Here is a 57043-nt window from a genome sequence, read left to right as displayed (position 1 = left end):
GCCGCGCTGCTGGAAGCGATGCAGGAGCGCACGGTCAGCTACGCCGGCACCACCTACGCATTGCCCGCGCCGTTCTTCGTGCTGGCGACGCAGAACCCGATCGAGCAGGCCGGTACCTACCCGCTGCCGGAAGCACAGCTCGACCGCTTCCTGCTGCACGTGCTGGTGGATTACCCCAGCGAAGACGAGGAACGGCAGATCCTGGAACAGACCACCGGCGGTGCCACCGACGCGGTGCCGAAGGTGATGGATGCCGAAGCGGTGATCACCCTGCAGGCCGCAGTACGCCAGGTGCATGTCAGCCCTGATGTGCTGGCCTGGATCACCCGCCTGGTGCGCGCCAGCCGTCCAGGCGAAGGCGCACCGGCGGCGATCAACCAGTGGGTGAAGTGGGGCGCCGGCCCGCGCGCCGGGCAGTCGCTGGTGCTGGCAGCGAAGGCACGCGCGTTGCTGCAGGGCCGCTTCGCCGCCACCCGCGAGGATGTGCAGGCACTGGCCGCGCCGGTGATGCGTCATCGCCTGCTGCTGTCGTTCGCCGCCGAGGCCGAGCAGAAGCGTGCCGACGACGTGGTCGCCGCCCTGCTGCAGGCCGTGCCGTTCCCGGGTTGAGCCACGCGTGAACGCAGGTGCCCCGCTGACGTTGCCACCGGAACTGCGTGCGCGCCTGCGCATGCTGCGGTTGCGGCCGCGCCTGGCCAGCGGTGCCAGTGGCATCGGCCAGCACGCCAGCCGCAGCCGCGGTGCCGGCCTCGAATTCGCCCAGTACCGGGCCTACGAACCGGGCGACGAGCTGCGCCAGATCGACTGGAAGCTGTACGCACGCTCGGACCGCTTCTTCGTGCGCGAATCCGAACGCGAAAGCCCGATCACGGTCTGGCTGCTGCTCGATGCCACCGCCTCGGCCGGCCAGGCCGATCGCGCGGCACCGCAGCGTACGCGCCTGGACCACATGCGCGGCGTTGCCGCATGCGTGGTGGAACTGGCCCTGCAGCAGGGCGACCGTTTCGGCCTGCTGGCGATCAACGGCGATGGACTGCAACTGGTGCCCGCAGCGAACGGCGCACGCCAGCGTGATCGCGTGCATCTGCAACTGCATGCCCTGCAGGCACGCGGTGGCTGGCCTGCGGCCGATCGACTGCGTCCCCTGTGGGAGCGCGTACGCCCGGGCGACCTGCTGCTGGCAGTTGGCGACGGCTTCGACGAAGCCGGCATCGCGCTGCTGGAACAACTGGCCAGCGCGCGCCGCGAAGTGGCGCTGCTGCAGATCCTCACCGCCGACGAGCGCGACTTCCCGTTCGACGCCGGCCATCGCTTCCGCGATCCGGAGACCGGCGAGGAACTGCTGGGCGATGGCGCGGCGATCCGCACCGACTACCTGCAGCGCTTCGCTGACGCACGCAGCGCATTGCAGTCGCGCCTGCAGGCCAGCGGCATCGCCAGTGCCACCGGCTGGCTCGACCAGCCGCTGGACCAGGCACTGCAGGCGCTGTTCGGTCGTGGGGGCGGTGCATGAACCTGCTGTTCCCGTTGGGCCTGGCCGCGCTCGCTGCAGGGTTGCTGCCGCTGCTGATCCACCTGGCCCGCCGCCATCCGTACACACCGCTGGATTTCGCCGCGCTGCGCTGGCTGCGCGCACAGATCCGGCCACGCCAGCGCATCCGCTTCGATGACTGGCCATTGCTGCTGGTGCGCCTGCTGTTGCTTGCCGCGCTGGCTTTGCTGCTGGCACGACCTGCGTTGACCGGGCCTGCACCAGCCCCCACTGCGTGGACGGTCGTTGCTCCAGGGCTGGACGCGACCGCTCTGCGCGGCGTCGCCGAAGCGGGCAACTGGCATTGGCTGGCGCCCGGCTTCCCGGCCATTGATCAAGTGCCACCTGCGTCCACGGCCTCCCTGCCCAGCCTGCTGCGCGAACTGGACGCACAACTGCCCGCGGGCACCGCAGTGACCGTGCACGTTCCCGATCCCCTGCCCGGCCTGGACGGCGCACGCCTGCAGCTGTCGCGCGAGGTGCAGTGGCGGCCGCAGCCGATGCCGGTCGCCGCGCAACCGCGTGCCGCAACGTCGCCGCGCCTGCGCCTGCGCGTGCACAGCGATGCTTCGGCCACCGCCCAGCATTGGTTGAATGCACTGCAGCGCGCGTGGGGCGTGCAGGCGCCGCTCGCTCCTCTGGTGGCGGATGCGCTGCCCGAACGCGGCGAGATCGGCGCATGGAGCCGCGACGGCGCACTGCCGGCGAACTGGCAGGCGTGGCTGCAAGACGGCGGACATGTAGTGACTGCCGGCAAGCCTGCCGCCGAGGCCAGCATCCTGCTGCGCAACACCGAGGGCGCCCCGCTGCTGTGGCGGCAACGCATCGGCCACGGTGTCCTGCTGTCTCTGCCCGGCGACTGGGATGCCTCAGGCAACGCTGCACTGCGCGATCCGCAGTTGCCGCGTGCCCTGCTGCTGGCCCTGCAACCGCCTCCGCTGCCACGCCTCGGCGATGCACAGGACCAGGCACCCCGCCAGGCAACACTGCCTGCGGCAACGCCGCCGCTGCGCGAGCTCACCCCGTGGCTGCTGCTGGCCATCGTGCTGCTGTTCGCGCTGGAGCGCTGGATGGCCAGCAGTCGCCGACGCAGGGTGGCCGCATGAACACCCTGCAGCACGCCTGGCAACGCGCGCGCCGCCGCCGTGCACTCATCACCCTGCTGCTGGGCCTGCCGTGGGCGCTGGCCGCGACGGCGCTGGCGCTGCGCCTGGCGGGCTTCGACATCGCCTGCGTGGTTGGCACTGTCGGCCTGCTCGCCTGCGCAGCGCTCGCCACGGCACGCTCCCGCCAGCTGGACCAGCTGTGGTTGCAGCGCCAGCTCGATGGCAGCGGCGCCAGCGAGGACAGTGCCGACCTGCTGTTCGCCGATGCCGCCATGCTCAATCCGCTGCAGCAGCGTCAGCGCGCGCACGTGCTGGCCGCGCTGGAACGTGCGCTGCCGGAACTGCGTCCGCGCTGGCCGCGTGGGGCATTGGCGCTGTGCTGGATCGCAGGCCTGGCCATCGTTGCGCTGGCAGTCGGCTGGCCACGCTCCAGCCCCGGCTCCGCGCCAGCCCGTGCGTCGGCGCCTGGCAGCACGGCTTCCGCGGGCCCACTGCACCTGCAGTCCACCCGCCTGCGCATCGACGCGCCGGCCTATACCGGCCAGGCCACGCTCACCCAGAACGCGCTGGATGCCAAGGTCGCCGCCGACAGCCGGCTGTCATGGTCGTTGCGCTTCGATCGCGCGCCGGACAAGGCATGGCTGCAGTTCCACGATGGCCGCCGGCTGCCGCTGAACGAACACGATGGCCAGTGGCAGGCACAGGACGTGGCGCGCACGCCGGTGCTGTACCGCGTGGTGAGCGAACCGGCATTGGCCGGAACCCGCCTGCATCGCCTGGACGTGGTCGCCGACCGCGCACCCAGCGTACGCGTGCTGGAGCCGGCCGCCAGCCTGGTGCTGGGAACGCCCGGGCAGCGCCAGTGGTCGCTGCGCTTCGAAGCCAGCGACGACTACGGCGTAGCCGCACAGGCAACGCTGTCGATCACCACCACCCAGGGCAGCGGTGAGAACATCACCTTCGTGAAACGCAGCGTCACGCTTGCCGGCAGCGGCGAAGCCACCGCGCGGCGTTTCGCCCACACTCTTGATCTGGCTGCGCTGGGCGCACAACCGGGCAACGATGTCATCGCCCAGCTGGAAGTGCGCGACAACCACGCGCCAACACCGCAGAGCGGGCGCAGCAGCAGCGTGATCCTGCGCCTGCCCAGCGCCGAGGTTGCACTCGGTGCGGAACTGGAAGGCCGCATCAAGAAGACCCTGCCCGCCTATTTCCGCAGCCAGCGGCAGATCATCATCGATGCCGAAGCACTGATCCGGCAGCGGCGCAGCCTCGCCGCCGAGGACTTCGTGAAGCGCAGCGATGCGATCGGTGTCGACCAGCGCATCCTGCGCCTGCGCTATGGCCAGTTCCTGGGCGAGGAGAGCGAGGGCGCACCCAAGCCGCCGCCGACCAGCGACCTGCCCACCAGCGATGCACCGGCTGCAGACAGCCACAACGACGAACACGATCACGATCATGGCGCCGAGGCCGGAGCGCACGACGCGCATGGCCACGATCACGGCGGCAAGACGTCCAATGCCGATGCGCCACCGGTGTTCGGCAGCGCCACCGATGTGCTCTCCGAATACGGCCACACCCATGACCATGCCGAGGCCGCGACCCTGCTCGACCCGCAGACGCGCGCCACGCTGAAGGCCGCGCTGGACCAGATGTGGTCAGCCGAAGGCGAGCTGCGCCAGGGCCGCCCAGAGCAGGCGCTGCCGTTTGCCTACAAGGCGCTGGCTTTCATCAAGCAGGTGCAGCAGGCCGAACGCATCTACCTGGCGCGGGTCGGGCCGGAGCTGCCACCGATCGATGAAGGCCGCCGGCTGGGTGGCGATCGCGCCGGACTGGCCAGTCGCGAACTGCCGCTGGCCGCACGCACGCCGCCCGACCCGGCCATCATCGAAGCCTGGCAACGCCTCGGCGATGACACGGCAACCCCCGATCTCGATGCACTCGCCACCTGGCAGCAGCGCAATGCCGCCTACCTGCCCGATGCACTGGATCTGGCCGCCGCCATCGAGCAGCTGCGCATCGAACCCGGCTGCCGCGACTGCCGCCAGCGCCTGCGCGCGCAGTTGTGGCGGGCGCTGCAGCGTCCACTGCCGCAGGCGATGCGGCGCAGTGCCGCCGATGCGATGGGGCAGCGGTACCTTGATGCGCTGGAGGCGCAGCCATGAACGCCTCCGCCGTGAACCTGTGGATTGCGCTGGCCCTCGCCCTGATCGTGGTCATCGCCAGCGTGCGCCAGCTGCGTGGCACTGCCACGCGTCGTGGCCGACAGTGGATCGTGATTGGATTGCAGCTGATCGCTGCCACGCTGCTGTACTTCTGCCTGGTCCCCCCCACCCGCCAGCAACCCGCGGTCGGCCTGGTCGTGCTGGGACTCGATGCCGGCAAGGCCGGCGCGCTGCCGGCCAGCGCAGGCCCGCTGCTGCTGTTGCCGGAAGCTACCGATGTGCCCGGTGGCCAGCGCGTGCCGGACCTGGCCACCGCGCTGCGCCAGCATCCGGCCTCCACGCTCACCCTGGTCGGTGCCGGCCTGGTTGCGCGTGACCGCGACGCGGTACTGCCACGCGACGTGCGTTGGCAGCCGGCAGCGCCGCCGCGCGGGTGGATCGCACTGCAGCCACCCGCCGACACCGCACCCGGCGCACGCTTCGACGTGCATGCACAGGCGCACGGCGTCGCCAAGGCCAGGGCGGAACTGCTGGACCCCGCCGACAGCGTGGTCGATCGCGTGGATGTTGCCGAGGACGGTCGCGTGCAGCTCAGCGGCATCGCCCGTGCCGAAGGCCGCAGCGTGTTCCAGCTGCGCCTGCTCGATGCCGAGGGTCATGTGGTGGACAACACGCCGGTACCGCAGCAGACCCTGCCGGCGGCACCGCTGCGCCTGCTGGTGCGTGCCAGTGCGCCGGGCCCGGAGCTGAAGTACCTGCGCCGCTGGGCCGCCGACACCGGCATCCGCGTGCAGGTGCAGGCCGATACCGGGGCGGGCGTCAGCGTGGGAGATGGCGCGGTCGCGCTGGATGCAGCGTCACTCGCGCGCAGCGATCTGTTGCTGCTGGACGAGCGCAGCCTGGCCGCATTGAGTGCCGGCCAGCTGGCTGCCGTGCGGCAGGCGTTGCGCGACGGGCTCGGCGTTCTGGTGCGTAGTGCAGGCGCACCTGCAGCCAGGTCGCGCCAGCGCCTGCACGACCTGGGTCTACCGGTGCAAGGCGATGGCAGCAGCCACGCCCTCGAACTTCCCGGCGACGGCGACAGCGCGGTCCTCGCCGCACGGCGTGGCCCGCTCAACGCGGGTACGCTGCCGACCGGCTACGGCGAGGAGGCTGACCGCAGCTCGCACAATGCTCCCCTGCCTGCGCTGGAAGCACTCGCGCTGCAGGCACCGGGCAGCAACGCCCTGCTGCAGGATGGCACAGGCAAGGCGGTCGGCGGCTGGCGCGCTGCCGGCAAGGGCCGCATCGGCCTGCTGCCCATCACCGACAGCTGGCGCTGGGTGCTGGCCGGGCGCGATGACCGCCACGGTGAACTCTGGAGCAGCGTGGTCGCCACGCTGGCGCGTGCGCAGGGCAGCGGTGATGCGCTGTGGTCGCCGCAGACGCTCAACTGGGCGGGCGAACGGCAGGCGCTGTGCGGCGTGCAGGCGCCACTGCAGGTGTTCAACGCACGCGGCGACAGCGTGACCCTGATCGTCGACGGCGCGACGTCGGCCCTGCGCTGCGCCGGCTGGTGGCCGCGCGATGCGGGCTGGCAGCGCCTGCAGCACGGCGACATCACGGTCTGGCGCTATGTGTTCGACCCGAAGGACGCACCTGCACTGCATCGGCAGGCAATGATCGACGCCACCTCGCAGGCGTTGGCCGTCAGCAGGCCGACGAACACGGCGATGATGCAGCCCGTGCCGGGCTCGCGCTGGCCGTGGTGGCTGGCGTTCGTGTTGTGCGCTTCGCTGCTGTGGTGGCTGGAGCGACGGCGCTGAGCCCGGGGTCGGATCCCCTTCGTGGACGAAAGGGCCCTGGCCCCACCGATTGGATCGCAAACAGCATCCACGCATGGCGTGGATCTACTGACTGCACCGGGTCGGATCCCTTTCGTCCACGAAAGGGCTCTGACCCCATCCGTCATGCGTCCTTCATCGCTTGCCAGCGCGCCGGTACACGCCATTGAAGCGCACGTTCATGCCGCCGCACTCGCTGTTGTCGGCCACGACCAGTACATCACCCAGCGAGTGCACCCGCACCTTGCAGGTGTCTTCAACGAATTCCACATCGGCGCCGCGCGGCGTTGCGCGTGCTTCCACCTGGCCCAGGTTCGGCCCATACGGGCGCTGTTCCGGCGTGGGGTTGGCAGAAGGCCAGTAGGCATCGCCATCCACATGCAGTTGTCCACCCTGCACGGTGATGCGCAGGCCGTTGTCGCCATCTTTCCAGTGGCCCGTCCACTCCTGCAGCGTTGGTACGGCCACCGGCAACGGCTGCAGCTTGCTGCGGTCGACCCAGCCGGCGCTGCCGCCCACCTTGTTCGGGAAGAACGCGCAGCGGTAGCGGCCCAGGTCGCGACCGGTCACCACCGTATCGCCGTTGACCACGTAGCTGCGCTGCCGGCAGGCCGGCTCGCCCTTTTGCGGGCAGCCGTCCATGTCGCCGAGCAGGTACAGGCGCGGTGCATCGACCACCCGCGCCAGCGCGAACCGGCTTTGCTCGGAAGGGAACGCGCCATTGCGACAGGCGCCATCACCGGCGATGCCGGCAGCAAAGGCGGACACCGGCAACAGTGCAGCCAGCAGGCAGAACGAACGCAGGAACATGGCAGCGCCACCGGTTGAGGAACCGGCAGGATATACCGGCCTACTTCGCCGGCGGCGGATCGCAGCCATCCTGCTGCTGGCAGAAACGCAGCGCACGCTGCTGCTGTTCGGCACTGAGCTCCGGCGGTGGCCGGGCGATGGCGGACTGGATCTGGTCGGGGCCGCCGGTGAGCTTGTTCAGGCCACGGCCCGCCGCCAGCACGCCCTTGACCACGCCCATCATGATGTAGCCGCCGCCCATGCTGACCTGTTCCGGTGACGGTGGCTCGCTCCAATCGCGGCTGAAGCGGTTGTCGCCGAACTTCACCGGGTTCTTGAAGCGGTACAGGTCCAGCGGCTCGTCATCGGGCTTGAGCGCACGCACTTCGCCAAGGGTGGTGACGTTGTCCTGCGGCGGAGCGGCAGGAATCGGCGCGGTGGTGGCAGCCGGCGCATCCGCCGGGGGAGTCGGCGCTGGATCAGGCGCCGCTACCGGTGCGGCCTGCTGCGCCTGCGCGAGACCCGCCAGCAGCAGGCCGGCCAGGAGTGCTCCCTGCGTTCCACGTCGTGCCACAGCCATCCGCCCTGTTGGTTGCGTCCAGCAGTAAAGGATACGGATGCGGGCTTCAGATTTCGTTGCTTCACCGGCGACCGTTCAGCCTGGGGAGATCCGGCAATGCCACGGGGCACGGGCACTGAACGGTTCACTCCGTCCCACGCCGATGTCTCACATCCTGAGACGTGGATGTGGTGCGATGTGACCCCTCGCAATCCGTCCCGGCTCCACTTTCCATGGCTTACGAACTCGCCAAGCGCACCGCCGATGCCGAGCAGAAGCTCGCCACCCGCGATGGCCTGCCCGCCCGCGACGGCGCCCTGCTCAGCGCGCGCCTGCAACGCCGCTACCAGGACCGCATCACCGGCAGCTTCGCCATTCCCGGTCGCGAGGGCCGCTACGCACCCATTCCCGATGCGGTACCGCCTGCCCTGGCCGCGGCCCTGAAGGCACGTGGCATCGAGCAGCTCTACAGCCATCAGGCCGAGGCCTGGGAGGCCAGCCAGCGTGGCGAGCACGTGGCCATCGTCACCCCCACCGCCAGCGGCAAGTCGCTGTGCTACACCCTGCCGGTGGTCAGCGCAGCGATGCAGGACAAGGCCAAGGCGCTGTACCTGTTCCCGACCAAGGCGCTGGCCCAGGACCAGGTGGCCGAGCTGCTGGAGCTCAACCGTGCCGGCGACCTCGGCGTGAAAGCCTTCACCTTCGACGGCGACACCCCCGGCGATGCGCGGCAGGCGATCCGCCTGCATGGCGACATCGTGGTGTCCAACCCGGACATGCTGCACCAGGCCATCCTGCCGCATCACACCAAGTGGGCACAGTTCTTCGAGAACCTGCGCTACATCGTCATCGACGAAGTACATACCTACCGTGGCGTGTTCGGCAGCCACGTCACCAACGTGCTGCGCCGGCTCAAGCGCATCTGCGCGTTCTACGGCGTGCAACCGCAGTTCATCCTGTGCTCGGCCACCATCGGCAACCCGCAGGCGCATGCCGAGGCACTGATCGAGGCACCGGTCACCGCCATCACCGAATCCGGCGCGCCCAGCGGACCGAAACAGGTGCTGCTGTGGAACCCGCCGGTGATCAATCCCGACCTGGGCCTGCGCGCCTCGGCACGTTCGCAGAGCAACCGCATCGCGCGCATCGCGATCAAGTCCGGGCTGAAGACCCTGGTGTTCGCGCAGACCCGCTTGATGGTGGAGGTGCTGACCAAGTACCTGAAAGACATCTTCGACCACGACCCGCGCAAGCCGCCACGCATCCGTGCCTACCGTGGCGGCTACCTGCCCACGGAACGCCGCGAGACCGAGCGTGCGATGCGCGCCGGCACCATCGACGGCATCGTCAGCACGTCGGCGCTGGAACTGGGCGTGGATATCGGCAGCCTGGACGTGGTCATCCTCAACGGCTACCCCGGCAGCGTGGCCGCCACCTGGCAGCGCTTCGGCCGTGCCGGCCGCCGCCAGCAGCCGGCGCTGGGGGTGATGGTGGCCAGCTCGCAACCGCTGGACCAGTACGTGGTGCGGCACCCGGATTTCTTTGCCGAGGCCTCGCCCGAACACGCGCGCATTGCGCCGGACCAGCCGTTGATCCTGTTCGACCATATCCGCTGCGCGGCGTTCGAGCTGCCGTTCCGGGTCGGTGATGGCTTCGGCCCGATCGACCCGGAAGTGTTCCTGGAGGCGCTGGCCGAAACCGAGGTGATCCACCGCGAAGGCGAGCGCTGGGAATGGATTGCCGACAGCTATCCGGCCAACGCGGTCAGCCTGCGCGCGGTGGCCGACGGCAACTTCGTGGTGGTCGACCGCAGCGACGGCCGCCAGCAGATCATCGCCGAGGTCGACTATTCCGCCGCCGCGCTGACCCTGTACGAAGGCGCCATCCACATGGTGCAGTCCACGCCCTACCAGGTGGAGACGCTCGACTGGGACGGCCGCAAGGCCTATGTCACCCGCACGCATGTGGACTACTACACCGACAGCATCGACTTCACCAAGCTCAAGGTGCTGGACCGTTTCGACGGCGGCGTGGCCGGGCGTGGCGATTCGCACCATGGCGAAGTGCACGTGGTACGGCGCGTGGCCGGCTACAAGAAGATCCGCTACTACACCCACGAGAACATCGGCTATGGGCCGGTGAACCTGCCCGACCAGGAACTGCACACCACCGCGGTGTGGTGGCAGCTGCCGCAGGCGCTGCTGCTGCGCGCGTTCGCCAGCAGGCAGGATGCACTGGATGGCTTCCTCGGCACGGCCTACGCGCTGCACATCGTCGCCACCGTGGCGGTGATGGCCGATGCGCGCGACCTGCAGAAGTCGGTCGGCAACGGCGATGGTGCCTGGTTCGCGATCGCCGACCAGAGCGGCCGTGGCCAGCTGCGCGGCAGCAATGGCGACCCGGGGGCGGTGGAGCTGCTGCAGGAGTTCGTGCCGACGGTTTACCTGTACGACAACTTCCCGGGCGGCGTCGGCCTCAGCGAGCCGTTGTGGCAACGCCAGGCCGAGCTGGTGCAGCGCGCGCGCGAACTGGTGCAGCGCTGCGACTGCAAGGCCGGCTGCCCGGCCTGTGTCGGCCCGGTGCTGGCCGCACAGGAGGAGGATGAGACCTCGCCGCGTGCGCTGGCGCTGCGCGTGCTGGACCTGTTCGATGCCGAGGCCTGCCAGCACGTACCCGACGTGGTGGTGACCGCGCGCGACCCGATGGAGCTGCTGGCCCCGTGAGCCTGAGCCTGGACAAGCTGCGCCTGCTGCGGAAGCAGGCCGGCGACCCGAAAGCAGTCACGCCGGTGGCGCCGGACGTGCCCCCTGCGCCACCGGTACCCGTGGCCGCCAATGATGCGCGGCAACCACAGGCCGAACGTTCGGTGTTCGCCTGGGTCGAACAGGAGATCCGCCACAAGCCGACCGGCGCTGCGGCCTCCACACCAGCACCCGCATCGCTGCGTCGGCCGGAAGTAGGCAGCCTGCACCGCCTGCTCGGCCTGCGCTCGCGTGGTGGAGCCGCACCGGCACGCGCCAGTGCGCAGGATCGCCAGCTTCCCGGGGAGGAAATCGCACCGGGCCTGTTCCTGATCGAATCGCTGCTGCCGCAGCCGATTCCCGCAGAACCGCTTTCCCTGGCTTTCGCCAAGCGCGAGCACGAGCACGTCGCCGCGCGCGACCTGCTGTTCTTCGATACCGAGACCACGGGCCTGGCCGGCGGCACCGGCACCCGCGCCTTCATGATCGGCGCCGCCGACTGGCATGTGTGCCCGCAACGTGGCGAAGGCCTGCGCATCCGCCAGTTGCTGATGGCCACGATGGCCGCCGAGGACGCGATGCTGGCCACCTTCGCCCGCTGGCTGCAGCCGTCCACCGTGTTCTGCAGCTACAACGGGCGCAGCTACGATGCGCCGCTGCTGAAGGCGCGCTACCGGCTCGCCCGCCAGCGTTGCCCGATCAGCGCGCTGGATCACGTCGACCTGCTCTATCCGACCCGCCGCCGCTATCGCGGCACGTGGGAGAACTGCAAGCTGTCCACCATCGAGCGCCAGCTGCTGCGCGTGGTGCGCGAGGACGACCTGCCTGGCTCCGAAGCCCCGGGCGCATGGCTGCGTTTCCTGCGCGGCGGCGACGCGGTGAACCTGCGCCGGGTCGCCGACCACAACCACCAGGACGTGGTGACCCTGGCCCTGCTGCTGCAGCGGCTGGTGCGCGAGGAACAACGCGAGCGCGAAACGCTGGCGCTGGTCGGGCAATAGCGGCACGGGGCCACGTTGACATGCCCTGACGCTGGCAGCGGTGACACTGCCGCCACCATCCACGCCTGGAGCCCGACGATGCGCCTCAATCCCCTTGCCCTGCTTGCCATCCTGCCGCTGGCCGCCTGCAGCCACGCCGGCAGCACCACCACCCACGATGCCGCACCGGCGCCGGTGGCCGATGCCGCGCACGAATGCAGGCCGGAGGCGCTGGAAGCCTTCACCGGCAAGACCGCCGACGAGGCCACGATCAGGAAGCTGGTGGCCGACAGCGGCGCGCGCAACGCGCGGGTGGTCAAGCCGGGCATGGCGGTGACCATGGACTTCCGCCAGGACCGCGTGACGGTGCAGGTGGACGGTCAGAACCGGATCGAGCGCGCCAGCTGCGGTTGATCAACGGGGTGCCGGCCGCTGGCCGGCACCCCACACATTGCCGGCCAGCGGCCGGCACCACTGATCAGAGCCGCTCGGCCTTGCCGCTGGCCAATGCGCGCGCGATCACCTGCTGTGCCTGCCGCGACGCCTGCTCATGCACGCGTGCCTGGCGCTCACCCAACGCGGCCTGCTGGCTGCCCAGCGCCGCCTGGCGGCTGGCCAGTTCAGACTGCTGGCTGGCTAGGCGCTGCATGTCGCGGGTGTGAGTGGCCCGCGCGGTTTCGTTGTCCACTTCCTGCATTGCACGACGTGCCTCTGCAGCAGCCTCACGTGCGGCCTCACGGGCAACGGCCGCATCGTTGGTCGCGCCCCGCGCCGCCTTCGCCGCTTCCGCCGCCGCTTCGCGGTTGATGTCATGCGCGGCCATCGCGCTGCGCGCGGCCTCGGCGGCAGCCAGTGCCATGCGGCGCGCCTCCTCGCCCTGCAGGCGGCCCATCTCGCCCATCTGCTTGCCGAGTTCGCCTTGCTGGCGACCCAGCGCACTCTGCTGGCGGCCCAGTTCGCTCTGCTGGCGGCCCAGATCCGCCGCGCCGCTGTAGGCACGCTGCAGGGTCTGGATCATCATCGGATCACGCACCACGTAGCGCTTGTCGCCTTGGCGGAACCACAGCGCCGGGCCCTTGCCGAGCTGCCTGCGGGCGACCGTCACGTCGTCCATGCCGCCGTTGGCGAAGGTCGAATCGCCATCGACCAGCACGAAGGCCTCCGGCGGCGATTTGCCCAGGTCCAGGCGGCCGTAGGTGGTGATGGAGGTCGTGCGGGAGGTCGTGTGTTGACTGTGCACGCCGGTATCGACATCGACATCCGCATCCACGTCGACCGCCACATCCGCATCGTCCGGACCTGACAACGCCTCGACATCAGCCGGCTCGGCCGGCGGCGCGGGCGCCACCGGCACGGCCGGAACGCGCGCGGACGAAGGCGGTGCGGGCGGCGCTTTCGGAGCCTTCGGCGGTGACGGCACAGCGACCTTCGGCGCCGCAGGAGGCGCAGGTGGTGCCGGCGGCACTGGCGCAGCGACCAGCCGCATCGGCGCCACACCCACCACCAGCACCACAGCGGTCAACGCCATCGCCAGGATGCGCGGGCAGGCCCGGCGTGGCTGCAACGAGAGCAGGCGACGCTTGAGGCTGGTGGTATCCGGTGCGGCACTGGCCACGCCCAGGTGCGGCTGCGGTGCCACACCCAGCTGCAGCAGCAGACGTCCATAGGCCTGGCGGCTCGCGCCATGCTGGCCAACCACCGCTGCGTCCACCGCTTCTTCGCGAGCCTGTGCGTATTCGCGCACCGACAGGCGCAGCAGTGGGTGGAAGAAGAACAGGTGCTGGGCCAGCGCCGGCAGCAGGCCCCACTGCAGATCACGCCGCTGCAGGTGCTGCAGTTCATGGGTCAGGGCCAGGTCCAGCGCATCGCCCTGCAGGGCGTTGTCGCCGGCCGGCAGCAGCAGCACCGGGCGGAACGGACCGACCAGCTGCGGCGCGTCCACCTGCGTGCTCATCCACAACCGCGGCGCAGGACGCACGCCATGTGCATCGGAAGCCAGCTGCAGGGCCTGCACCAGCGCCTCGTCCTCGCAGGGATAGGCCGCTGCCAGCAGCGCGCGGCAGCGACGCCACTCACCGAAGGTACGCAGTGCCATCAGCAGCACGCCGGACATCCACAGCGCGGCCAGTGCGACGGCCCACCATGCCACCGCCGGCACATCCGCGGCAGGCACCGGCATTGCGGCCAACAGCTGTGCCGAGGCCTCCGGGGCCAGCGGGTAGACCATATCTGCGGCCACATCGGTCGCGCTCATCGCCACCGCCTGCGGTGCCGGCAGCCAGGCCAGCTGCAGCGGCTGGCTCCAGAACAGGCCGAGCACGGCCTGCAGCGACACCAGCCACCACAGCCGGCAGCGGGTCGCCGCCGACAGCGACGGCAGCGCGCGGCATACGCCGTACACCAGGGCCACCAGCAGCACGGTCTGCAGGCTGGTCCAGCCCAGCCGTTCCAACATCGGGATCAGCATCGTGGTGTCCATGGCTCAGCCCTCGTGGCGGCGCGATTGGAGTTGGGCGACCAGCGCTTCCAGCTCGGCCAGCTCGTTGTCGCTGACCTGCTGGCGCTGCGACAGATAGGCCACGAACGGCGACACCGAGCCCTGCAGAGTGTTGTCGACGAACTGGGCCACGGCGCCCTGAAGCACGCTCTCCGGGCCACGCGTGGCCTGGTAGCGATAGACACCGTCCTGCTGCTGGCGCTGAAGATACCCCTTCGCCCGCAGCCGCTCCATCATCGTCAGCACGGTGGAACGGGCCAGGCCACGGGCCTCCCCATAGCCACTGGCGACCTCGCCGACCGTGGCCGGCGCATGTTCATCGATGTACTGCAGCAGGGCCAGTTCCTGGTCCCCGATCGTCTTGCCACGCATGACACCACTCCCTTGACTACACGTGTCGTCACTGTCTGCGTGACGACAGCTGTAGTCAACCCCCCGGAAGTCATGGGCCGACGAACGGTAGGCACCACCGAGCGCCTAAACCTTTGACCCGCCCGCTGCATCCGATCCGCAACGCCCCGCTGGAATTCCCCATGTCCCGCCCAATGCTGCGAGCCCTGCTCATGCTCATCAGTGCACTGCCCTTCGCCGCCGTCTCTGCCAGCCAGGACCAGGCCAACGACCAGACCCGCCGCCTGGTCCGCCAGATCATGCTGGATGAGCGCATCCCAGGGCTGCAGTTGGCCGTGGTCAAGGACGGCCAGATCGTGCTCTCCGAAGCCTACGGCCTGGCCAACGTGGAGAACGGCGTGCTCGCCTCGCGCGACACCCGCTTCCCACTCAACTCGGCCACCAAAGCCTTCACCGGGGTCGCCATCGCACAGCTGGCAGAGCAGGGCCGAGTGGATCTGGATGCACCCGCCTCGCGCTACCTGGACGACCTCCCCATGGCATGGCGCGAGGTGCGCGTTCGCCAGCTGCTGGCCCACACCTCGGGCCTGCCGGACATCCTCGATGCCAACGGCCTGCTGGGCGGGGGTTCCGAAGCGCAGGCATGGACGGCGGTCAGCGCGCGACCGCTCGAAGCGGCACCCGGGCGGCGCTTTGCCTACAACCAGACCAACTACGTGCTGTTGTCGCGGATCATCGCGCGGCAATCCGGCATGCCCTACGAACGCTTCCTTGCGACCGGCCAGTTCAGTGGCGCACGCATGGCACGCACCACCTTCGGCGACAGCTACGACCTGATTCCGGATGCGGCGACGATGTACAGCCTGGCGCCGCGTGCAACCGATACGGCCGACATGCCGCCGCGCATGTCGCACTGGTTCTACGACATGCCGCCGAGCCTGTGGGCCGGTGGCGGCATCCTCACCACCGCCGACGACACTGCGCGCTGGCTGGTCGCGCTGACCGAGGGCCGCCTGCTGGGCGACGCCGCGCGCGCACGCATGTGGTCGGCAGAGCGTCTGCCCGATGGCCGTGCCGGCCCGTGGGCGGGTGGCTGGCCGGTACTGCGCGCATCGCCCGACCTGCAGGTGGCCGGTATCGGCGGTGCACGCTCGGCCTTCGTGGTCTATCCCGAGCGAGGCGTGGCGGTGGTGATGCTGACCAACCTGGTCGGTGCCAACCCGCAGCGGTTCATTCCGCGCATCGCCGATTTCTATGCGCCCGCGGCAACGATCGCCACGCCTAGCCCCGTGGGCCGCCCATCACCGGCAGGATCACCCCGCTGATGTAACTGGCACAGACCGGCGAGGCCAGGAACACATACGCCGGTGACAGCTCTTCGGGCTGTGCAGGCCGCCCCATATCGCTGTCCCTGCCGAACTCGGCGACGTCCTCGGCCTGCTTGTCGGCCGGGTTCAGCGGCGTCCACACCGGACCCGGCGCCACGCAGTTGACCCGGATGCCACGCGGCAGCAGCTGGCTGGCCAGCGCCTTGGTGAAGGCATGGATCGCGCCCTTGGTGGCCGAGTAGTCGATCAGTGCCTTGCTGCCGAACAGGCCGGTCTCCGAGCCGGTATTGATGATGCTGGCCCCCTCGCCCAGATGCGGCAGTACCGCGCGCGCCATCTGGATGTACCCACCGATGTTGGTCTGCAGGGTCTCCTGCAGGTGCGCGTCTTCCAGGTCTTCCAGACGCTCGCAATGCAGCTGGAACGCGGCGTTGTTGACCAGGATGTCGATGCCGCCGAACGCCTTGGCCACCTGCTTGACCGCCTTGTTGCAGAAGCGTGGGTCGCGCACGTCGCCAGCGATCACCACGCAGCGGCCGCCTTCGCGCTCCACGTGCTGGCGGGTGATGTCCGCGTCTTCGGCCTCGTCCAGGTGCAGCACTGCCACATCGGCGCCTTCGCGTGCGAACAGCACCGCCACCGCACGGCCAATGCCCGAATCGCCACCGGTGACGATCGCGCGCATGCCCTGCAGCTTGCCGCTGCCGGCGTAGTCCGGTGCAAGGAAACGCGGCGCCAGTTCCAGTTCGTGTTCATGCCCGGGCTTGGCCAGCTGCTGCGCCGGCATCGTTTCCGGTTGCCGGCGTGCACCGGCCTGGGTAGCGGTCTTCCTTGTGGCCTTTTTCGCTGCGCGCACGTCCTTGGCTTTCTCCTGGTCCTGCAGGCGCCGCTGCCGGGCCGCAACGCGGGCGGCGCGGGGATCGCTGGCCGCCGCCTTGCGGGTGGCGGTCTTCACCACCCGTGGGCGATCAGGGTCGGCAGCGGTCTTCGTCGCGGTGCTGCCTTTGCGCACCTTGGGCGAGGCTTTGCGGCGAATGGGGGTTTTCCTGGTGGTGGCCATGCAGGTCTCCTCGGGAGGGAAAGGGGCTGCCGGCCAGCGGCCGACACTACCGGGGGGCGGCATCCGCCGCGACTGCAGTGTCTCCACCCACGCTGTTGGCGGGGGTGAGCGCACCGTATCCACGATGTGCACGGTATTCATTCCGCCACCACGTGCGGCGTCGCACGCTGCACCCAACCACACCAAGGAATCCTTCCATGAAACATGCCATCGCCACCGCCGCCGTCTGTCTTGCCCTCGCCGCCTGCAGCAGCACGCCGATGGCCCAGGTGCAGCCGATCGACGGCGTGATTTCCGGCCAGTGCCACAGCGACATGGTGCGCGGCGCACTGGGCCTGGCGGCGTCGGATGCCACCGTGGCCCGTGCACGCGTGGACAGCGACAGCCTGCACGTACGGGTGCTGCGCCACGATGGTCCGCGTGTGCCGCCGGCCAGCGAAGGCGGCGACCGCCTGACCATCGAGAAAGGCCGCACCAACAACATCGTCGCGATCTACTGCGGCTGACGACTGCGGCTGAGCCGGCGCGCCCTGCGCAGTACGCGCAGGGTGGCCTGTTCCCACTGGCGCAGCCCACGCAGGCCGGCCAGCTTGGCCAGTTCGCCGCGCTCCCAGCCGGCGAACACGCACGGGTCGATGTAGGCCTTGCGGCACACCGCCGGGGTGTTGCCCAGCAGCGACGCCACCTCGCACACCACCGCGCGCTGCGCCTGCGCCAGGGCGCGCTGGCTGGCCGGCTCCGGCAGCTCGGTAGCCGCGAACGCCTGCACCGCTGCCACGGTGCCGCCCCAGGTGCGGAAATCCTTGGCGGTGAAGTCCTCACCCATCACCCCGCGCAGGTAATCGTTCACTGCACCGGAGTCCACCGGCTGCAGCGCACCGTCGTCATCGCGGTACTGGAACAGCGCCTGCCCCGGCAGCTGCTGCAGGCGCCGCACCAGCAGCCCCAGCCTGCGGTCGCCCACGGTCACCTCCTGCAGCTGCCCGGACTTGCCGCGGAAGCGCATGCGTACGCGGCCGCCGCGCAGCAGTTCCAGATGCCGGTTGCGCAGCGTGGTCAACCCGAACGAACGGTTCTGCTGTGCATAGGTTTCATTGCCGACCCGCACCAGCGTATCGGCCAGCAGCGCGACCACCATGGCCAGCACCTTTTCCTGTGGAAACCCGGGTCGCTTGAGATCCCGTGACAACCGCCGCCGCAACGTGGGCAACGCCTCGCCGAAGGCAATGATGCGGTCGAACTTGCCGGCGTCGCGCTCCTTCGCCCAGTCGGCGTGGTAGCGGTACTGCTTGCGCCCGCGGGCATCGCGGCCAGTGGCCTGCAGGTGGCCGTTGGCGTGGGCGCAGATCCACACGGCGGTGTAGGCCGGTGGGATCGCCAGCGCGCGGATCCGCTGCAGGGTGGTGGCATCGCGCACCGCGTGGCCATCGGCATCGCGGTAGCTGAAGCCCTTGCCGGCGCGGCGCCGGCTGATGCCCGGCTGGGTGTCATCGACATAGCGCAGGCCGGCAGCACGCGCGGCCTGTCGTTCGGGGGTGGAGGGGGTTGGCATGCGCGCAGTGTCGCTGCCGCGCTGCCGCGATCCTGTCGATAACACAAGACAAACACGTGAGGATCGGTTCGCCGCTATGCTCGGGCTTTCACAATCCCTTCCGGAGTCATGATGTCGTTCCCGATTCGCGCCCGTTCGCTCTCCGCCCTGCTGCTGCCGGCCGTGCTGGCCCTGACCGCCTGCCAGGCACCGGCGCTGGATGAACAGGATTCGGCCACGGCCCATGCCCAGCAGGCTGCCGAAGCCGCCAAGGCGCCGGCCGACGAGGCTGGCAAGGCCACCGAGGCGCCGCCGGTCGGCACCTGCGATGCCAGCCAGGTGCAGAGCCTGGTCGGCCAGGCCTACGCCGACGCGCTGGGCAAGCAGGCGCAGGAAGATGCCGGTGCCCACCAGCTGCGCGTCATGAAGCCCAATGACGTGGCCACGATGGAGTTCCTCGGCGACCGCCTGAACATCGAAGTGGACGACAAGGGCCTGGTCAGCGGCGTGCGCTGCGGCTGAGTTCGACCCCGCGCCGGCACTGGGTTGCCGGCGCGTTCTGTTGCACCTGCAACCGTGTATTGCGGCGCTGCAGCAACCTGTGATCTAGTCGAGGCATCCGGTGGCCTCACGATGCGCTCCAGGGATTGAGCGGGCTTGAGTGTCCCCGTTCAATTCATCCCGCATCGAGGTAGAGATGGCCCCCCGCAACCGCCAAGGGCTTTACGACCCGCGCTCCGAGCGCGATGCCTGTGGATTTGGCATGGTCGCCCAGCTCGACGATCAACCTTCGCGCCTGTTGGTTGATACCGCCATCGCCGCGCTTTCGCGCATGACCCACCGTGGCGGCGTCGCTGCCGATGGCCTGACCGGTGATGGCTGTGGCCTGCTGCTGCGCCGCCCCGATGCATTCCTGAAACTGCTGGCCAGCGAAGCCGGCATCACCACCGCCGCGCGCTTCGCTGCCGGCCTGGTGTTCCTGCCGCACGACGCCGACGCCGCCGACGCCTGCCGCACGCAGCTGCAGGCGCAGGTGGAAGCGGTCGGCTGCAAGGTCGCCGGCTGGCGCGAGGTACCCACCGACGACAGCGTCTGCGGCCAGCTGGCGCGCGATACCCTGCCGCGCATCGAACAGGTGTTCGTCGATGCCGGCGTCGGCCAGGATGATGCCGGCTTCGCGCTGGCGCTGTTCCTGGCCCGCCGCCGCAGCGAACAGCAGCTGCGCGGGCACGCCGATTTCTACGTCACCACCCTCACCCCGGATGCGATCAGCTACAAGGGCATGGTGCTGCCGGACAAGCTCAGCCGCTTCTACCCGGACCTGCAGCGGCGCGAACTGGCCTCCAGCGCGATCGTGTTCCACCAGCGCTTCTCCACCAACACGCTGCCGCGCTGGCCGCTGGCCCACCCGTTCCGGATGCTTGCCCACAACGGCGAGATCAACACCATCGAAGGCAACCGTCGCTGGGCGCAGGCGCGCAGCAAGGTGTGGAAGACCCCGCGCTTCGACATCGCCGAGTTCGACCCGGTGATCTCCATGCACGGTTCGGACTCGCAGAGCCTGGACAACATGCTGGAGCTGATGGTCGCCGGCGGCATGGAGTTGATCCAGGCGCTGCGCATCCTGGTGCCACCGGCCACCCAGTCGCTGGAGTTCAAGGATCCGGACCTGGCCGCGTTCTACGAATTCCATGGCCTCAACAGCGAGCCGTGGGATGGCCCGGCCGGCATCGTCGCCTGCGACAGCCGCTACGCCGTATGTACCCTCGACCGCAATGGCCTGCGCCCTGCGCGCTGGATGCTGACGGCCGACCGCCACTTCCTGGTCGCCTCCGAAGCCGGTGTGTGGGAAGTGCCGACCGAGCGCGTGGTGCGCAAGGGCAAGCTGGGCCCCGGCGAAATGGTGGCCATCGATCTCAAGCGCGGCGACCTGCTCGACTCCGATGCGGTGGACCGCATCAACCGCGGCCGCGCACCGTACAAGCAGTGGCTGCAGCAGGGCGTGACCTACCTGCAGACCGAACTGATCGATCCCTCGCTGGTGGAAGAGCCGTTCGACGAAGGCACCCTGCGCAGCTACCACAAGCTGTACCAGCTCAGCAGCGAGGAAGTGGAACAGGTGCTGCGGCCGCTGGCCGAGACCGAACAGGAAGCCACCGGCTCGATGGGCGACGACACGCCGATGGCGGTGCTGAGCCAGCGCAGCCGTCCGCTGTACGACTATTTCCGCCAGGCCTTCGCGCAGGTCACCAACCCGCCGATCGACCCGCTGCGCGAAGACTGCGCGATGTCCCTGTCCACCCAGCTCGGCAAGGAGACCAACATCTTCCATGCCGGCCCGGAGACGGTGAACCACGTCATCCTCAATTCACCGGTGCTCAGCCAGCGCAAGCTGCGCCAGCTGCTGAAGATGGACCAGTACGTGCAGGCCAACCGCCTGCTCGACCTGTCCTACAGCGAAGACGAGGGCCTGCGTGCCGGCATCGAGCGCATCTGTGCCGAGGCCGAACAGGCCGCGCGCGAGGGCATGGTGATGCTGCTGCTGTCCGACCGCTACCCGGTGGCCGGGCGGCCGATGGTGCATGCGCTGCTGGCCACCAGCGCCATCCACCACCACCTTTCGCGGCTGGGCCTGCGCTGCGACGTCAACCTGATCGTGGAAACCGGCACCGCGCGCGACCCGCACCACATGGCCTGCCTGCTCGGCTTCGGCGCCACGGCGGTGTATCCGTACCTGGCCTACCAGACCCTGTTCGACCTGGGCCGCCGCGGCATCCTGAAGCTCAGCAAGGGCGGTGAGCAGTCGCAGATCGGCCGCCGCTACCGCAAGGGCGTCTACAAGGGACTGTCGAAGATCATCTCGAAGATGGGCATCTGTACCGTGGCCAGCTACCGCGGCGCGCAGCTGTTCGAGATCATCGGCCTGGAACCAGAGGTCGTGGACCTGTGCTTCCCGGATACCGCCTCGCGCATCGGTGGCGCCGGCTTCGCCCGCCTGGATGCCGACGCGCGCGAACTGTGCGCGCAGGCGTGGGACGCGCAGCAGGACGTGGATGTCGGCGGCCTGCTGAAGTACGTGCACGGCGGCGAGTACCACATGTACAACCCGGACGTGGTCACCACGCTGCAGCGCGCAGCGCGCAGCGGCGACCCACGTGCGTGGCAGCAGTACTGCGATGCGGTGCACGCGCGTCCGCCGTCGGCGCTGCGTGACCTGCTGGAGCTGGTGCCGGCCGCCACGCCCGCGCCGCTCGATGAAGTAGCACCGGCCAGCGAACTGTTCCCGCGCTTCGATACCGCGGCGATCAGCCTGGGTGCACTGTCACCTGAGGCGCACGAGGCGCTGGCGATTGCGATGAACCGCCTGGGTGGCCGCAGCAACTCCGGCGAAGGCGGTGAGGATCCCGCGCGCTATGGCACCGCCAAGCGCAGCAAGATCAAGCAGGTGGCCTCGGGCCGCTTCGGTGTCACCGCCGAATACCTGGTCAATGCCGAGGTGCTGCAGATCAAGGTCGCGCAGGGTGCCAAGCCCGGCGAGGGCGGCCAGCTGCCCGGCCACAAGGTCAACGAACTGATCGCGCGGCTGCGCTATGCGCGTCCGGGCATCGGCCTGATCTCGCCGCCGCCGCACCACGACATCTATTCGATCGAAGACCTGGCGCAGCTGATCTACGACCTCAAGCAGGTCAACCCGACCGCGCTGGTGTCGGTGAAGCTGGTCAGCCATGCCGGCGTCGGCACGATTGCCGCCGGCGTGGTCAAGGCCGGTGCGGACCTGATCACCATTTCCGGCCATGACGGCGGCACCGGCGCCTCGCCGGTCAGCTCGATCCGCTATGCCGGCGTACCGTGGGAACTGGGCGTGGCCGAAGCGCACCAGGCGCTGCTGGCCAACGACCTGCGCGGGCGCACCCTGCTGCAGACCGACGGCGGCCTGAAGACCGGCCTGGACGTGGTCAAGGCCGCGCTGCTGGGTGCGGACAGTTTCGGCTTCGGCACCGCGCCGATGATCGTGCTGGGCTGCAAGTACCTGCGCATCTGCCACCTCAACAACTGCGCCACCGGCGTGGCCACCCAGGACGAGCGCCTGCGCGAGAACCACTTCACCGGCCAGCCCGAGCGCGTAGAGAATTTCTTCCGCCTGCTGGCCGAGGAAGTGCGTGGCTGGCTGTCGTACCTGGGTGCGCGTTCGCTGGAAGAGATCGTCGGCCGTACCGACCTGCTGCGGCAGATCGACGCCGCGCCGCGCGACGGCGTGCGCGTGGACCTGTCACGCCTGCTGGCCGACAGCCGCTACGAGGGCAGCCACTGCGCGGCGCAACGCCTGTACGAATCGCCGGACAGCCTGGCCACGCAGATGGACGGCCTGCTGGCGCCGGCCATCGAGCACAAGCGCGGCGGCGAACACCGCTTCCTGATCCACAACACCGACCGCAGCATCGGTACCCGCCTGGCCGGTGCGGTGGCACGCGCGCACGGCAACCAGGGCATGGCCGAGGCGCCGCTGGAACTGCGCTTCCGTGGCAGTGCCGGGCAGAGCTTCGGCGCCTTCAACGTCGGCGGCCTGCACCTGGAAGTGGAAGGCGAAGCCAACGACTACGTCGGCAAGGGCATGGCCGGTGGCCGCCTGGTGGTGCGCCCGCCGCGTGGTGCCCGCTTCGAGGCACGCAGTACCGCCATCATCGGCAACACCTGCCTGTACGGCGCCACCGGCGGTGAACTGTTCGCCGCGGGCCGCGCCGGCGAGCGTTTCGCGGTGCGTAATTCCGGTGCGCTGGCGGTGGTGGAAGGTGCCGGTGACCACTGCTGCGAGTACATGACCGATGGCGTGGTGCTGGTGCTGGGCAAGGTCGGCCTGAACTTCGGTGCCGGCTTCACCGGCGGCCTGGCCTACGTGCTGGACGTCGACCGCGATTTCGTCGACCGCTACAACCACGAGCTGATCGACATCCATCGCGTGTCCGCCGAAGGCTTCGAGAACTACCGCCAGCACCTGCACCGCCTGATCGGCCGCCACCGCGAGCTGACCGGCAGCATCTGGGCGCAGCAGATCCTGGACGAGTTCCGCGATTACATCGGCAAGTTCTGGCTGGTCAAACCCAAGGCCGCCAGCATCGAGTCGCTGACCGAAACCCTGCGACGCGCCGCCTGATGTTTTCCGGTAGTGCCGGCCGCTGGCCGGCAACGTTCCCCCTCGCATTCCAGAGCCCGCCATGAGCCGCAAGCACGCCTTCCAGTTCCTCGACCTGCCCCGCACCATGCCGCAGCGCATCCCGGTGGAACTGCGCACGTCCGGCGACTGGGGCGAGCTGTACGGAAAGTTCGGCAAGGAAGACGCCCAGTACCAGGCCGGTCGCTGCCTGGATTGCGGCAACCCCTACTGCAGCTGGAAGTGCCCGGTGCACAACGCCATTCCGCAGTGGCTGCAGCTGGTGCAGGAGAACCGCATCCACGAAGCCGCCACGCTGTGCCACAGCACCAACCCGTTGCCGGAGGTCTGCGGCCGCGTCTGCCCGCAGGACCGCCTGTGCGAGGGCAGCTGCACGCTGGAAGAGTTCGGTGCGGTCACCATCGGTGCGGTGGAGAAGTACATCGTCGATACCGCGCTGGCCAGCGGCTGGCGCCCTGACCTGGGCGCGGTGCAGCCCAGCGGCCACAGCGTGGCGGTGATCGGCGCGGGTCCGGCCGGCCTGGCCTGCGCCGATCGCCTCGCCCGCGCCGGCATTGCCGCGGTGGTCTACGACCGCTACGAGCAGATCGGCGGCCTGCTGCAGTTCGGCATCCCCAGCTTCAAGCTGGACAAGGACGTGATCCATCGCCGCCGCGAAGTGCTGGAGGGCATGGGCGTGCAGTTCCGCCTCGGTGTCGAGATCGGACGCGACCTCAGCGTGCAGCAGCTGCTGGAGACCCATGATGCGGTGTTCGTCGGCACCGGCGCCTACCGCTACACCGATGGTGGCCTCGACGGCCAGGACCTGAAGGGCGTGCTGCCGGCGCTGCCGTTCCTGGTGCAGAACAGCCGCATCGTTGGCGGCGATGACCCGAAGGGCCGGCCGATTGCCGGCTGGGAAGACACCATCGCCCTGCCCGACCTCAACGGCAAGCGCGTGGTGGTGCTCGGTGGTGGCGATACCGGCATGGACTGCGTGCGCAGCGCGGTGCGCCTGGGCGCGGCCAAGGTCACCTGTGCCTACCGCCGCGACGAAGCCAACATGCCCGGCAGCGCGCGCGAAGTGGCCAATGCGCGCGAAGAAGGCGTGCGCTTCCTGTTCAACCGCCAGCCGCTGTCGATCGAGGCCGGCGCCGACGACGAAGTGATCGGCGTGACCGTGGTCGAAACCCGCCTGGGCGAGCCCGATGCCAATGGCCGCCAGAACGCGGTGCCGATCGAAGGCAGTGAATCGCTGCTGGAAGCGGACGTGGTGATCATCGCCTTCGGCTTCTCGCCGAGCGTGCCGGCGTGGCTGGCCGAGCTGGGCGTGGAGGGCCAGTCCAACGGCCGCATCGTCGCCGGGGGCAAGGACCGCCTGCCGTTCCAGACCGCGCATCCACGCCTGTTCGCCGGTGGCGACGCGGTACGCGGTGCAGACCTGGTGGTGACCGCCGTGGCCGAAGGCCGCGATGCCGCTGCCAGCATCGTCCGCCTACTGGCGCACTGAGTCCGGCAACAGCAGCACTTCCAGCAGCGCGCGCAGTTCGCACGGCTCCACCGGCTTGGCCAGGAAATGGTCGATGCCCGCATCGCGGCAGGCCTCGCGCGTGCGCTCCAGCACACTGGCAGTCAGCGCGATGATCGGCACCTGCGCACGGATGGCGCAGGTGTCGCTGCGGATCGTGCGTGCCAGCGCGAAGCCGTCCATGTGCGGCATATGGCAGTCGGTGATCACCAGGTCGAACGGCTGCGCCTGCCAGGCCTCCCATGCCTGCAGACCGTCGTCGCAGGCGTGTACCTGCAGCCCCAGTTCGCGCAGGCGCTGCTCCAGCAACTGCAGGTTGGTCGGATGGTCTTCAACAACCAGCACCCGCGCTGGCGGCAGCGGCCGTTGCCCGACCGTCGTGAGCACCGGTACCGCCGTTGGTGCCGCACAGTCCGCCAGAGCCAGCTCCAGCCATACGGTGGTGCCCTTGCCGGGCGCGCTGCGCAGGTGCAGCTGCCCGCCCATCGATGCCGCCAGCTCGCGGCAGATCGACAGGCCCAGGCCACTGCCACCGAAGCGGCGCGTGGTCGAGGTCTCGGCCTGCTCGTAGGCGGCGAACACCGCCTGCTGCCGCTCCACGCTGATGCCCACGCCGGTATCGGTCACCTGCAGGCGCAGCCACTGGCCACCATCGCGCTGCTGCAGCACGTGGACCTGCAACACCACGCTTCCCTGCAGGGTGAACTTGAGTGCATTGCCGGCCAGGTTGAACAGGACCTGGCGCAGGCGCAGCCCATCGGCCAGCGACCACCGCTGCAACGCGGGGTCGATCTCGCTGTGCAGGTGCAGGCCGCGGCTGGCTGCAACGGGCATCAACAGCTGCTGCACCGCGCGCACCAGCGCCGCAAGATCGGTCGGCCGCAGCTGCAGTGGCGCTGGCTGCAGGCGCTGGCTGTGCAGCACATCGTCGAGGATCTGCCGCAGCATCTGCGCGGCGTCACCCACGGTGGTCAGCACCTGCCGCTGGCCCGCATCCAGGTCACTGCCCGCCAGCCGCTCCAGCATGCCCAGCAGGGTGCTCATCGGCGTGCGGATCTGGTGGCTCATGGTCGCCAGGAAGTGGCTCTTGGCCAGCGCCGCCTGCTCGGCCGCGTGGCGCGCCTCGGCCAGCGCTACGGCACGCGCCTGTGCTTCGCTGACATCCAACCAGTAGCCGCTCCACTCCACGCTGCTGTCATCGCACTGCAGCGGTCGTCCCTGCGAACGGACCCAGCGCCAGCCCTGCGCCGACCGGGTGCGGAAGGTAACGTCGATGGGACCGCGCACCAGCGCGGCCGCTTCGATGCACGCCATCACCCGGCTGCGGTCGTCGGCATGCACCGCAGCCAGCAGCTGCAGATGGTCGATCCGCGCGGTCTCCACGCTTACCCCGAACAGGGCCTGCACGTCGCCGGCGATCTGCGCCAGGCTGTAGTGGCCGGTTGCAGAACGGCGGGCCTGGTAGACCACCGCCGGCAGGTTCGCGGTGACGTCGTGCAACCGCTGCTCCAGCACGCGACGACGCACGCTCTCGCGATGCACGCGCCAGTAGCCGAAGGCATGCAGCAGCACGAGTGCGAGCAGGATCAGCGACGCCGGCACCAGCCAGCGCAGTGCCGACCCGGTGAGCTGCGCGCGTGGCCGATCCGGCAGCCAGGCGCTGCGGTTCGACGCGCGACGCGCATCGCCGTCCTGCAGCAGCTGCCGGTCGAAAGCAGCGACCACCTCGGCACAGGCCGGCGCGGCCGCGAGTACCAGTGCATCGCCGAAGCCCGCGGGTGCCGCGATCACCACCGCGTCACCCGGCTCCGCGCGGAGCGCGGCTTCCACTTCAGCGAGATTGGCGACCACGGCGTCGACCAGCCCGGCGCGCAGCAGTGACAGCGCGTGGTCCAGCGGCGCAGGTGCCAGCAGCTGCGCCCCCGGGGCCTGCTCGGCCAGCAACGCCTCCAGCGGCAGCCGGTCCGGGCTGGCCACGCTACGACCACGCAGGCCCTCCAGCCCCAGCACCGCAGCGGCGCCCTCGCGCCGCACGATCACCTGTGGCACTTCCAGGTAGGGGCTGCTGGCCACCCAGCCGGTCGGTAGCTGAGCGCGCGGCCAGCCCAGCAGCACCTGGGTGCCGGCCGGCAGTGATCCCTCGGTAAGCACCGCCGCAGGCAACGGCTTCGCATGCTGCACTGCCTGCATGCCCAGCAGCGGCAGGTAGTCCGCGGCCAGTCCCGCAACCTCGCCCTGCTGGCTGTATGACAGTGGCGGCCGGTCGGAGCGCCATGCCACCTGCAGGGGGTTCGCACACCCGGATGCAGCGGCGATGCCGGGCAGCAACAGCGATGCCATGACAGCGGCGACGGCGCGGCGGCCGGCGACATTCACGATGGGCGTCCTCATTTCGCGGGCAGGAACCACGGCCGCGCAGCGGTACCGCTGCAGCCACGCTAGCGAGGCAGGCTTCCGCGACAATGAGAAAAATTGGAAAAGCATCCGCATCGGCGAATGCCGACATACACTGCCGCTTCTACCCGTCCCTACGGAGCGCTCGATGCGTATCGGCCTGGCCGCCAACCGTCTCCATCACCACGATGCGCGCGCCGCGCTGTTCCGTTGGCTGCGTGCCAGCGAGGCAGGCCTGCGCGAGCTGGGGGTGTCACTGCATGCGGTCGGGCGCACCCACGATGCGATCGAGCGGCAGGGCTTCCTGGCCGGCTACGGCGGCCTGCACCGGTATCCCTATGGGCGCGAGGGTGGCCTGATGAAGCTGGTGGCCGAGGTGGTCGGCATGGGGCCGGAGCGGACACTGGACGGTGCGATCTACCTGATCGACCCGGTCGATCCGTCCTCGGTGTTTCCGGAAGCAACCGCGCTCAAGCGGCAGTGCGTGATCCACGGCAAGCCGTTCATTTCAACCGTGGCCACCGCACGCGACTGGATCGAGGTGGAGCGCATCCACGCCGGGCTGGCGGCCGACACCGGTGCCGACGACCTGCATGCCTTCCAGGAACAGACGCTGGCGCTGATCGCGCATGATGCGATGAAGCCGGCGATGCTGGCCTTTGCCGATGAACACTTCGATGTGCTGGCCCGGTTTGGCCAACGCGTCGCGACGGGCACCACCGGGCAGCGCTTGAACGAGCTGGCCTGGAGCCGGGGGTGGCCCAGCGATACGCCGTGGGTGACGCGTTACCAGAGTGGCCCGATGGGCGGCGATGCACAGATTGCCGACCGGGTGCTGGAGGGGCGCTGCCAGCGCGCGATCTTCTTCGAGGACCCGCATGTGGCACGCCAGCACGAGGCCGATATCCAGCTGCTGGAGCGCGCGGTGACGACGGTGACCGACCAGGCGGTGTGCATCACGGCGCCGCGGGTGGCGGCGCGCTGGGCGACGGCGGCGGCGTTGCGGGCGGGGTGAGGGTTTCGGCCAACGGCTGAGCCCCTCGTGGTGGGTTGGGCCTGCGCGGTCATGAGGTTGGCCGGGATGGGTGGAATTGCGGGGGACGCCGTGAACCCATCCATGGGGGCTTGGCCGCGGCATCCATGCCGCGGACACCCCCGCAATCCCACCCATCCCGTCCTTCGACAGATTCCGGTGTGCCCACCACGGAAGAAAGAAGGAAGAGCAGGAGCGGGTCGCGCGCTGCGCGCGCTCTGCGGCGCGCTCCCATTCCGCGGAGTTGTTGTTCTTCACTCTGTAGCGTCGAGCTTGCTCGACTGCTCAGCACACGGTCTGGAGTGAAGCCCCTTCTGTTGAAGGGGCGCGCCGAAGGCGGGGGTAGAGGAAGAATACGTGGGCAACTGCTGTAGCGCTGGCGCTACAGCAGTTGCCGGAGCATAGCTTTCAAGCGCCGCCCTTCCAGCTGGAAGTAGTCGCGCTGTTCGCGCCACGCGGGGAAGCGCTGTTCCACTTCATGCCAGAACGCGGGCGAATGATTCGGCTGGATCAGGTGGCAGAGTTCGTGCACCAGCACATACTCGAACGCTTCAGGGCGCCCCAGCACCAGTGCCAGGTCCAGTGCCATGCTGCCGTCGGGCGCCAGCGAGCCCCACTGCGAGGACATCACCTTCAGCCGCAGGCGGCTGGGTGCACGTGGCAGGGTGGGCAAGTACTTCGGCAGCCAGCGGCCGACATCGGCACGGGTCTGTGCTTCGTAGAACTCGCGCAGCAGGCGGCGCAGGGTGGCATCGCCGGCACGGGTCGGCCACTGCACGCAGGCGCCGTGTGCGTCGATCTCCAGCCGCGCGTAGCGGCCTTCCTGCCAGCGCAGCGGCAACAGTTCGCCGCGCAGTGGCAGCACGCCGTCCTCGCCTGGCTGCAACGGGGCGGGCAGGCCCTGGCTCTGGTACTGGCGCAGCTGCAGCGCCAGCCAGTCGCGGTGCTGTTCCAGGAAACGCTCGCCCATCACCAGGCTGGCCCGCGGCGGCAGGGTCAAGCGTGCGCCGCGCTCGTCCACGCTCAGCTTGATCCGGCGCGCGCGCGGATCGCGCACGCGCAGCACCTCGATCTCGGCATCCTCCAGGCGCAGGCGAACGGTGTCGCGCTGCACGGTGGCGGGCGGGGTCGGGCTGATCAGGCGGCGCAGCAGACGGCTCATGCGCCCAGCATAGCGCTGCTTCGGGCCGCCGGATGACCGGCGGCCCACAGGGTGCCTGTTCAGTCAGCCTTGCTGAGCTTGAAGGCTTCTTCCAGCAACAGGAACAGGCGGCGGATCTCGGCGCTCTGCAGGGCGAAGCGGGCGTCGAACTCGGCGCGGCGGCCGTCTTCGTCGGCATGCTCCAGCTGGTCCAGGGCACCGTCGAGGAACTTCAGCTTGCGCACGATCAGATCGTCGCCGATCACGAAGGACAGGTTGTCCTCGAAGATCAGCGCCAGCTTGGTCACCTGCTTGCCGGCGTCCAGGTGCTTGTCGATCTCGTCGCAGCGCAGTTCCTGGTGCTGGCACTTGACCACGGCGCCGCCCTCCACCGGGTCCTTCATCTCGCACTCTTCGCCCAGGCTCAGCCCGGTCGGCAGCGGCTCGCCGGCGATCCAGCCGGTCAGGATCGAACGCGGTGCGACTTCGGCGTTCAGCGGCATCGCCGGGAAGCTGCCGAGCAGGCCGCGGATGTCGGACATGAAGTACTCGCCGGTCTTGCGGCTGGAGGTATCCACCGCCACGTAGCCGTGCTGCAGGTCGATGAAGGCATCGTTGCGCGAGGACTTCACGAAGGCGCGCGGCAGCAGTTCATGCAGCAGGTCGTCCTTCATGCGCTTGCGCTCGCGGCCACCCGGGCGGCGGCCTTCCTTCTCCTCGATCTCCTCCAGCTTGCGCTCGAGCAGATCGTTGACCACCGCCGCCGGCAGGATCTTGTCCTCGCCGCCCACGGTCAGCCACAGGTGTTCGGCGATGCGGTGGGAGAGCAGCTCCTTCTCCTCGCGGCCGAACGGCGAGATGAAGCCGCGCGAATTCATTTCCAGCGCGCCGACCGGCTTCAGCAGGGCGTGCGGCAGCAGGGTATCGACTTCGGAAAAATCGGTGGTGGTCGGGAAACGGAAGAACGTCAGGTTGCGAAAGAACATGGAATTCCGGATGGCAAAGAGGAAGGGCGACCGACCTTAAACGGTGGGCGTCTCGGGATCTGCGTCGGCGTCGGCCGGGGAGCCGGCCAGCCAGGCATGGGCGTCGGGCAGCGGCGCGTCGTCGCGACGGCCCAGCGCCATGAAGTCGAACAGGGTGGTGTCGGCCAGCTGCGAGGGCCGGACTTCACCCATGGCCCGCGCGATCTGCTCGATGCGGCCCGGGTGGTCCTTTTCCCATTGCTTCAGCATCAGGCCGACCTGGCGGCGCTGCAGGTTCTCCTGGCTGCCGCACAGGTTGCAGGGAATGATCGGGAACTGGCGGGCCTGCGCGTACTCGACGATGTCGCTCTCGCGCACGTAGGCCAGCGGCCGGATCACCACGTGCCTGCCGTCATCGCTGCGCAGCTTCGGCGGCATGCCCGACAGCTTGGCGTGGTGGAACAGGTTCATGAAGAACGTGGCCACCATGTCGTCGCGGTGGTGGCCCAGCGCGATCTTGGTGAAGCCATGGGTCTCGGCGTAGTTGTAAAGCGCGCCACGACGCAGCCGCGAGCACAGCGAACACATGGTCTTGCCTTCCGGGATGACCCGGCTGACCACCGAATAGGTGTCCTGCTCGATGATGTGGTACGGCACGCCCAGGCCTGCCAGGTATTCCGGCAGCACGTGCTCGGGGAAGTCCGGCTGCTTCTGGTCCAGGTTCACCGCCACCAGCTCAAACGGTACCGGCGCCTTCTTCTGCAGCTGCAGCAGCACGTCCAGCAGGGTGTAGCTGTCCTTGCCGCCGGACAGGCAGACCATGACCTTGTCGCCGGCCTCGATCATGCCGAAGTCGGCAATCGCCTCGCCGACCTGGCGGCGCAGGCGCTTGGCCAGCTTGTGCTGCTCGCGCTCGGCCACGCGCGGATCGCGGGCGGCGCGCGGCTGGGGATCGGGGAGGGAAATCACGGCACTCATGGGCTCCATTCTAACGGCTCGGAGCGGCCACGGCCGGGGGTCGGGATTCCCCTCTCCCGGCAGTCATCAACGCTGTGTATGCTCGGAGGCCGTGGACACCTACAGCCCCGCCGAGATCGTCGAGCACCTCGCCGCCCTGCGCGCCGAGCACCGCCTGCTGGATGAACAGATCACCCGCATGGCCGCCAACGGCGAGGACGAGCTGGAGTCCAAGCGCCTGAAGCGGCGCAAGCTGCAGCTGAAGGACTGCATCGCCAGGCTGGAAAGCCTGCAGATTCCCGACGAGCCGGCCTGAGCGGTGGCCCATCCACGCATGGCGTGGATCTACTGCTTCGCCCCGGTGGATGCCAACCTTGGTTGGCATGCCGTTCGCCGGGCATCGCCCGGCGCTGCCTTCAATCCTGCGGCGCAGGCTCGTCGGGGCGGGCCGCTTCCGGGCTGACCCGTTCGATGGTGTGGCGCAGCTCGCGGCCGAGGATGAACTTGGCGTCCTTGGCCCAGGCATCCAGGCGCTCGTCGAACAGCAGCTTGCTGTTCTCGTCCGGCCACACCAGGCGCAGTTCGCGCAGCTTCTGGATGAAACCGCGGAACAGGGACTTGTCGAAGAACTCCGGTGCCGCCGGTGCATAGAGCAGGCTCAGCCGCTGCGCCGCCTGCTGGCACAGGCTTTCCAGCTCGGCGGCGCCGAGCACGCCGGGGCCGTTCTTCACCAGCACCGAGATGGCGATGTAATAGCGCTCGAACGCCTGCTGCAGCGAATGGCCGATCGCACGCAGGCGGAACACCTCGTCGGTCTGCCCCGTATTGCGCGCCAGGATGCCGCCGTCGTCATCGTTGACGTTCTGCAGCAGGCCCTCGCGCACGAACACATCGATGGTCCGGTCGATGCGCAGGGCGAACTCGTCCTCGCTCCACGGCAGGAACAGCTCAGCCTGCAGGAACGGGTACACCGTGCGGCCCAGCTGGACCAGGCCGGTGCGGCTCATGCGGCGGTTGTTCTGGAAGCAGCAGGCCACCCACGACGAGGCGGTGAACAGGTGCACCACGTTGTTGCGGAAGTAGCTCAGCAGCACCGCGGTGTCGCCACTGACGCTGAGCACATCGCCCAGCGGGTGCTTGATGCGGGTGAGGACGTTGATTTCCTCGGCATGGGCGATGATCCGCTCCGGCGAGTGCGGGGTCACCGTCACCCGGTCCGAATACGGCATCTCGACCAGCAGCGTCTTGCACAGCTCGATCTGGGCGATCAGATCGGCCTCGCCCATCGCATGCTTCGGCGTGGACAGCAGGGCCAGCGCCAGCAGATTGATCGGGTTGACGTCGGCGGCGCCGTTGATACGCACCTGGATGCGTTCGGCCAGCGTATCCACCGTGGTCGACAGCCAGGCCGGCTTCTCGTCCTCGGACACCGCCTCGCCCTTCCACTCCGGCGCCTTCTCGGCCAGCACGTCGTTCAGCGCGATCGGCTCGCCGAAGTTCACCACCACCTGGCCGTAGTTCTGCTTGAGCACCTTGGGGATGCCCCACAGCAGCGACCAGATCGATTCCTTTTCCTTCGGCCGGCCGGACAGTTCGTCCAGGTAGCTGCCACCTTCCATCAGCTTCTCGTAGCCGATGTAGATGGGCTGGAACAGCACCGGCTTGCGCGGCTGGCGCAGGAACGCGCGCAGCGTCATCGAGATCATGCCGCCCTTGGGCTGCAGCAGCCGGCCGGTACGCGAGCGGCCGCCTTCGACGAAGTACTCCAGCGAGTAGCCACCGGCCACCAGCTGCGCGACGTATTCGCTGAGCACTGCCGAATACAGCGCGTTGCCACGGATCGAGCGGCGGATGAAGAACGCACCGCCCTTGCGCAGCAGGGTGCCGACCACGGGCAGGTTCAGGTTGATGCCGGCCACGATGTGCGGCGGCACGATGCCACGGTCGTACAGCAGGTACGACAGCAGCAGGTAGTCCATGTGGCTGCGGTGGCTGGGCACGTAGACCACTTCGTGGCCCGGCGCGGCGGCCTTGAACTTGTCCAGGTGGTGCACCAGCACGCCCGCATAGATGCGGTTCCACACGTGGCTGAGCATGAAGCTGGCCGAGCGCACCACCGGGCTGGAATAGTCCGCAGCGATTTCCCAGGCGTAGGCATGTGCCTTCTTCCAGGCATCGGCCGGCTTCGAGTTGTCGCGCTTGGCCTGTGCGGCGATCGCTTCGCGTACCGGCTCGGCGGCCAGCACCTGGTCCACCAGCAGGCGCCGGGTCGACAGGTCGGGGCCGATCACCGATTCACGGATGCGTCGGAAGTGCGTACGCAGCACGCGCTGCAGCTTGCGCACCGTACGCTCCGGCTCCAGGCCTTCGTCCACGGTGTTGCGCAGCGAGATCGGCGGGGCGAAGCGGACGATGGTGCTGCGGCCGTTGAGCAGCACCGCCAGCAGGCGACGGAAGCGGCCGACCAGTGCCCAGTTTTCCGAGAACAGCACCGCGAACCAACCGCTCTGTTTGTCCGGGGCGCGGCCAACGAAGATCGACACCGGCACCAGGTGCACGTCCAGGTCATCGCGCACGCGATGTGCCTGCAGGACCTTGGCCAGCGAATCGGAGTGGGTCTTGGCGCCGCGCTGCTCGGGAATCAGCGAGTTGCTGGAGCTGCGCCGCGACAGGGCCAGGTAGGCGCGCTTGCGGCCGGTCGGGTCACCAGCCAGCGGCACCAGCGGCGACGGCAGCCCGGCCTGGCGGCAGGCCTTGTCCAGGATCAGCGCGTTGGACAGGCCGTAGTCTTCCAGCACGTACATGACCGGGCGGCCATCGTTGTACTGGCCCGGGTCTTCCGGTTCGATCTTCAGCGACAGCCACGGCTCGACCAGGCGGCCCAGCAGGCGCGCCCACAGCGGGCGGCGGCCGGCCGGACGCGCGTGCGCGGGCGGCGGTACCGGGTTCGGGCCGGTACCGGTCGAGGGGGACGCCGGCACCGTATCGGCGGGCGTCGACTGGGATTCTTCGCCGGGGAACGGCAGCGGGTTCTGTTTCGACATCGGCGCCATTATGGCTTAGGCGGCGGCGTTGCCGCTTCCCCACCCTCGGCGGGGGCTTCAGCCGGTGCCGGCGACGCAGCCGCGCGGGCCGCGTCGGCCTTGCGCAGCAGCGCGTCGGTGTCGGCCAGGGTACGGGTCAGGTACCAGTGGCCCTCGCGCCGGCTCAGTGGCAGCTGCAGGGTCATCTCGCGCCCGGCCAGGTCGTAGTGCAGGCGCACCAGCGCATTGTCGCCCTCCACCGAGAGCAGCTCGCCCCGGACGCTGCGCAGCGCGTCATCCACGCCCAGCCCGTAGCTGCCAAGCACCGCCTTGAGGGTGTGGATGAACGGCGCCAGCTGCTGCAGGCTGCCTTCCATGCCAGCGGCCTGCAGGCCAGCCTCGTCATCGAAGCCGACCTTGCCGGCCGCGCCGACCAGCGCGGCGATGGTGCTGCGTGCACGGGCGCGGTCGCTGATCGGCGCGCCCTGCGCCCACACCGCCAGGGTCTCGACCAGAGCGATGTAGTGGGCCTGCTGGCCCGGCGTGTAGCCCTTCTGGTGGCGCAGGTACTGCACGCCGAAGTTGCCCATCGACTGCGCGGCCTGGCGCACGGCGCTGGCCTGGCCGGCCAGCTGGCGATCGAAGCTGCGCTGCAGTTCGGCGCTGGCATCGGGCTTGCGCAGCGCGGCCAGCATCGGCAGCAGCTGGTCCCCCAGCGGCAGCTCGGTCAGCGGCCACTGGCTGTGCCCCTCCGCCCAGGCCTGCTGCAGGCGCTGGTACTGGCCCGGCGGTACCGACAGCTTTGCGTAGCCGACCAGATCATCTTCGGCCAGGCGCAACGCCATCGCCTGCACCGCCGCCACCGGCTCGGCCGCCGGCCTGGCCGGATCGTTGGCAGACTCGCGGCACGCCGCCACGGCCAGCAGCAGCATGGCCGCCAGCCCCCATCCACGCGCAGACCTTCCTCGCACCGCCACGCTCATGCAATCGGACTCCCCGGACCGGCCCGCATCTTGCGGCCTGCGACGTGACAGCGGCAAGCCGGGACGTCACGGTTTTCGGCCAAGGGGGTCAGATCCCTTCTGCCGCAGGCAAAAGGGATCTGACCCCAGATCCACCGCCGGCATAAAAAAAGAGCCCGGATCACGGGGATCACAGGCTCTTCAAACCGGCGCGAGGCCGGAGGACAGTGTTGTGGCACATGTCCGGTCCGAGGACCGGATGGCGGCGATCCTACGCTGCCCTTCAAGTTAAGGCAACACTTCACGTAATGCCATGTATATATTTGATTTTATTGGGTCAATCGCGCTGCCAGACAGATTCAATGAAATCTACGGCGTGTTTTTCGGCGATTCGGGCATAAATCCCCGGATAGCCGGCCAGCGCGCAGCCTTCGCCCCAGCTGACGATGCCGAACTGGGTCCAGCCATCGCGCAGGCGCAGCAGCAGCGGCCCGCCGGAATCCCCTTGGCAGCTGTCGATGCCCTCGCGGCCGGCGCAGATGACCTTGCCGCGCGACAGTTCCCCACCGTAGGCCTGCTGGCATTCATTGAATGCCACGAACGGCACCTGCACGGTCTGCAGCTGGGTCGGGTAGACCCGGCCATCGCCGATGTCGGTGTCTCCCCAGCCAATCACCGTGAATTCGCGGCCCGGCTTGAGATAACTGGCGTCGGGCCGCAGCCGCAGTGCCACCGGCTGTGCACCGTCCACGGGTGTGCTGAGCTGGATCAGGGCCACGTCGTGCTCCAGCGAGTTACCGCTGTTGAATGCCGGATGGACGTGGATCGCCTTGACGTTGGAGGCGCGGGGCGAGGCGTCGGTGGACAGGGCAGCGGCGTTGCCGACGACGGCGATGCCGCCAGGCGCTTCCCCCTGCATGCAGTGCGCGGCGGTCAGCACCCACGAGGGCGAGATGAGGGTGCCCCCGCAGAAGTGGCGGTCATGATCCGAATCGCCGTCGAAGATGCCCTGGATGCTGACCATGAACGGGTATTCGCCGGCCGAAGCCGCTTCACCGCCGATGATGCGCGGTGCTTCGCGTGCCTGCGGCGCAGCGATGGCGGGTACGGTAGACGCGGCCAACAGCAGGCCGATGAACAAAGAGGTGCTGCGATACATATCCCTGTACTCCTCTATCGATGGTTGGAACCGGCGCGGCCGCGGTCCGTGCCGGTGCATCGATTGGGGAGCAGTGATGAGGCTGACAGCGCGAACGCGCGCACAGTTCCGGTGCCTTGTGCCGCCTGCGACAGCTGCAGACCCACAAATGCGAACGCCATCCCGCATGGATCGGGATGGCGTTCGAAGTGCCGGCGTGACCGGCGTCGGGGGCAGGCTCAGCGCGCAGCCAGAGCCGACGCGATTTCCTGCTGGATTGCCCGCGCTGCGGCCTGCGGATCGGCCGCCAGGCGGATCGGGCGGCCGACCACGATGGCATCGGCACCATCGGCAAAGGCCTGCGCCACGCCAACGGTACGCTTCTGGTCATCGCCGACCGGGCCACCCGGGCGGATGCCAGGGCAGACGATCGAGAACCCGCTGCCGGTGGCGGCGCGGATCGGGCCGGCTTCCTGGCCCGAGGCGATCACCCCGTCGATGCCAGCGGCCTGGGCGGCCAGCGCGCGCTCGACCACCACGTCCACCGGCTCGCGGTCGATGCCCATCTGCGCCAGGTCGGGGCGGCCCATCGAGGTCAGCACGGTCACTGCCAGCAGGCGCATGTCGCTGCTGTTGGCGGCCGCGCAGGCCTCCATCATGGCCGGGTGCCAGCCGTGGATGGTGGCGTAGCTGACCGGCCACTGCGACAGGCGCTTGATCACCGCCGCAGCGGTGGCCGGGATGTCGAAGAACTTCAGGTCGACGAACACGCGCTTGTCGCGGCGGGCCAGCGCATCGAGCACCTGGAAGTACTCGCCGGAGGCGAGCAGTTCCATGCCGATCTTGTAGAACGCCACGCTGTCGCCGAGGCGATCGACCCACTCCAGTGCCTGCACGCGGTCGGGTACGTCCAGCGCGAAGATCAGGCGCTCGTCATCGCGCAGCGGCAGCGGTGCGCGGCTCACGGTGCGTAGTCCAGCGCAGCGCGCTTGGCGTCGTGGCGGGCCTGGCGCGACTGGCTGTAGTCGTTGTTGAACTGCGCCGGCTCGAAGCCGCCGTAGGTCGGGTTCGGCAGCATCCACCAGCGCTCGCCGAACCAGTCGTGGTACTGCTGCAGCAGCGCATCGCGGCCGTCGTTGGTGTTGGCGGTCACTTCCACGAAGTCGCCCAGCTGGTCACCGAACTGCATCAGCACGCGGTACTTCTGCCCGGCCAGGCGGCGGCGGCAGTTCTTCTCGCTGCCGGCCTGCTCGCAACCCGGCACCACCGTGCCCAGGCCGAGGAACACGCTGTCGTCGGCCACCGGCAGGCCCTGCTCGCGCAGGTTGGCCAGGGTCGCGTCCTTCAGGTGCACGGCGCGGTTGGAGATGTACAGCAGGGTCACGCCCTTGGCATTGGCGGCCTTGGCGAAGTCGACCACGCCCGGGATCGCCTTGGCCTTCTTTTCGGCCACCCACTGGTCCCAGGTCAGCTCGTCGTATTCCTTGCCATCGCGCACCAGGCGCGCCTGGTAGGGCGAGTTGTCCAGCACGGTCTCGTCCACGTCCAGCACCACCGCCGGCTTCAGGCCCTTGGCCTCGTTGCCGCGTTCTTCCGGCACCAGTGCGTCCCAGTGGGCTTCCTTCAGGGCAGCGTCGAGATGGTCGGCGGCGGCACGGTAGGTCTGCTCGGTGATCGCCTTGTACTCCTGCGCGCGCTGCATCCACAGCACCGCGTTGAGGTTGTCGTTGGCGGTGGCATCGAGCGCGCCATCGGCCTTGGCGGCGGCGGCCGGGGCCTGCGGGGCAGCGGCTTCGGCGGCAGGCGCATCCACGCGCTTGCAGGCGGACAGGCCCAGCGCCGCGGTGGCGAGCAGGGTCAGGGACAGGGAAACGGGACGACGCATGGGTTCACCGGCAATCAGATATACCGGCGCATTTTACCGGCAAAGCCGGCCCTGGGACGGCTATGCTTGGCGGTTGACCCGTTGCCCTTCCGGAGGCCGCCATGACCGATTCCGCCCAGACCCCCGACGTCCCCCTGCTCGACGCCGTGCAGGCCCGCCTGCTGGGCTGCCTGGTGGAGAAGGAGGCGACCACCCCGGATACCTACCCGCTGACGGTCAACGCCGCCCAGTCGGCCGCCAACCAGAAGACCGCCCGCGAGCCGGTGATGAACGTCGATGCCGGCAGCGTGCAGCACGCACTGCGCCAGCTGGAGACGCTGGGCCTGGCCCGCCAGCACTTCTCCTCGCGCGCCGACCGCTACGAGCACCGCCTGCAGGCCGCGCTGGACCTGACCCGGCAGCAGACCGTGCTGCTGGCGATGCTGCTGCTGCGTGGGCCGCAGACGCTGGGCGAGCTGGTCACGCGCTGCGAACGCCTGCACCGCTTCGCCGATACCGACGAAGCCCGCCACGCCATCGAGCGCCTGCAGCAGCGCGCGCTGCTAGTGGTGCTGCCGCGCGCCAGCGGCCAGCGCGAAGACCGCTACATGCACCTGCTGTGCGGCGAGGTGGACGGCGCGGCACTGGCGGCGAAGTACGCCAGCAGCGGTGGGGGCAGCGAGGCCGCCGACCCGGGCCTGGCCGAGCGCGTGGCCCAGCTGGAAGCGGCCGTGGCCGATCTGCAGGCGCAGTTGGCCGAACTGCGCGGCACCTGAGGGGTGGGTGCCGACCGTTGGTCGGCACTGCATTTGAATCGTGCCGACCAACGGTCGGCACCCACCACGATCAAACCTCGGCCGCGCCCGGCGTGGCATACAGCCGGCTCGGGCTGTCCACGCCCGGCAGCTGGATCACCCCGCGTTGCTGCATGCCCAGGCCCAGCAGGATCTTCCCGGACACCACATTGTCCAGGTCGGTGATGCCGTACAGATGCACGATGCCCAGCTCCGCACGTGCATGCGCGAACACCGCCCGCGCCGCCTCACCGGCATAGGCCTGCCCGGCGAATTCCGACAGCACCGCATAGCCGATATCCGGCCCCGGCAGGCCATCCCGCCGCACCAGCCCGGCATTGCCCAGCCAGGCACCATCGGCCAGCCGCTCGATGGCATACATGCCGAACCCGTTCAGCGCATAGCTGTGCAGCACACGCAGCGCGATGTACTCACGCGCCTGCTCTTCGCTGCGCACGTTGCGGTCGCCGATGAAGCGCAGGAAGCCCGGATCGTTGAGCAGAGCCAGCATCGGCGCCGCGTCGCGGTCGGGCTCGATGCGGCGCAGGCGCAGGCGTTCGCTTTCGATGGGATGCATGCACAGACCTCCGTGAACTGGAGGGTCGGATCCCTTCGCAAAGCGAAGGGCTCTGACACCTGGGGGCGGCCCTGGGGTCAGAGCCCTTCCCTGTGGGAAAGGATCCGACCCCGATCAATCGAACAACGCCTCGATCGCCGCCAACCCCGCCGTCGCCCGTTCCTTCTTGCGCGCCGCATCGGCCACCGGATCCGCACCATCGCGCTGGATCTCCTCGGCCGGAATCTCCTCGAAGAACCGGCTCGGCTTCAACCGCACGTGCTCGCCGAACTTGCGCGTCAGCTTGCTGTAACTCATCCACAGCTGGATCTTGGCGCGGGTGATGCCCACGTACAGCAGGCGCCGCTCTTCCTGCAGGTTGCCCTCGTCCAGGCTGACCTGGTGCGGCAGCACGCCATCCTCGCAGCCGACGATGAACACGTAGGGGAATTCCAGGCCCTTGGAAGCGTGCATGGTCATCATGCGTACCTGGTTGCCGCCCTCGTCCTTGTCGCTGCGCGACAGCAGCGCCAGCTGGCCGGCCAGGTCGGCGGCAGTGGCACCTCGCGGGCCACCCTCGAACCACTGCGCCAGTTCCTCGATGTTGTTGGCACGGCGCTGGTAGCTGGCCTCTTCCTTGGCCTGCTGGCGCAGCTCACTCAACAACCCTGATTCCTTGGCAACCTTGCGGATCATGTCGCCGGAGGTGACCTGCCGGGTCTGCGCACGCAGGTCGCGCAGGATGTCGGTGAAGCGCGCCAGGCTGTTGGCCGCGCGCGGTGGCAGCTGCTGCAGCGCCCCGATGGCTTCGGCGGCCTGCGCCATCGGCATGTCCTTTTCCTGCGCCAGTTCGGCCAGCTTGGCCAGCGTGCCGGCACCGACGTCGCGCTTGGGTGACTGCACCGCACGCATGAACGCGGTGTCGTCGTCCGGGTTCACCAGCAGGCGCAGCCAGGCCAGCGTGTCCTTCACTTCCTGGCGCTCCAGGAACATCGTCCCGCCGGTCAGGTGGTAGGGGATGCGCAGCAGCTGCATCGCCTTTTCCAGCGGGCGCGACTGGAAGTTGCCGCGGAACAGGATGCAGAAGTCGCTCCACGGCACGTTGCGCGACTGCGCCACGAACGCAATCTCCGCAGCGACCTTCTCCGCTTCGTGTTCGCTGTTGCGGCATTCCCACACGCGGATGCGCTCGCCGTCAGCCTGGTCGCTCCACAGCTTCTTCAGGTGCTCGTGCGGGTTGTTGGCGATCAGCGCATTGGCCGCGCGCAGCACGCGGTTGGAGCAGCGGTAGTTCTGCTCCAGCTTGATGATCTCCAGCGCGGGGTAATCACGCCCCATCTGCTGCAGGTTTTCCGGGTTGGCGCCACGCCAGGCATAGATCGACTGGTCATCGTCGCCCACGCAGGTGAAATTGCCCTTGTCACCGGCCAGCTGCTTGAGCAGGCGGTACTGCGCGTCGTTGGTATCCTGGCATTCGTCCACCAGCAGGTAGCCGATGCGCTCGCGCCAGGCCAGCGCGATCTCCGGGTTCTCTTCCAGGATCTGCACCGGCAGACGGATCAGGTCGTCGAAGTCGACCGCATTGAACGCGGTCAACCGCAGCTGGTAGCGCTCGTAGACGCTGGCCGCTTCCTTCTCGCGGTTGCTGCGCGCGGCGGCCATCGCCTGTTCGGGCGACAGGCCAGCGTTCTTCGCGCGCGACACCAGGTTCTTCATGTCCTCGATGTCATCGGGCTTGGCGCCGTACATCAGGTCCTTGATCTGCGCGGCGGCATCGTCGGCATCGAAGATCGAGAAACCGCGCTTGAGGCCCACCGCCGCGTGCTCGATCTGCAGGAACTTCAGGCCCAGCGCATGGAAGGTGCAGATGGTCACCTCGTCGGCGTCCTGCTCACGCAGGCGCTTGGCCACGCGCTCGCGCATTTCCTTGGCCGACTTGTTGGTGAAGGTGATCGCGGCGATGCGGCGGGCCGGGTAGCGGCCACAGCCGATCAGGTGGGCGATCTTCTCCACGATCACGCGCGTCTTGCCGCTGCCGGCGCCGGCGAGCACCAGCAACGGGCCTTCGATGTGCAGGACCGCGGCAGCTTGGGGAGGATTCAGACCGTGCATGGGGACAGGATTGTAGCGGGGTGCCGGCAGGCCCACCTGACTTGCATGGCGCCCGGCCGTAAGGTATTGAATCGGCACCGGAACACAGGAGCGTGGTCCATGTCCTTGAACATCATCGCCCGTCCGCTTGCGGCCGTCCTGCTGGGCCTGCTGGCCATGCCTGCGGCCGGGTCCGGCCCGCCGCCGCGCACGGATGCCTATGAAACGATCGTGCTGCAGTCGCACGAGTTCCTCGTCTACCACCCGGACCTGCGCTTCCGCCAGCTGGGCATGGAGGCCCGCGAACGGGGCCGCGACGAAGAAGCCCGCAACAACTTCCGCAATGCCGCGCGCTATGGCGACAAGCTGTCACAGGCGGCGCTGGCCGACATGCTGTGGAACGGGCAAGGCGGCCCGGCCGACCGCGCCCTGGGCTATGCGTGGATGGATCTGGCGGCCGAGCGCGGCACCGAATGGCTGGTGGCACAGCGCGAACGCTTCTGGGAGGCGCTGTCGGCGGACGAACGCGAGCGCGCGGTGCGCGAGGGCCGCACGCTGTACGCCGAGTTCGGCGACCCCGCCGCCACACCGCGGCTGGAACGCGAACTGCGCGCCGGCAGCATGCAGCAGACCGGCAGCCGCGCCGGCTGGAGCGGCGCCATGCGCAGCCAGGGCCGCGGCGATGCCGGGCCGCGCGTGCTGCAACCGGAGAAGCACCAGCTGGCCCGCTACTGGGACCCGGTGGCCTACCGGCAATGGCAGGACGAGGAACTGGCCAGGTCGGGGCGATGACCCGCGCCTGCCGGGCCATCGGTGCCTTCGTGCTGGTGCTGCTGGCACCGGGGTACGCAGCCGCCAGCACCTGCGCGCCCGACCCGGCCGCGTCGATTCCGTCGGCGTTGCTGACCGAGGGTTTCCTGCAGGCCCATCCCGACCTGTACTGGCGCGACCTGGGCCAGCTGTCGTGGCGACGTGGCAAGCCGGCACAGGCGCGGGTGCGCTTCCAGCGCGCCAGCCTGTACGCGGACAAGTTCTCGCAGTCGCTGGTTGCCCGCATGTACCAGGAAGGCATCGGCATCGACGCCGATCCGGTATTGGCCTATATCTGGATGGATCTGGCCGCCGAACGCGGTTACCGCGACCTGCTGGTTGAACGCGAACGCTACTGGCAACGGCTGGATACGGCGCAGCGGCAGCGGGTACTTGCCGAAGGCCCGGCGCTCTACGCGCAGTACGGCGATGCCGTGGCCAAGCCGCGCATGGAAACGGTGCTGCGGAACGCCCGCCATGCGATGACCGGCAGCCGCACCGGCTTCGTCAACCCGGGCCTGCGCATGGCGCTGGGCGAAGGGCCGGAGGCCAACCGGCCGGTCACCGGCGATGACTACTATCGCGATGCCTTCTGGGAACCGGCGGCCTACTGGTGCCTGCAGGAGCAGATCTGGCAGAACACCCGGCTGCGGCCCAGCATCGAGATCGGCGCTCCCCGGCAGATCCGCGACGGCGGGCCGGTCGGCGACTAGAATTGGCCGATGGCCAAGCTCTACTTCTACTATTCGGCGATGAACGCCGGCAAGACCACCACCCTGCTGCAGAGCGCGCACAACTACCGCGAGCGCGGCATGCGGGTCGCAATCCTGACTCCGCGCCTGGACGACCGTGCCGGCGCCGGCGTAGTCGCTTCGCGGATCGGCCTGCGCGCCGATGGCATGGCCTTCGACCGCGATACCGACCTGCAGCGCTGGGTCGAGCAGGATCTGGCAGCCAACGGCCCGATGGGCTGCGTGCTGGTGGACGAGGCGCAGTTCCTGACCCGTGCCCAGGTCTGGCAGCTCAGCGAAGTTGTCGACCAGCTGCGCATTCCGGTGCTGTGCTACGGGCTGCGCACCGACTTCCGCGGCGAGCTGTTCGAAGGCAGCCAGTACCTGCTGGCCTGGGCCGACGAGATGCAGGAGATCAAGACCATCTGCCACAGCGGCAAGAAGGCGACGATGACCGTGCGCGTGGACGAGCATGGCCACGCCGTGCAGGACGGCCCGCAGGTGGAGATCGGTGGCAACGAGCGCTACGTGTCGGTCAGCCGTGCCGAGTTCAAGAAGATCACCCGCGGCGAAGGGCGGATCGATCCGGCGCAGGCACCCCTGCCGCTGTAATGGGTGTTCTTTTGCAGGGCTTGCAGCCCTGCACCTGCTCAACGCAACAGCAACAGCAACAGCGAAAGCTGGCTTCCCGTGGGATGGCGGGGCGGTGTGGGCTTGCAGGACACGCCGTAAACCCCCAGACCGGCCCAGCCGCTGGCGGCTGTGCGTTCGGGCGCTTGCGAAGCAGTGCTTCGCAATCAAAGCGCCCTCACCCCTGGGGGCTCGATGGCGCCGTCCATGGCGCCAACGGTCCTGCAAGCCCACACCGCCCCACCTCTGACAGATCCCCACGGCTGTTGGTAGGTGTCGACCTTGGTCGACACATCTGTCAGATATCGAATGAAATTCCGGGGTCAGATCCGTTTTCCTTCGGAAAACGGATCTGACCCCAAGAGCAATTCCCACAGATCGCGGAGATCTGTCGAAGGCGGGGTGGGTCCGGTTGAGGGGGCGTGAGCGCCATGGATGGCGCGACCGAGGCTACATGGACGTATTTACGCCGCCCCCCTCAACCGGACCCACCCCGCCATCCCACGGAATGCCCGCTTTTGACATTGACGTTGACGTCAGCAGGTGCAGGGCTGCAAGCCCTGCAAACCCACCACCCCCTCTTAGTACAGCGTGCGCTCCGGCGCGCCCGCCGGCGGCGGGGTGTACTGGTACAGCCAGGTTTCCGTAAGCGTCTTGCCACCACTGCGCAGGAACAGGCGGATGTCGATCTGCTCGGTGCTGCCTTCCGGCGGCACCAGGTCGAACATCGCGCGATAGCCGTTGATCTCGCGCAGCGGGCGCGCCGACACGATCTCGACCCGGCCACGGCTGGCTTCCACCACCGCCTCGACCTCGCCCTTGTCGATCAGGCTGGCCAGCTCGCCCCCTTCGAAGTCCACCGCGAAGCGCCAGCTGAAGTACTCGCGCTTCTTGCCAACCACACCGCCCAGGCCGGTACGGCTGGCCACGCAGTGCGCCAGCGGCGGCCGTGCCGGCGGTTCGGCGCCCCAGTACAGGCGGTAGCCGACCAGCAGCTCCTGGCCCGGCTGCGGCTTTTCCTTCGGGTTCCAGAACGCCACGATGTTGTCGAAGGTCTCGTCCACGGTGGGAATCTCCACCAGCTGCACCGAGCCCTCGCCCCATTCGCCCTTCGGCTCCACCCACAGGCACGGGCGCTTCTCGTAGAACACGCCGTCGTCCTGGTAATGGTCGAAATTTCGGTCGCGCTGCAGCAGGCCGAAGCCGCGCGGGTTGCGGTCCACGAACATGTTGAAACGCAGGTTGCGCGGGTTCAGCAGCGGCCGCCAGATCCACTCGCCGGCACCGGTCCACAGCGACAGGCCGTCGGTGTCGTGGATCTCCGGGCGCCAGTCCCAGCCCATGCGGCGGTCGTTCTCACCGACCTGGTACATGCTGGTGCACGGGGCGATGCCCAGCCGCTCGATCGCCTTGCGCGGGTACAGCGCGCTGTCGATGTCCATCAGCAGCACGTCGCCATTGGTGATCGCGAAGCGATAGGCGCCGGCCACGCTGGGCGAATCCAGCAGGCCGTAGACCACGATCGTCTCCGAATCGGCCGACGGCTGTTCCAGGTAGTAGGCGATGAAGTCCGGGAACTCCTCCGGCTTGCCCATGCCGGTGTCGATCGCAAGGCCACGCGCGGACTGGCCGTACTGGCCTTCCTTGCCGACCGCGCGGAAGTAGCTGGCGCCGAGGAAGGCGGCGAAGTCGCGGTCGGTATCCTTGCGGGTGTTCAGGCGGAAGCCGGCGAAGCCGAGGTCGGCCGGCAGCTCGCCATCCTTGATGCCGCTCTTGCCGTAGTTGAACGCCGCGCCGTCATAGGCCAGCTCCTGCGCCTTGCCGTCGACCACGTCGAACATGCGCACCGGCGAATGGAAGTACAGGCCCAGGTGGAAGAACTTGGCCTGGAACTTGCCCGGCTGGTCAGCCCACAGCGCATGGTCCTGGCGGTAGCCGATCGACTGGTACTGGTCCCAGTCCAGTCCCTCCAGGCGGCCCGGCAGCACCCGCTTGTGGCTCTTGTAGGGCGCCTGCGCCAGCGCGCGCGCCTGGCCCTTCAGGGTGGCGAAGTCGAACGGCTGCGGCTGGCCGAGGCGGCGCAGGCCCATCTGGCCGCTCTTGCTGGCCGCGCACGCGGGCAGGGACGGCAGGCCGAATGCAGCCAGGGCGAGGGAGGCATTGCGGATGAAGTCGCGTCGTTGCATGCAGGCGCGTCAAGCACAGGGAGGAAGGTCGGCCATCATAGGCAGACAAACGTTAACGGGCAGCGGAGACGCGCCCTGCCCGTTCAGCTGCCGCTGGCGGCCCGGCTCAGCGCTGGCAGTGGCTGCACCAGACGCTGGCGCGCTGGCCGATGGTGGCGTGCTTCAGCGCGCGGCCACAGTTCGGGCAGGGCAGCCCGTCACGGCCGTACACCAGCAGTTCCTGTTCGAAGTAGCCCGGCGCGCCATCGGGGCTGATGAAATCGCGCAGGGTGGTGCCACCGCGGGTGATGGCGTAGCCCAGGATCTCCTTCACCGCGTCGGCCAGCCGCTGGTAGCGTTCGCGCGAGATCTTTCCTGCCTCGCGCAGCGGACTGATGCCGGCCTTGAACAGGCTCTCGGCGGCGTAGATGTTGCCCACGCCCACCACCACCGCCTGGTCCATCAGGAAGGTCTTCACCGGCGCGCTGCGGCCACGGCTGCGCGCAAACAGGTAGTCGCCGTCGAACGCGTCGTCCAGCGGCTCCGGGCCCAGTCCCTGCAGCAGCGGGTGGATCTCGCCGGCCGGCTGCCAGAGCAGGCTGCCGAAGCGGCGCGGGTCGTTGAAGCGCAGCAGGCGGCCGTTGTCCAGGCTGATGTCGACGTGGTCGTGCGCACGCAGCGGGGTATCGCCGGGCAGCACGCGCAGGCTGCCGGACATGCCCAGGTGCAGCACCGCGCTGCCGATGGCGGTGTCCAGCAGCAAATACTTGGCGCGCCGGCGGATGTCCTCGATGCGCTGCCCCGGCAGCAGCTCGGCCACCTCCGGTGGAATCGGCCAGCGCAGGTCGGCGCGGCGCAGGATCACCCCGTGCACGCGGCGGCCCTGCAGGTGCGGCGCCAGGCCGCGGCGGGTGGTTTCGACTTCGGGCAGTTCAGGCATGCAGGGATTCTATCCCTGCTCTGCCGCCGGCACCTGGCCGTCGAAGCCGGGGAATGATCCCCGGCTTCGACGGGTATCAGGCGTCCTGTCCGGCGCGCGCAGGCTCCGCCGGGGCCGGTGCCGCAGCGGCGGAACGGTCCGGGAACAGCGACGGCAGCGTTTCCACGAACCGGGCCAGGCACTGGTCGCTGTAGCGCTCGGCCGTCTGCTTGACCAATGCATAGTCGTCGGCCTGCCAGGCTTCCAGGGGTGCGGCCACCGGTGCGTCGACCTGGCACTGCACGCCTTCGCCACCGACCAGGCGCAGCAGCTTGCGGGTATACGGGAAGCCGACGTGCTGGGTCTGGCGCAGCTCGTACTGGGTATCGGCATCGCCCAGTTCCTTGTAGATCAGGGTGAAGCCATCGGCGGTGATCTGCACCGGCCGGACCTCTGCCGGCACAGCGCCCGGATGCGCGGTGAAGTATTCGGCCAGGCGCAGGCGCACCTGGTCCTGCAGGTAACCGAAGGCCGGGTTCGGAACGGTCTCCACCCGGGTTCCCTTCAGCTGGTCCTTCTTGAACGAGCTGCCACCGAGCGTGCCGGAAAACAGCGACACGGCAACCTGCGCGGCCACCAGCTTGCCGGTGGTGGAACGCTGCACCAGGCGCAGCGTCTTGTCGCCGACCGGCTGGCCATCTGCGCCCATCTGCAGCTTCACGCTCAACGGCACCCGGCCTTCCCAGGCGGGTACCTCGGCCACGGTGGCCGCCACCGTGTCTTCCACGACGGCGACAGCGCCGGCATCAGCTGCGGGAACGTCTGCAGCCGTCGCCGTGTCGGACGGGGCGGTCGGGGGCGGCTCATTGGCCAGCACAGGCGCGGCGATGACGAGGCTGCCGAGCAGCGCGGCCGCCAGCAGCGGTGGGTTCGATTTCATGGGGGATCCTTGGGTCGTGTCGGGCCAGTGCAGGCGATTCCGTTCAGCATCGATCATCGCAATGGCACAGCACTCCCTTCCATGTCCTTCCCCCTACCGCGATCCATCGCGGTCGACATGCCAGCTCGCCTTACCCGTGCGGATCGACCGGTACCCGGGATCGCGTCGAACCCACCATCGGCAGCACTACGGGAATCTTTAGCGCGGAGGCGCCGCCAGTTCGCGCGCATCCAAGAAGCCATCACCGTTGGCATCCTGCTTGTGGAAGCGCTGCACGATCACCTGCCGCTGCTGCTCGCGGCTGATCGCCCTGCCCTTGCCACCGGGCAGCTCCTCGGCCGTCAGCACACCATCACCATTGCGGTCCATGCGGTCGAAGGCATACAGCATCCACTGCACGTACTCGGCCTCGCTGACCCTGCCGTCGCCATCGCTGTCCATCCGCTGCAGATAGCTGGCGGTGTCGGTGACCTGGGCCAGCGCCGTGCCCGGCAGCAGCGCCGCCAGCAGAAGCCCGTACCCTGCCTTCACGCGCCCACCAGGCTGTAGCCCTTCAAGCGTGCGGCATAGGCCTGCAACGCCGCGATACCGCTTTCCTCGGCCTCGCGGCACCAGGCCTGCAGCTGATGCAGGCGCTCGGCGGCATCGTGGCCGCGGGCTTCCAGCAATGCGGCCAATCGCCCGCGGTACTCGACCAGGGTGCGGATGCGCGGCCGTTGTTCCACCCATGCGCTGAGCTGGGCACGGCTGTCCGGCTTCAGCCAGCGGCCATCGTTGACCAGGCCACGGCGCAGCCGGCGTGGCAGCAGGCGGCGCAGCTTGGCCCCGGCCTGCACGGCTTCCTCGCGCAGGGCCGGCATGAACACATTGCGCTGGTAATCGGTCATCGCCTGGAAGCGGTGCGACAGCAGTGCCTTCAGGGTCTCGGCATCGGGCACGGCGATGTTCGGGCGCACGTCCATGGCCGGCGCCACCCGCAGCACCCTGGCCAGGCGCAGCGCCTGCAGCAGGCGGATCGCACTCCAGCCGATGTCGAACTCCCAGCGCCGCATCGCGAAGCGCGCCGAACTGGGGAAGGCATGATGGTTGTTGTGCAGCTCCTCGCCACCGATCCAGAACCCCCACGGCGTGAGGTTGGTGGAGGTATCGGCCGACTCGTAGTTGCGGTACCCCCACCAGTGGCCCAGGCCATTGACCACGCCCGCGGCCCAGAACGGGATCCACGCCATCTGGATCGCCCACAGGGCCACGCCGGGCAGGCCGAACAGCACGCTGTTGATCACCAGCAGCAGCACCGGCCCCATTGTGGCGTGCGGGGTATACAGGTGGCGCTCGATCGCATCGTCCGGGGTGCCGCGCCCGTACTGCTCGATGTCCGCGCGCATGCCGCGCGCTTCCCGGTACAGCTCCACGCCGTGCCAGAACACCTTGCCGATGCCGCGGGTAACCGGGCTGTGCGGGTCGTCCTCGGTCTCCACCTTGGCGTGGTGCTTGCGGTGGATGGCCACCCACTCGCGGGTGATCATCGAGGTGGTCAGCCACAGCCAGAAGCGGAACACATGGGCCAGCGCCGGGTGGAAATCGACCCCGCGATGGGCCTGGCTGCGGTGCAGGTACAGGGTCACCGAGAAGATGGTGATCTGGGTGAAGACCAGCAACACCGCCAGCATGGCCCACCAGCCCAGGCCGAGCACACCACCGGTCAACAGGGACATCAGGGCATCAGGCATGGCAGCTCTCCGGATCGACGCGGGGATGGCAGACATGATGGGCGCTTGCGTTGCAAACTGCATCCCTGCGGCGATGAATCCCATCGTCATCCGTGGCACCGTTCACAGTTGGGGACCTGAGTTGTCGAGCCTTGATCCACGCGCCAGCGCCATGACCGCCGCCCCGCCCGTCGCGGGGCTGCCCCCGTTGATCGAACTGGACCGCGCCACCGTGGTGCGCGGCCAGGTGAAGGTGCTGCACGGGCTCAGCCTGCGCATCGCACAGGGCCAGCACACCGCCCTGCTCGGCCCCAACGGCTGCGGCAAGTCCACCTTCATCAAGCTGATTACCCGCGAGCTGTACCCGCTGGCCCAGGGCGACGGCACGGTGGCGGTGAAGGTGCTGGGCCAGAACCGCTGGCAGGTGGACCGGCTGCGCTCACAGCTGGGCATCGTCACCGGCGACCTCAGCAGCAACCTGGCCGACATGCCCGGGCTGACCGTGGAGCAGGCAGTGCTGTCCGGCTTCTTCGCCAGCTACGTGGTGCCGGCCTTCCGCGAAGTGACCGCCGACATGCGCACGCGCGTCGGCGAGACACTGGCGATGACCGGCGCCCTGTCCCTTCGCGAACGCGCCTATGCCGAGCTGTCGGCCGGCGAGACCCGCCGCGTGCTGATCGCCCGCGCGCTGGTCAATCGGCCGCAGGCACTGCTGCTGGACGAACCCTCCACCGGGCTGGACCTGGTCGCCCGCGAGCAGCTGGTGGCGACCATGCGGGTGCTGGCGCAGCAGGGCATCACCCTGGTGCTGGTGACCCACCACATCGAAGAGATCATTCCCGAGATCGAGCGGGTGGTACTGCTCCGCGACGGCCGCGTACTGGCCGACGGCACCCGCGCCGAGCTGCTGCGCAACGAACCGCTGTCGGCGGTGTTCGGCGGCGCGATCACGGTGATCGAGCAGGAAGGCCGGCTGACCGCGTACGCGGGATAGACAGACGCATCGCTTTCCGTAGCCGTCTGTAGAGTCGAGCCATGCTCGACTGCCGTTCGCCGCGAGCAGAAGCAGCCGAGCATGGCTCGGCTCTACAGAAGGCGGGGCGGCGGGCCGGATGTTCCGGCCCGCCGCAGTTCCTCAGAACCGCAACGCCAGCGCGCGCGACTCGATCGGGGCCATGCGGCTCTGGTCCTGCAGCTGCAGGTCGCGCAGTTCGTACGGCGCACCGAAGCCGGTCGGCAATGCGGCCTGGTCGAACGGCAGCACCAGCTGGCCTGCGCCCGGGCCATCGAACCACGCCGCCGCATGTGCCTGCGCAACCGGCTTCAACTGGCCATCGCGGGCCGTGGCATACAGCGTGCCCCGTGCCTCATAGCGGCCTGCGGCGGCCACCTGCAGCGGCAGTGCCACCTGGCGGTTGGACGGATCCGGTGCCGCCTGGCCACTGAAGCGCGCGGTCGGGCGTGCCACCGCGAAGGCCACCTTGCCATCGCGCAGCACGCCATCGGCCTGGGCGAACACCTGCAGCTCCCACAGCCCCTGTGCAGTACCGACATCGGCCGGGATGCGCACCTGCGCGCGCAGGCTGCCATCGGTGGTGCGCAGCAGGCGCTGCGGCCAGCTGCGGCCATCCGGCGCGACCAGCAGGGCTTCACCGCCCAGGCCGCCACGACGCGATGCCAGCTGAGCTGTGGTGGCGCCGTCTTCCAGCAGGCGTGCCTGCAGCTGCACGTTGCCACCGGCCAGCACCTGCGCCTGGCTGGCCTGCACTTCCAGCCGCAGCGGGCTGTTCGGCTCCAGCACCTGCACCACATAGCGGCCCTGTGCCTGTGCGCTCTGCAGGGTGTACGCACCAGCCGCACTGGTCGCGCCGGTGCGCAGCATGCTGCTGCCATCACCCACCGGCATGCCGGCATCCTGCAGCGCGCGCGCATCGACACTGCGCGCCACGCTGCTGCGGCCAGCCGGATCGCGCACCTGCAGGGTGTTCGCCGGCACTGCGCGGGCACCTGCGGCCGGGCTCAGCTGGATCACCGCATCGGGCGCCGTCAGCGGCAGGTCCAGGCCGCGCTGCAGCTGCGTGCCATCGACCTGCTGCCAGTAGCTGCGGCTGACCGACGCATACGGCGTAGCCGCCTGCAGCGGCTGTGCCGGGTCCAGCGCCCAGGCAAACGACAGCGGCGCGTGTTCGCTTTCATCAGCCGGCAGCGGCGCGGCCACCAGGGCGGCAGGCACCTGATCGCCTGCGCGGACGGCCTGCAGCGGCTGCGCGGCCTGCGCCGTGGACAGGGACAGGGACAGCGCGGCCAGCACCGCACTGGCCAGCAGAGTGGAATGGTTCGTCATGGTCGTCTTCCTCACTGGGCCAGGTCGGTGCGCAGGATCGTGCCGAGGCCGAAGCACTCGCGGCGGCTCTGGTTGTGGCTGAGCGGCTCGGCATCCTTGGTGCGCTGCTTGTCGGTGAACCAGGTGGTGCCGGCGGCCTTCTGGCTGCTGCACTCCAGGAAGCCATCGGAGCAGGATGACAGCCAGTTCTGGGTGAACTCCAGGCCGACATTGGCGGCGTAGCCACCGCAGTAGCTGTTGCTGTCCCACACCGCCGATTCCACGTCGCTGCCGACCACGGCGCGGAACGGTTTGGGCAGCGCCGGGCGACCCGCGGTGCCGTACAGGTTCTGCGCGTTGTAGGTGGCCATGCTCGCCACCTGCTGCTGGCGCACGGCGTCGTTCTTGTAGCCCAGCAGCCAGCCCAGCGAGGTTTCGAAGGTGTTGCCGTTGAGCACCGCATCGGCCAACGGTGTGCCCGCCGAAGACGGTGCCAGTGCGTTGACCTTGCGCACCGTGCGGATGATCTTCGGATAGCGGCTGTCGTAGGTCGGGTTGGACAGGATCCAGCGCATCACGTTGCCGCCGTTGGAGTGGGTGATCACCACCAGCTGGGTGATGCCACGGCTGTCGATGAAGCTGGTCAACTGGTTGGCCAGGCAGCCGGCGGCTTCCGGCTTCCACATGTACTGGGTGAAGTCACAGTTGATGACGACGTAATTGCTGCTGTTCGGCAGGCCCTGGCGCACGGTGTCGATGATCGCCGGCTGCCAGTAGTCCTGGGTGGCATTGGTCTGCGCGCCGGTGCCATGCACGAAGGCCACGCCAACCACGTCGGCGGCCTGCGCTTGGGCGGTTGCCAGCCCGAGGAGCAGGGCCAGGACGGTACTTCCTGTTGCGGTGCTGCGCATCGCTTCTCTCCCTCTGTCAGCGGATCCCCCCGACCCGGCTGGAACTGGACGGCCTGTCGATCACCGTTGTGCCGATGCTCATGGCGCAGCCGTGTGAAAGTCCGTGCGCTGCGCCCGGATTCAGGAGACTGACGACAGTCGATGACGTTTTTCATACTGCTCCGATGACCATGCCGGGTCTGGCCGTATGACCGATGGCCACTGCGGTGTCGTATGGGGGCTGCGATCATGGCGCGATGTTTTCTGCCCGGAGCCTGCCCATGTCGCTGATTTCCCACCCTGCCCGCCCGCTGCTCGGCCTCGCCGTTGCCGCGGCCCTGGCCGGTTGCGCCGCCACCGCCGCCAAGCCGACCGCCGTCGAAGCCAACATCACCACCAAGGCGGTGGGCTATCTCGACAAGGGCGCGGTACCGGCCAGCCTCGACCTGGTGCCGGCACCACCGGTCGCCGGTTCGGCCGCCCTCGCCCTGGACGAACAGGTCAGCCGTGAAGCCCGTGCACTGCGTGGCAGCCCGCGCTTCGCCCAGGCCGGCGTCGATGCCGAACTCGGCTTCCCCGAAGGCGCCAACCACTTCTCCTGTGCCGCCGACATCGACGTCGATGCGGTGAAGACCCCGGCGCTGTACCGCCTGCTCGAGCGCAGCCGGATCGACGCCAGTGCCGCCACCAAGGCGGCCAAGAACCACTACCAGCGCCCGCGCCCGTTCATGGTCAACGGTGAGCCGACCTGTTCGCCGAAGGACGAGGAAGGCCTGCGCAAGAACGGCTCCTACCCGTCCGGCCACACCTCGATCGGCTGGGCGTGGGCACTGATCCTGTCGGAGATCGCACCGGACCGCGCCGATGCCATCCAGGCCCGTGGCCGCAACTACGGCGAGAGCCGGCTGGTGTGCAACGTGCACTGGCAGAGCGACATCCTCGAAGGCCGCTTCATGGGCGCGGCCGCCGTGGCCCGCCTGCATGACAACGCTGCCTTCAACAAGGATCTGCTGGCCGCACGCAAGGAGATCGCTGCAGCGCGCAAGGCCGGCCTGCACTCCAGCCGCGACTGCGCTACCGAGAATGCGGTGCTGAAGATCCGACCGCAGAGCGCGCTGTAAACGGCGATCCGGGGTCAGAGCCCTTCCCTTCGGAAAGGGCTCTGACCCCAGCGCGGAATGCCGATGCCATCGGGGTCGGATCCCTTTCCGCTGGAAAGGGCTCTGACCCCATTCGGCAACCGATGGGTGTAAAGCAGAAGGGCCGGCATTGCGCCGGCCCTTCTTCATTGCATCAACGCAGCAACCGCATCAGAACTTCGCGGTGAATTCCACGCCCCAGGTACGCGGCTCGTTGAGGAAGCCGGTCAGGTTGTTGAAGTCGATCGCGCCGACCACGCGGGTCTGGTTGGTCAGGTTGCGACCAAACACCGCCACGTCGTACTGGCCGTAATCCCAGTTGTAGCCCAGGCGCAGGCCGCCTTCCAGCGAACTACGGCCGCGGAATTCCGGCGACTCGTAGATGAAGAAGTTCACCGCGCTGCGGTAGGCCCAGTCGGTGTACGCGTACAGCTCGCTGCCATCGCTGAGCGGGAAGCCCACGCGCAGGGTCGCGTTGTGGATCCACTTCGGCGCCTGCGGCAGCGGGTTGCCGTTCACCAGCGCATAGGTCTGGCCGTTGATCACCGTGGTCGGGTCGGTGATGGTGCAGCCACCGCCACAGATCGCCACCGCCAGGTTCTTGTCCTTGATCTCGGTGTCGTTGTAGCTGCTGCCGAAGGTCAGCAGGACGTTGTCGGCCAGGTAGGCCTCCAGGTCCAGCTCGACGCCCTGGCCGATGGTCTTGTCGGCGTTGAGCAGGGTGGCGGTGTTGTTGGTGCCGCCCACTGCGATCAACTGCTGGCCATCGACGTTGTAGCGGAACACGCTCAGGCCCAGGCGCGCGCGGCGCTCGAACAGATCAGCCTTGATGCCGGCTTCGTACGAGATCACCTTCTCCGAATCGGCCTGCGACAGGCCCGGCGCGAAGGCCAGGCGGCCCTGGATCGACGGCGCGCGGAAGCCCTTGGCCACGCGGGCATAGGCGTTGATGTCGTCGGTCAGCTTGTAGACGCCGCTCAGATCCCAGCTGACGTCGTTGACGTCGGTGTTGGCCAGGTACGGGCCACTGACCGGGGTACCGAACGGAACGGCCTGCAGCACGCTGGCGCTGAAGTCCTTCTTGTCCTGGGTGTAGCGCACGCCGGCACGCAGCTTGAAGCGGTCGGTGACATCGAAGTCGCCCGAGGCGAACACCGCCCAGGCCTTGTTGCGCTGGTTCTGCACCACGTGGCCGGTCTGCGGATTGCCCGGGGCCAGCGAGTCGTAGTTGAAGTTGTTGATGGTCACGTCTTCATCGAAGTAGAAGACGCCGGCCTGCCAGTCGAAGCGGCCCCACTCGTTGGACTCGATGCGGAATTCCTGCGTCCACTGGCGATGGTGCGGCAGGCCGTCAGCCGACTCCGACGAGAACGGGATGAAGCCCGGGCCGTAGTTGCCGGCGCCGAGGAACGCCGCACCGTAGCCACCGTCGATGTCACCGCGGTTGAGCGATTCGGCGGTTTCATAACCGGTGATCGAGTGCAGGGTCACCGAGCCGAGGTTCCACTGCAGGCGCGCGCTGCCGCCCCAGGTCTTCAGGTCGGAGAAGTTGACGCCGTCGTTGGCCACCTTGTCGCGGTCGAAGTTCTCGACCAGCGAGTTGCCACCCTTCTCGATGATGTTGGCGCGGAACAGGCGGGCGGTGCCATTGAGCTTGCGCTTGTGCAGGTTGAACAGCGCTTCGAAGTCATCGCCTTCGTACAGGAACTGCACGCGGCCGGCGGCTTCGTCGTAGCCTTCGAAGCCGCTGTTGGGAGCGCCGACACGGGTGTTGTCGACCCAGTCATCGCGGCGCTGGTAGATCGCCGAGACGCGTGCCGACCAGCGGTCGGTCAGCGGGCCGCCGTAGGCGCCCTGCACGTTCCAGCTGTTGTAGCTGCCATAGCCGACGCGGATGTAGCCTTCGGCATCCTGCGACGGACGCGCCGAATCGAACTTGACCACGCCGGCCGGCGTGTTGCGGCCGAACAGCGTGCCCTGCGGGCCACGCAGCACTTCCACGTTGGCCAGGTCGAACAGCGGGAAGCCCTTCAGCAGCGGGCTTTCCTGCACCACGTCGTCGTACACCAGCGACACCGGCTGCGATGCATTGAGATCGAAGTCGGTGTTGCCCAGGCCGCGGATGTAGAAGCGCGGGAAGGCACGGCCGTAGGACGACTCGATGTTGAGGCTGGGCACGCGTGCGGCCAGGAAGCGGATGTCATCGCCGGCCGAGCCGAGCACATCCAGCTTCTCGCCCTGGATCGCGGAGACCGCGACCGGCACGTCCTTGGCGTTCTCGACGCGGCGCTGCGCGGTCACCTGCAGGGTGTCGAGGGCAACCGGATCCTTGGCAGCGGGGGTTTCCTGGGCGGCTGCTACCAGCGGCAGCAGGGCGGAAAGAGCGGCAACGAGGGGGCGCGCGACCGGAAATCGGCCACGGGAAGTGCGGGTCGGGGACATGGCGGTAGGCTGTGTTTGGAGGGGTGGTAAAACGGCGCTACCAGATAATTGTTGCAATACAGCACCTGCCCCGCAAATGCCGGCCGTTCATGGCCCCGTCGCCCTGCCCCCGGTGCGCTCGCTAGACTCGGGGTTTTCCAGCGCCGCGGAGCCGCCGCAATGACCCAGTGGTACTTCCATGCCTCCGCCCAGGCCGACCGCGTCGGACCCCTCGATGACGAGGCCGCGCGCCGCTATGCGCAGGCCAACCCGCGCGCGCTGGCCTGGTGCCAGGGCATGGCGGGCTGGA

General features: G+C 68.8%; 47 protein-coding genes (2 of these 47 running past the window's edge). 22 read left to right on the top strand and 25 right to left on the bottom strand.

Translation table 11 applies throughout. The features are described from left to right. The 5 genes in view from AB1281_RS20595 to AB1281_RS20575 are tightly spaced (at most 7 nt apart) and all read left to right on the top strand, a layout consistent with a single transcriptional unit that may run on beyond the window. On the top strand, positions 1–609 hold the 3' portion of the coding sequence (locus tag AB1281_RS20595; protein WP_430346847.1) for an AAA family ATPase. 375 nt of this gene lie to the left of the window's left edge; only the last 609 of its 984 coding nucleotides appear in the window; the start codon falls outside the window, past its left edge; its stop codon occupies positions 607–609. Between the two features lie 7 nt (positions 610–616). After that, on the top strand, positions 617–1513 hold the full coding sequence (locus AB1281_RS20590) for a DUF58 domain-containing protein (protein WP_014035489.1): 897 nt from the start codon (positions 617–619) through the stop codon (positions 1511–1513). After that, complete coding sequence (locus AB1281_RS20585) at positions 1510–2637, top strand: BatA domain-containing protein (RefSeq protein ID WP_430346846.1); 1128 nt, start codon at positions 1510–1512, stop codon at positions 2635–2637. The genes AB1281_RS20590 and AB1281_RS20585 overlap by 4 nt, the downstream gene beginning before the upstream one ends. Continuing rightward, entirely contained in the window at positions 2634–4802 is a 2169-nt protein-coding gene (locus AB1281_RS20580) for a hypothetical protein (protein WP_430346845.1), read from the top strand. Before AB1281_RS20585 ends, AB1281_RS20580 begins: the two co-directional genes overlap by 4 nt. Beyond that, on the top strand, positions 4799–6607 hold the full coding sequence (locus AB1281_RS20575; RefSeq protein ID WP_430346844.1) for a hypothetical protein: 1809 nt from the start codon (positions 4799–4801) through the stop codon (positions 6605–6607). Before AB1281_RS20580 ends, AB1281_RS20575 begins: the two co-directional genes overlap by 4 nt. A gap of 153 nt (positions 6608–6760) precedes the next feature. Here AB1281_RS20575 and AB1281_RS20570 read toward each other — a convergent pair whose 3' ends face one another. Next, positions 6761–7435 (bottom strand): hypothetical protein, encoded by a 675-nt coding sequence (locus AB1281_RS20570; protein ID WP_135966733.1) that lies wholly within the window; start codon positions 7433–7435, stop codon positions 6761–6763. Positions 7436–7475: 40 nt separating this feature from the next. Beyond that, positions 7476–7994, bottom strand: coding sequence for a hypothetical protein (locus AB1281_RS20565; RefSeq protein ID WP_430346843.1), 519 nt, complete (start codon positions 7992–7994; stop codon positions 7476–7478). 212 nt (positions 7995–8206) lie between these two features. On the opposite strand from AB1281_RS20565, the gene AB1281_RS20560 reads away from it, so the two are divergent. From AB1281_RS20560 to AB1281_RS20550, 3 genes are all read left to right on the top strand, one after another. After that, positions 8207–10696, top strand: a complete 2490-nt coding sequence (locus AB1281_RS20560) for a DEAD/DEAH box helicase (RefSeq protein ID WP_430346842.1) — start codon at positions 8207–8209, stop codon at positions 10694–10696. Then, positions 10693–11715, top strand: a complete 1023-nt coding sequence (locus tag AB1281_RS20555; protein ID WP_430346841.1) for a ribonuclease H-like domain-containing protein — start codon at positions 10693–10695, stop codon at positions 11713–11715. The genes AB1281_RS20560 and AB1281_RS20555 overlap by 4 nt, the downstream gene beginning before the upstream one ends. Before the next feature lie 78 nt (positions 11716–11793). After that, complete coding sequence (locus AB1281_RS20550) at positions 11794–12108, top strand: I78 family peptidase inhibitor (RefSeq protein ID WP_430346840.1); 315 nt, start codon at positions 11794–11796, stop codon at positions 12106–12108. A gap of 64 nt (positions 12109–12172) precedes the next feature. Here the strand turns inward: AB1281_RS20550 and AB1281_RS20545 are convergent, their stop codons facing one another. Both AB1281_RS20545 and AB1281_RS20540 read right to left on the bottom strand, forming a co-directional pair. Further along, entirely contained in the window at positions 12173–14173 is a 2001-nt protein-coding gene (locus tag AB1281_RS20545) for a M56 family metallopeptidase (RefSeq protein ID WP_430346839.1), read from the bottom strand. A 3-nt stretch (positions 14174–14176) separates the two neighbouring features. Continuing rightward, positions 14177–14563: a BlaI/MecI/CopY family transcriptional regulator gene (locus AB1281_RS20540; RefSeq protein WP_014035478.1), complete on the bottom strand. Its 387-nt coding sequence runs from the start codon at positions 14561–14563 to the stop codon at positions 14177–14179. A 191-nt stretch (positions 14564–14754) separates the two neighbouring features. Here AB1281_RS20540 and AB1281_RS20535 point away from each other — a divergent pair, with 191 nt between their 5' ends. Further along, entirely contained in the window at positions 14755–15867 is a 1113-nt protein-coding gene (locus tag AB1281_RS20535) for a serine hydrolase domain-containing protein (protein ID WP_430347020.1), read from the top strand. Here the strand turns inward: AB1281_RS20535 and AB1281_RS20530 are convergent. Then, on the bottom strand, positions 15824–16930 hold the full coding sequence (locus AB1281_RS20530; RefSeq protein WP_430346838.1) for an SDR family oxidoreductase: 1107 nt from the start codon (positions 16928–16930) through the stop codon (positions 15824–15826). The genes AB1281_RS20535 and AB1281_RS20530 overlap by 44 nt on opposite strands. 197 nt (positions 16931–17127) lie before the next feature. Between AB1281_RS20530 and AB1281_RS20525 the strand changes: the two genes are divergently transcribed. After that, positions 17128–17436 (top strand): hypothetical protein, encoded by a 309-nt coding sequence (locus AB1281_RS20525; protein WP_049443579.1) that lies wholly within the window; start codon positions 17128–17130, stop codon positions 17434–17436. Here the strand turns inward: AB1281_RS20525 and AB1281_RS20520 are convergent. Beyond that, entirely contained in the window at positions 17424–18482 is a 1059-nt protein-coding gene (locus AB1281_RS20520; RefSeq protein ID WP_430346837.1) for a DNA topoisomerase IB, read from the bottom strand. The genes AB1281_RS20525 and AB1281_RS20520 overlap by 13 nt on opposite strands. Before the next feature lie 111 nt (positions 18483–18593). On the opposite strand from AB1281_RS20520, the gene AB1281_RS20515 reads away from it, so the two are divergent. From AB1281_RS20515 to AB1281_RS20505, 3 genes are all read left to right on the top strand, one after another. Next, a complete protein-coding gene (locus AB1281_RS20515) occupies positions 18594–18983 on the top strand; it encodes an I78 family peptidase inhibitor (RefSeq protein ID WP_014035471.1) in 390 nt (129 codons plus the stop codon). Between the two features lie 175 nt (positions 18984–19158). Continuing rightward, a complete protein-coding gene (gltB, locus tag AB1281_RS20510; protein ID WP_430346836.1) occupies positions 19159–23613 on the top strand; it encodes a glutamate synthase large subunit in 4455 nt (1484 codons plus the stop codon). Between the two features lie 61 nt (positions 23614–23674). Further along, a complete protein-coding gene (locus AB1281_RS20505; RefSeq protein WP_049422385.1) occupies positions 23675–25120 on the top strand; it encodes an FAD-dependent oxidoreductase in 1446 nt (481 codons plus the stop codon). Here the strand turns inward: AB1281_RS20505 and AB1281_RS20500 are convergent. Then, positions 25106–27514 carry an ATP-binding protein gene (locus tag AB1281_RS20500; protein ID WP_430346835.1) on the bottom strand — a complete coding sequence of 803 codons (2409 nt, stop codon included), beginning with the start codon at positions 27512–27514 and terminating at the stop codon, positions 25106–25108. The genes AB1281_RS20505 and AB1281_RS20500 overlap by 15 nt on opposite strands. A gap of 166 nt (positions 27515–27680) precedes the next feature. On the opposite strand from AB1281_RS20500, the gene AB1281_RS20495 reads away from it, so the two are divergent. Further along, positions 27681–28547: a methylglyoxal synthase gene (locus tag AB1281_RS20495; protein WP_430346834.1), complete on the top strand. Its 867-nt coding sequence runs from the start codon at positions 27681–27683 to the stop codon at positions 28545–28547. Between the two features lie 400 nt (positions 28548–28947). Here AB1281_RS20495 and AB1281_RS20490 read toward each other — a convergent pair whose 3' ends face one another. The 3 genes from AB1281_RS20490 to ttcA are packed head-to-tail and all read right to left on the bottom strand — an operon-like array spanning position 28948 to position 31649. Then, positions 28948–29727, bottom strand: coding sequence for a M48 family metallopeptidase (locus AB1281_RS20490; RefSeq protein ID WP_430346833.1), 780 nt, complete (start codon positions 29725–29727; stop codon positions 28948–28950). Positions 29728–29786: 59 nt separating this feature from the next. After that, positions 29787–30692: a recombination-associated protein RdgC gene (locus tag AB1281_RS20485; protein ID WP_005411825.1), complete on the bottom strand. Its 906-nt coding sequence runs from the start codon at positions 30690–30692 to the stop codon at positions 29787–29789. Positions 30693–30728: 36 nt separating this feature from the next. Next, positions 30729–31649: a tRNA 2-thiocytidine(32) synthetase TtcA gene (ttcA, locus tag AB1281_RS20480; protein ID WP_170871740.1), complete on the bottom strand. Its 921-nt coding sequence runs from the start codon at positions 31647–31649 to the stop codon at positions 30729–30731. A 91-nt stretch (positions 31650–31740) separates the two neighbouring features. On the opposite strand from ttcA, the gene AB1281_RS20475 reads away from it, so the two are divergent. Further along, the gene (locus AB1281_RS20475) at positions 31741–31944 is read left to right on the top strand and encodes a YdcH family protein (protein WP_004153435.1); all 204 of its coding nucleotides are present in this window, start codon (positions 31741–31743) and stop codon (positions 31942–31944) included. Between the two features lie 100 nt (positions 31945–32044). Here the strand turns inward: AB1281_RS20475 and plsB are convergent, their stop codons facing one another. The 5 genes from plsB to AB1281_RS20450 form a co-directional block, all read right to left on the bottom strand. Next, entirely contained in the window at positions 32045–34681 is a 2637-nt protein-coding gene (gene plsB, locus AB1281_RS20470; protein ID WP_164117964.1) for a glycerol-3-phosphate 1-O-acyltransferase PlsB, read from the bottom strand. Next, the gene (locus AB1281_RS20465) at positions 34681–35634 is read right to left on the bottom strand and encodes a hypothetical protein (RefSeq protein WP_075675750.1); all 954 of its coding nucleotides are present in this window, start codon (positions 35632–35634) and stop codon (positions 34681–34683) included. The genes plsB and AB1281_RS20465 overlap by 1 nt, the downstream gene beginning before the upstream one ends. Before the next feature lie 316 nt (positions 35635–35950). Further along, on the bottom strand, positions 35951–36772 hold the full coding sequence (locus tag AB1281_RS20460; RefSeq protein ID WP_430346832.1) for a S1 family peptidase: 822 nt from the start codon (positions 36770–36772) through the stop codon (positions 35951–35953). 218 nt (positions 36773–36990) lie between these two features. Further along, on the bottom strand, positions 36991–37716 hold the full coding sequence (gene pyrF / locus AB1281_RS20455; RefSeq protein ID WP_014035461.1) for an orotidine-5'-phosphate decarboxylase: 726 nt from the start codon (positions 37714–37716) through the stop codon (positions 36991–36993). Continuing rightward, positions 37713–38636 carry a 5'-nucleotidase, lipoprotein e(P4) family gene (locus AB1281_RS20450; protein WP_430346831.1) on the bottom strand — a complete coding sequence of 308 codons (924 nt, stop codon included), beginning with the start codon at positions 38634–38636 and terminating at the stop codon, positions 37713–37715. Before AB1281_RS20450 ends, pyrF begins: the two co-directional genes overlap by 4 nt. Positions 38637–38737: 101 nt before the next feature. Here AB1281_RS20450 and AB1281_RS20445 point away from each other — a divergent pair, with 101 nt between their 5' ends. Further along, positions 38738–39391, top strand: a complete 654-nt coding sequence (locus AB1281_RS20445) for a YceH family protein (RefSeq protein WP_430346830.1) — start codon at positions 38738–38740, stop codon at positions 39389–39391. Positions 39392–39461: 70 nt separating this feature from the next. Here AB1281_RS20445 and AB1281_RS20440 read toward each other — a convergent pair whose 3' ends face one another. Then, positions 39462–39986, bottom strand: coding sequence for a GNAT family N-acetyltransferase (locus AB1281_RS20440; RefSeq protein WP_430346829.1), 525 nt, complete (start codon positions 39984–39986; stop codon positions 39462–39464). Positions 39987–40100: 114 nt separating this feature from the next. Continuing rightward, positions 40101–42077 (bottom strand): UvrD-helicase domain-containing protein, encoded by a 1977-nt coding sequence (locus AB1281_RS20435; protein ID WP_053448392.1) that lies wholly within the window; start codon positions 42075–42077, stop codon positions 40101–40103. Positions 42078–42176: 99 nt separating this feature from the next. Here AB1281_RS20435 and AB1281_RS20430 point away from each other — a divergent pair, with 99 nt between their 5' ends. Genes AB1281_RS20430 through AB1281_RS20420 form a run of 3 tightly spaced genes read left to right on the top strand, consistent with a single transcriptional unit; the run spans position 42177 to position 44209 of the window. Next, positions 42177–42848 (top strand): hypothetical protein, encoded by a 672-nt coding sequence (locus AB1281_RS20430; protein WP_430346828.1) that lies wholly within the window; start codon positions 42177–42179, stop codon positions 42846–42848. Beyond that, positions 42845–43579, top strand: coding sequence for a hypothetical protein (locus tag AB1281_RS20425; protein ID WP_430346827.1), 735 nt, complete (start codon positions 42845–42847; stop codon positions 43577–43579). Before AB1281_RS20430 ends, AB1281_RS20425 begins: the two co-directional genes overlap by 4 nt. Before the next feature lie 9 nt (positions 43580–43588). Further along, the gene (locus tag AB1281_RS20420; RefSeq protein WP_005421101.1) at positions 43589–44209 is read left to right on the top strand and encodes a thymidine kinase; all 621 of its coding nucleotides are present in this window, start codon (positions 43589–43591) and stop codon (positions 44207–44209) included. 599 nt (positions 44210–44808) lie between these two features. On the opposite strand, the gene AB1281_RS20415 is transcribed toward AB1281_RS20420, so the two are convergent. From AB1281_RS20415 to AB1281_RS20395, 5 genes are all read right to left on the bottom strand, one after another. Further along, positions 44809–46413 carry a glucan biosynthesis protein gene (locus AB1281_RS20415; protein ID WP_075675758.1) on the bottom strand — a complete coding sequence of 535 codons (1605 nt, stop codon included), beginning with the start codon at positions 46411–46413 and terminating at the stop codon, positions 44809–44811. Between the two features lie 106 nt (positions 46414–46519). Continuing rightward, positions 46520–47332, bottom strand: a complete 813-nt coding sequence (gene mutM / locus AB1281_RS20410; RefSeq protein WP_005421105.1) for a bifunctional DNA-formamidopyrimidine glycosylase/DNA-(apurinic or apyrimidinic site) lyase — start codon at positions 47330–47332, stop codon at positions 46520–46522. 76 nt (positions 47333–47408) lie between these two features. After that, on the bottom strand, positions 47409–48251 hold the full coding sequence (locus AB1281_RS20405) for a hypothetical protein (RefSeq protein ID WP_430346826.1): 843 nt from the start codon (positions 48249–48251) through the stop codon (positions 47409–47411). Between the two features lie 198 nt (positions 48252–48449). Then, positions 48450–48782, bottom strand: coding sequence for an EF-hand domain-containing protein (locus AB1281_RS20400; RefSeq protein WP_430346825.1), 333 nt, complete (start codon positions 48780–48782; stop codon positions 48450–48452). Further along, entirely contained in the window at positions 48779–49981 is a 1203-nt protein-coding gene (locus AB1281_RS20395; RefSeq protein WP_430346824.1) for a DesA family fatty acid desaturase, read from the bottom strand. Before AB1281_RS20395 ends, AB1281_RS20400 begins: the two co-directional genes overlap by 4 nt. A 151-nt stretch (positions 49982–50132) precedes the next feature. Between AB1281_RS20395 and AB1281_RS20390 the strand changes: the two genes are divergently transcribed. Next, a complete protein-coding gene (locus tag AB1281_RS20390; RefSeq protein ID WP_430346823.1) occupies positions 50133–50954 on the top strand; it encodes an ABC transporter ATP-binding protein in 822 nt (273 codons plus the stop codon). A gap of 141 nt (positions 50955–51095) precedes the next feature. On the opposite strand, the gene AB1281_RS20385 is transcribed toward AB1281_RS20390, so the two are convergent. Continuing rightward, positions 51096–52304 (bottom strand): DUF4785 domain-containing protein, encoded by a 1209-nt coding sequence (locus tag AB1281_RS20385; protein WP_430346822.1) that lies wholly within the window; start codon positions 52302–52304, stop codon positions 51096–51098. An 11-nt stretch (positions 52305–52315) separates the two neighbouring features. Then, positions 52316–53194 (bottom strand): hypothetical protein, encoded by an 879-nt coding sequence (locus AB1281_RS20380; RefSeq protein WP_014035446.1) that lies wholly within the window; start codon positions 53192–53194, stop codon positions 52316–52318. 260 nt (positions 53195–53454) lie between these two features. Between AB1281_RS20380 and AB1281_RS20375 the strand changes: the two genes are divergently transcribed. Next, on the top strand, positions 53455–54294 hold the full coding sequence (locus AB1281_RS20375) for an acid phosphatase (protein WP_430346821.1): 840 nt from the start codon (positions 53455–53457) through the stop codon (positions 54292–54294). 189 nt (positions 54295–54483) lie between these two features. Here the strand turns inward: AB1281_RS20375 and AB1281_RS20370 are convergent, their stop codons facing one another. Further along, entirely contained in the window at positions 54484–56754 is a 2271-nt protein-coding gene (locus AB1281_RS20370) for a TonB-dependent receptor (protein WP_430346820.1), read from the bottom strand. Positions 56755–56913: 159 nt separating this feature from the next. On the opposite strand from AB1281_RS20370, the gene AB1281_RS20365 reads away from it, so the two are divergent. Then, positions 56914–57043, top strand: partial view of a TIGR00266 family protein gene (locus AB1281_RS20365; RefSeq protein ID WP_075675765.1) — the 5' portion only. Its footprint extends 884 nt past the window's final position; 130 of the gene's 1014 nt are visible here — the first part of the coding sequence; it begins with the start codon at positions 56914–56916; its stop codon lies beyond the right edge, outside the window.

This window comes from Stenotrophomonas sp. NRRL B-14846 (assembly GCF_050473585.1).
In the GTDB taxonomy this organism is placed as follows: Bacteria; Pseudomonadota; Gammaproteobacteria; order Xanthomonadales; family Xanthomonadaceae; genus Stenotrophomonas.
Note: the sequence above shows the minus strand (reverse complement) of the source record. Positions and strands in the feature narration are given on the sequence as shown.

Excerpts from the sequence above, each read along its gene's own strand:
- AB1281_RS20375 (WP_430346821.1), top strand. The coding sequence starts at position 53,455 with ATGTCGCTGATTTCCCACCCTGCCCGCCCGCTGCTCGGCCTCGCCGTT.
- AB1281_RS20550 (WP_430346840.1), top strand. The coding sequence starts at position 11,794 with ATGCGCCTCAATCCCCTTGCCCTGCTTGCCATCCTGCCGCTGGCCGCC.
- AB1281_RS20520 (WP_430346837.1), bottom strand. The coding sequence starts at position 18,482 with ATGCCAACCCCCTCCACCCCCGAACGACAGGCCGCGCGTGCTGCCGGC.
- ttcA (WP_170871740.1), bottom strand. The coding sequence starts at position 31,649 with ATGAGTGCCGTGATTTCCCTCCCCGATCCCCAGCCGCGCGCCGCCCGC.
- AB1281_RS20385 (WP_430346822.1), bottom strand. The coding sequence starts at position 52,304 with ATGACGAACCATTCCACTCTGCTGGCCAGTGCGGTGCTGGCCGCGCTG.
- AB1281_RS20380 (WP_014035446.1), bottom strand. The coding sequence starts at position 53,194 with ATGCGCAGCACCGCAACAGGAAGTACCGTCCTGGCCCTGCTCCTCGGG.
- AB1281_RS20585 (WP_430346846.1), top strand. The coding sequence starts at position 1,510 with ATGAACCTGCTGTTCCCGTTGGGCCTGGCCGCGCTCGCTGCAGGGTTG.
- AB1281_RS20435 (WP_053448392.1), bottom strand. The coding sequence starts at position 42,077 with ATGCACGGTCTGAATCCTCCCCAAGCTGCCGCGGTCCTGCACATCGAA.
- AB1281_RS20440 (WP_430346829.1), bottom strand. The coding sequence starts at position 39,986 with ATGCATCCCATCGAAAGCGAACGCCTGCGCCTGCGCCGCATCGAGCCC.
- AB1281_RS20420 (WP_005421101.1), top strand. The coding sequence starts at position 43,589 with ATGGCCAAGCTCTACTTCTACTATTCGGCGATGAACGCCGGCAAGACC.
- AB1281_RS20485 (WP_005411825.1), bottom strand. The coding sequence starts at position 30,692 with ATGTTCTTTCGCAACCTGACGTTCTTCCGTTTCCCGACCACCACCGAT.
- AB1281_RS20540 (WP_014035478.1), bottom strand. The coding sequence starts at position 14,563 with ATGCGTGGCAAGACGATCGGGGACCAGGAACTGGCCCTGCTGCAGTAC.
- mutM (WP_005421105.1), bottom strand. The coding sequence starts at position 47,332 with ATGCCTGAACTGCCCGAAGTCGAAACCACCCGCCGCGGCCTGGCGCCG.
- AB1281_RS20445 (WP_430346830.1), top strand. The coding sequence starts at position 38,738 with ATGACCGATTCCGCCCAGACCCCCGACGTCCCCCTGCTCGACGCCGTG.
- AB1281_RS20575 (WP_430346844.1), top strand. The coding sequence starts at position 4,799 with ATGAACGCCTCCGCCGTGAACCTGTGGATTGCGCTGGCCCTCGCCCTG.
- AB1281_RS20505 (WP_049422385.1), top strand. The coding sequence starts at position 23,675 with ATGAGCCGCAAGCACGCCTTCCAGTTCCTCGACCTGCCCCGCACCATG.
- AB1281_RS20580 (WP_430346845.1), top strand. The coding sequence starts at position 2,634 with ATGAACACCCTGCAGCACGCCTGGCAACGCGCGCGCCGCCGCCGTGCA.
- AB1281_RS20390 (WP_430346823.1), top strand. The coding sequence starts at position 50,133 with ATGACCGCCGCCCCGCCCGTCGCGGGGCTGCCCCCGTTGATCGAACTG.
- AB1281_RS20450 (WP_430346831.1), bottom strand. The coding sequence starts at position 38,636 with ATGCGTCGTCCCGTTTCCCTGTCCCTGACCCTGCTCGCCACCGCGGCG.
- AB1281_RS20415 (WP_075675758.1), bottom strand. The coding sequence starts at position 46,413 with ATGCAACGACGCGACTTCATCCGCAATGCCTCCCTCGCCCTGGCTGCA.
- plsB (WP_164117964.1), bottom strand. The coding sequence starts at position 34,681 with ATGGCGCCGATGTCGAAACAGAACCCGCTGCCGTTCCCCGGCGAAGAA.
- AB1281_RS20525 (WP_049443579.1), top strand. The coding sequence starts at position 17,128 with ATGAAACATGCCATCGCCACCGCCGCCGTCTGTCTTGCCCTCGCCGCC.
- AB1281_RS20495 (WP_430346834.1), top strand. The coding sequence starts at position 27,681 with ATGCGTATCGGCCTGGCCGCCAACCGTCTCCATCACCACGATGCGCGC.
- AB1281_RS20405 (WP_430346826.1), bottom strand. The coding sequence starts at position 48,251 with ATGAAATCGAACCCACCGCTGCTGGCGGCCGCGCTGCTCGGCAGCCTC.
- gltB (WP_430346836.1), top strand. The coding sequence starts at position 19,159 with ATGGCCCCCCGCAACCGCCAAGGGCTTTACGACCCGCGCTCCGAGCGC.
- AB1281_RS20370 (WP_430346820.1), bottom strand. The coding sequence starts at position 56,754 with ATGTCCCCGACCCGCACTTCCCGTGGCCGATTTCCGGTCGCGCGCCCC.
- AB1281_RS20565 (WP_430346843.1), bottom strand. The coding sequence starts at position 7,994 with ATGGCTGTGGCACGACGTGGAACGCAGGGAGCACTCCTGGCCGGCCTG.
- AB1281_RS20560 (WP_430346842.1), top strand. The coding sequence starts at position 8,207 with ATGGCTTACGAACTCGCCAAGCGCACCGCCGATGCCGAGCAGAAGCTC.
- AB1281_RS20395 (WP_430346824.1), bottom strand. The coding sequence starts at position 49,981 with ATGCCTGATGCCCTGATGTCCCTGTTGACCGGTGGTGTGCTCGGCCTG.
- AB1281_RS20515 (WP_014035471.1), top strand. The coding sequence starts at position 18,594 with ATGTCGTTCCCGATTCGCGCCCGTTCGCTCTCCGCCCTGCTGCTGCCG.
- AB1281_RS20535 (WP_430347020.1), top strand. The coding sequence starts at position 14,755 with ATGCTCATCAGTGCACTGCCCTTCGCCGCCGTCTCTGCCAGCCAGGAC.
- AB1281_RS20545 (WP_430346839.1), bottom strand. The coding sequence starts at position 14,173 with ATGGACACCACGATGCTGATCCCGATGTTGGAACGGCTGGGCTGGACC.
- AB1281_RS20460 (WP_430346832.1), bottom strand. The coding sequence starts at position 36,772 with ATGTATCGCAGCACCTCTTTGTTCATCGGCCTGCTGTTGGCCGCGTCT.
- AB1281_RS20490 (WP_430346833.1), bottom strand. The coding sequence starts at position 29,727 with ATGAGCCGTCTGCTGCGCCGCCTGATCAGCCCGACCCCGCCCGCCACC.
- AB1281_RS20425 (WP_430346827.1), top strand. The coding sequence starts at position 42,845 with ATGACCCGCGCCTGCCGGGCCATCGGTGCCTTCGTGCTGGTGCTGCTG.
- AB1281_RS20570 (WP_135966733.1), bottom strand. The coding sequence starts at position 7,435 with ATGTTCCTGCGTTCGTTCTGCCTGCTGGCTGCACTGTTGCCGGTGTCC.
- AB1281_RS20430 (WP_430346828.1), top strand. The coding sequence starts at position 42,177 with ATGTCCTTGAACATCATCGCCCGTCCGCTTGCGGCCGTCCTGCTGGGC.
- AB1281_RS20465 (WP_075675750.1), bottom strand. The coding sequence starts at position 35,634 with ATGAGCGTGGCGGTGCGAGGAAGGTCTGCGCGTGGATGGGGGCTGGCG.
- AB1281_RS20530 (WP_430346838.1), bottom strand. The coding sequence starts at position 16,930 with ATGGCCACCACCAGGAAAACCCCCATTCGCCGCAAAGCCTCGCCCAAG.